Below are 57,671 nucleotides of genomic sequence, written 5' to 3'. Positions count from 1 at the left end.
AATGTCTATCTCGATATCAGCCGCACATCGACGGCGTTTGCCGATGTAGCCAGCACCTTCAATCAACGCTCGGTCGCCGCAGCGGCTCAGGCGCTTGGAAGCGGTAATCCGATCCAGGACAACATCCTGTTCCTGACGGCGCCGGAAGCCCGCAACGCTTTCGATATGCTATCAGGCGAGGTTCATGCTTCCATTCATAGCGGCCTCATCGAGGACAGTCATTCTGTACGCGATGCCGCGAGCGAACGGATCCGTGCGGCGTTCGACGGCGTCGGTGCCTCCAGCGTTCCGGTGATGACTTATGGGCTGGGTGGTCTGGAACTGGCCCCGGCAACGAGTGAGAATTTCGCCGTATGGGGCCGTGGCTTCGGCGCCTGGGGTCATCTCGACAGCGACGGCAATGCCGCCGGTCTCGATCACTCGACAGGCGGCTTTCTGGCTGGCGGTGACGCGGCTGTCGGCGAAAGCTGGCGGCTCGGCCTCATCAGCGGCTACAGCCATACCTCCTTGGAGGCGGACGATCGCGCGTCGTCGGGCTAGAGCGAGAATTACCATCTCGGTCTTTTTGCCGGCAGGCAGAACGGCAATCTCGGTTTTCGTTCCGGCCTTGCCTATACCTGGCACAGCATCGAGACCGGCAGGTCCGTGGTCTTTCCAGGCTTCGCCGACAGCCTTTCGGCCGATTACGACGCCGGCACGTTCCAGGCCTTTGGCGAGCTCGGCTACCGTATCAATACGGCTTCGGCTTCCTTCGAGCCCTACGCTAATCTCGCTTATGTGAATTTTGACGCCGATGGCTTCACCGAGAATGGCGGCGCAGCCGCCTTGTCGAGCGGGGATCGCTCGAGCGACACGGCGTTTACCACGCTAGGTCTGCGTGCGTCGACGGTACTGACCCTCGGCACCGTGACTGCTACCGCGCGCGGCGGTCTTGGCTGGCGCCACGCCTTCGGCGACGTCAGGCCGGATACCGCTCTTGCCTTTGCTGGCGGTTCGTCCTTCGCCATCAAGGGCGTGCCGATCGCAAAGAACGCAGCTCTGCTCGAAGCTGGGCTGGACGTAAACATCACCGAGAACGCGACGTTCGGCATCGCCTATCAGGGACAGATCGCCTCGGATGCCCAGACACACGGGTTCAGCGCCAAGCTCGGCGTCCGTTTCTAAATCACCCGCAAAAGAGATTGGTTATGAAGTCAGTGAGTGCATTTTCTTTTACCGTCGTTCTCGGCTCAGCGACGGTGATGTCTGTGTCCGCCGCGCGAACGGACGATGCCTGCTACAACAAGGCACAAAGCCTATGATGACGCAATGTTCAATCGACGACCTGAAGCCAGTCGATGGCGAGCTTGACAAGCTCTACAAGGAGATGGAGACCCGGCTCAAAGAGTCCCGGCGCATGTCCAGGAACTGGTCGAGACCGCGAGGGGCTACAACGCCACCTCGGAGAACACGCGCGACGCCTACCCCAAGGATTGGCGGCATTTTTCCTCCTGGTGCCGGCGCGCTGGCTTCGATCCCCTGCCTCCGGGCTCGAAGGTGATCAGGCTCAATATCAGCGCCTGTGCCTTGGGCACCGCCGCCGGCGATCCGAAGCGTGGCGCCCCTGCCCTTTCGGTTGCGACCATCGAGCGGCGGCTTTCCGGCCTCGCCTGGAACTTTACCCAGCGCGGCCGGCCGTTGGACCGCGCGGAGCGGCATATCTATACGGTTCTTGCCGGCATTCGCCGCAAGCACGCAAAGCCACCGCGGCAGAAAGAGGCGGTCCTGGCGACGATCTGCTGGCGATGATCGCCACGCTCGGCCACGACCTCAGGGCCTGCGCGACCGCGCTATTTTGCTCCTGGGCTGTGGCGGCGGCCTGCGGCGCTCCGAGATCGTCGGTCTCAACGCCATGCGCGACGACAACAGCGATGGCGCCGGCTGGATCGAGATTTTTGACGGCAAGGGCTGCTGGTCACCCTGCGCGGCAGACCGGCTGGCGCGAGGTCGAGGTCGGCCGCGGCTCCAGCGACCACACCTACCCCGTAGCCGCGCTCGAGAGCTGGATCCGCTTTGGCCGCATCGCACGTGGACCCCTGTTCCGCCGCATCTTCAAGGACAACAAGACCGTCGACGTCGAATGGCTCTCCGACAAGCACGTCGCCCGCCTGGTCAAGCAGGTGACGATCGCCGCCGGCGTCCCCTCCGATCTCCCGGAAGGGTAACGGGCGCTGCTGTTTTCGGGCCACTCGCTGCGCGCCGGACTTGCCTCGTCGGCCGACGTCGAGGAGCGTTACGTGCAGAAGCAGCTCGGCCATGCCTCGGCCGAGATGACCCGCAAATATCAGCGGAGGCGCGGCAGATTCCGGACCAACCTCACCAAGGCGTCCGGGCTCTGAGAAACCCCTCCCCTCCCTCGGTTGGTCGCTAGGTCGTGGGGGTCAGGTTCTTTGAGTGATGACAACACCTCGTCGAGCACAGCGAACGCTGCGTCCAGACTGTCGGCGGCCGACGCTTCGTAGTCAGGGCATGATCATCAGCTGTGCAATGGCGCGGCCGACGAATTCAGGGTTGAGTTTTTCCATCCGCTGTCTGGTTCGAGCGACCTGTTCTGGGAGCGCACGCAGAGCGTTGACGACCTCCTCCAATTGCGACCGGGCTGCGGCGGCGATGTCGAAGATGTCGCGCGGGTTGGCTTCCGAAATCCCCGGTAATAGACCTTCTTGGCGATGATTTCCGGGATGGTCTCGAGCCGCACGGTCCTGCCTTCCACCACGCGGGTCTCGAGCGGCTTCGTTGTTAGCGCTCCGTCGGTCCCGCGCAGCGACAGCAAGCGCGGCCTGAGCATGCGAAGGGAGTCGCTTTGATAGGAGTGCCCGGCTGGGTTCCGTTCAGGACGTTCCCTGAAGACCTGGTGGCGTGGCGGTGGCTTCGACGCTGGTTGTGGGCAGGTTGTCGTAGCCCGGGTGCTATAAGCTTAGTCATCTAGGTCTCCTGGGGGAAATTTCCGCCATTGGAGGCTAAGTTTCACGCTATGCCAGCCCGTGTTGTACAGGTGAAGCCGACTGGTCAGTGGACCGCAAACGAACGGCGCGCCGCTTCTCTTTGGTGATGCTCGCGCCGCGCTTTCTTCGCTGACGGTATGGAGATGAAGCGCGGCATGCCCCTGTAGCAGCCGATTTCACAACCAGACTTGCGCCCGAACGCCCCTGTTGCTGCGGCATACCAATGCGTGGCGTCAGGAAGACTTCGTCGACCATTAGCCGTCTCGCTGATATACTACCGAGCCCGAGCTCCCCTATCCTAGACCCTCGTATCGCATATCGGACGGCCCCACATCAGCCCAAGTTGCCATGGGGACCAGCCCCATGCGTTCGCCCGAATGCAGCTTCCTGGCTTGATCGACAGCAATCAAGGGGACGGTGCAGGCCAAGATTGCGGCAGGGCTTGGGCAACCATCAGGTCGCCCAAGGGGTGCCCCACCCTTCTCGTCAGAACTCAGCTGCTTCCAGCTGGCGGCTGAAACTCACAGGCGCAGCCAGCTTGGTCTCTAACCGCATCGATCGCATCATGGTGTCTGCCATGAATCCGTGTGCGTGAAGCGCTCCAGAGCGAAGATGTTGGGCGTCAACCAGGTTCACCAATGAGCTTCACTGCTCGAGTTCTGCACGGTGTCACCGCCTGGCGCCGGAGGTTGATCCGGTGATTAGGAGGAGCACTCGTTGTCGGATTCTCGACGATGTCGGACATGTGACACAACGCTTCCAGAGTGATCGCATTGTTCCGAAACGATTTTCCCAGTTGGCACGACGGTTGCGGTCCCTATGCGCAAAAGCACTGCGATGCCGCACCGACTGAAAGAACTCATCAATGATCACGCTTTTCGAACATGTGGGCGCCGCTACCAGCACTGAGCGTTCCCGAGCCGACGGAAGCCTCTATCCCTTCTTTCTGAAGGCTGTCCGGACATGAACGCATTTGATGTCCGTCCAACGCTGGATGCTCCCGACGACGATCCCTATGTCTGGCTTGAAGATGTAGAGGGCGAGCGGGCACTTGCCTGGGCCGCCGGCCAATCGGCAAGGACTCTCAAGCACTTCGGTGGAACGCAGTTCGAGCGCGACCGCGCGGCTCTGACAGCCATTTTCGACAATCGCGACAATCTTCCCCTGATCGCGCGCCGTAGTCAGTACCTCTACAATTACTGGCGAGATGACGGAAATCCACGCGGACTGTGGCGCCGGACCACCCTTGCCGCCTACATGAAGGCAGATCCCCAATGGGAGCTACTGCTCGATCTGGATGCTCTCGCGGCTAGCGACGGAGAGGATTGGATCTGGGACGGCGCGTCCATCGAGCCGGAGAGACGGGAAAGAGCCGTTCTGCGCCTGTCGCGCGGCGGCAGCGACGCGGTCGTGCATCGCGAATTCGACCTGATCTCTCTGAGCTTTGTCGCGGACGGCTTCAACCTCCCCGAGGCCAAAGGCTACGTTAATTGGCTGGACCCTGACACGCTTCTGCTTTCCAGTGCGCTTGGTAATGGCATGGCCACCCGCTCCGGCTATGCGCGCACCGTTCGACTGTGGAAGCGTGACGCGGATCCCCTCACCACGCCGGCAATCTTCGAGGCCGGGTTCGAAAGCTTCCAAGTGTCTGGTCATTCGGACCGCACCGGCCGCAGCGAGCGCCTTTGGTTCATCGAGCAGCCGGCCTTCTTCGAGAAGATCAGCTGGATCGGCGATAGGAGCGGGCCGAGGAGGCAGATCGATCTTCCTCGCGACGCCTCGTGGCGGGTCTTCGGCGACTGGCTGGCGGTAAGGCCGCGCAAGCCCTGGACGGTGGGAGGCACCACCCATCCCGCCGACGCGCTGATCGGCATCTCGCTTTCCTCTTTCCTCGCCGGCGGACGCCATTTTGAGACCCTGTTTCAACCAGGGGAAAGGCGCTCCATGCAGTCATTCTTCTGGAATGACGGGAAGCTCATTATCTCTTACCTCGTCAATCTCGTACCGCGTTTCGAGATGTTCACTCCCGGCCACCAGGAATGGACGCGCCGAGTCCTGAACACCCTGCCCGCCGAAGGTACTGTCGACGTCTGGTCATTCGATGCGGCAGTTCACGAGACCAATGGAGAGGTCCTGATCTGTGCTCAGGATCCGATCACGCCGCCGCAGCTCTTGCTGTTCGATATGAATGCCGCGCCGTCTCTCAGCGCTTCAGCAATCCTGAAGCGCAGCCCGGAGAATTTCGATGCATCCGGACTGGTGGTCACGCGCCACGAGGCAGTCTCTATCGATCATGAGCTGATCCCCTATACGCAGGTTGGTCCGGCGAACGGGAACGGAGATGCTCCGATTCACCTTTCCGCATATGGCGGGTTCGGCGTATCACTCCTGCCCTACTACAACTCCCCGCTGGGCAAGCTGTGGCTCGAGCGCGGCGGCACGTGTGTCGAGGCGAACATCCGCGGCGGCGGCGAGTTCGGCACCCGCTGGCACGAAGCCGGGCGCAGGGAGGGCAAGCGTCTCGCCCATGACGATTTCGCCGCCGTTGCCGCCGACCTCGTGCGAAGGGGCATCACCCTGCCGAGGCGGATTGCCGCCGAGGGTGGCTCAAATGGCGGCCTGCTGATCGCAAACATGCTGACCCGCTATCCTGAGCATTTCGGGGCTCTGTTCTGCACAGCACCGCTTATCGACATGCGTCGCTACACCAAGCTCTTGGCGGGCGCGAGCTGGATCGACGAATATGGCGATCCGGACAAGGTTCACGATTGGGCTTTCCTGAAGGAAATCTCCGCCTATCACGCCGCAGCGCCGGGACAGCCCTATCCGCCTATCCTGATCGCCACCACGAAACGCGACGACCGCGTCCATCCGGGCCATGCGCGCAAGATGGCCGCAAAACTGCAGGCTCTTGGCTATCCCGCTTACTTCTACGAGGCCAGCGCAGGCGGGCACGGCTGCGGCAAGGACAATCGGGAGCAAGCCGCATTCATCAGTCTAGGCACCAATTTTCTCCGCAGCGCAATCGGCTTCAACGATCACCTTCCGGAGACGGCGGAACGCGTTGCAACGCAAGAGGGGCATTTGAGGTCCATCAACAATTCATTCGAGCAGGAGACGAAATAGTGCAGTGCATCCTTTCTGAACATCAAGGAGTGAATCTCATGGCGAGAACGCGAATGGGCGTAGCGCGGGCAACAGCAGCGGCGGTGGCCCTGATCATGGTGGGACAGCAGGCCGTCGCCGCGGAGCCTGCGCAAGCAGAGACCGTCCTGGCGGAGACGGGAGCCTCGGTCACCGAAGCGCCAATCCCTTGGCAGGTCCGCCTGCGGGCGTTGGGCGTCGTTACGAAAGATCTGGGCTACGTTGATACGCTTCCCGGCTCCGGTCTTTCGTATTCGGACACGGTGACGCCGGAACTCGATATCTCGTATTTCTTCACCGACAACATCGCCGCCGAACTCATACTCGGTACCACTTATGCCAACATCGCGGGCCAAGGGACGATCGGAGGGTTGGGCAACATCGGCAAAGTTTGGCTGCTGCCGCCGACGCTCACGTTGCAGTACCATTTTACCGATCTCGGCGCGTTCAAGCCTTATGTCGGCGCCGGCGTGAACTACACGATCTTCTACAACCAGGACACTGGCAGCGCTGATGCTCTCAAGGTGAAGAACACGTTCGGCACGGCGCTCCAGGTCGGATTCGACTACATGGTGGACCAGCACTGGGGCCTCAACTTCGACGTGAAGAAGCTTTTCCTGAAGCCGGACTTCGACGTCACGGTGGCCGGCGCGAAGCTGACGGGGAAGGCGGAGCTCGATCCCTGGCTGATAGGCGCAGGTGTCACCTACCGCTTTTGAATATCAGAGTGAAGTCTGCTTCCCGACTGCCGGTTTAAATGAAGGGCGCCTCGCGCGCCCTTTTTTACGGTCGACACTGCAGGGCGAGACCTCATGAAGCCGATTGTTGAGAGGGCGGGGCTCTCTTCCGGCGGACCAAGAAGGTGCACTGGCCAGCAGGCCTCGCGCCTGAGATGGAGGGCTTAGAAGCGCTTTGGATCGGGACGGGCTTTGGTATTGTGGGTGGAATGCTTCAGCCAGACTATTTGCCAGTGTCAGCGCAAGGCGAACACGCGGCTCCTAGATGCCGACACGATGGCTGGTTCAGCCATGCTGCGACAGTTGCCTGTTTTTTCGGTTCCTTTGCTGTTCGCGCGCTAACCGCAACGCTCCATACTAGTCTCGCGTGCCTGTCCCCGTGGGGCGATTAGGCCCGCTGAAAGAGGCAGACCGCATCCGAAGGACCGTAACCAAGAGAAGGACCTGAAGCGAGAGCGAAGGTTGCGGCAGGCCGCGGCGGGCCTAAAAGGGAATGCCGACCACCCCACGTCCCAGGAAAAGCTGACAAAAACGCAGCGGCCGACTGTCCAATAGGGTGCGCCCGCGCGAGGGCGAGCTAAATGGCAGGGGCTGCCGGGGGACCTAAGAAAAGCGTGGGCTCACAAGCACCCGGCGCGCGCCATCAGGCCGCCAGCTACTTGGAGGGCGGGGGCATCAGGCCTGTTTGTCGGGCCGAACCAGATCCATGTGGCTGACGCCGAGGGCCAATGCCAGTTCATAGATCGTGATAATTGTGGGATTTCTTCGGCCTTTCTCCAAGCCGCTGATGTACTGCTGACTGAACCCGGAAATCTCCGCAAGCTGCTCCTGCGTCAGGCGCTTCCTTTGCCTGATCCTCTGCACATTCCGTCCGACCAACTTGCGCATATCCATGCACGCAAGCCAGCGGATCAGGCGGCTTGAGTTTATCAACTATAATATGTAATCCACATTTAGCAGGCACAGGGCTTCGCGGGTCCATCGGCCGGAGATAGAATTAGCGATGTTGCAGCCCAGATCGAACACGCCGTTCGCCGACGAGGTCCCCTGGTCGGACCGCATCACGCCCTACGACAAGGACCACTTTACAACCTATATGAGGCTCCTGGAGGCCTCAGCCGACAACGCCACTGAAGAGGAAATGGCCCATGTGATCCTCGGCATTGATCCGGCACGCGAACCGGAGCGCGCACGGATCGTTCTTCGCAGTCATCTCGACCGTGCAAACTGGGTGGTGACGAGCGGCTACAAGGATTTGTTCGCCAATTGACGAAATGGGCGGTGCGGTCGCTTCGCTTCAAGCAACGAAGTAGCGCAACCACCATGCATCGACGCATCACCACAGCGCGAATGCCGCTCCAAGATGATCGCGAGGACTTCCAGTCGGCGCGGATGGCCCAGCGCTTCGCTGGTCTCATCGTTTTGTCCTCCGCTCGCCAATGGCTGCTTCCCAGGAAGCGGTGCGGCGGCGAGTCATGACAGGAAGGGGCGCGCCGTCTGAGCCGCACCGCATCCGGAGGACCGGATGGACGACCTACTGAAAGCTCACAGCTGGCTAAGGGTTGCGGGACGCCGCGGCGGGCCTAGAAGGATACGGCGCCACCTGCTGGGAAAGGCACAAACAGAGAGAATTGCGAGAGTCTAACGACGCGCTAGGAGGCGCAGCGGAATGGTCGAGACGCCAGAGCCAAGAAAAGCGGGGATCAACCCACCGGCACACGGCACGCGCGGTGAGGGAGCGGGCGCCCACTACGTGCGCAGGCTCAACAGAATCTCACACGGATCAGCATCGAGGGCCGCAGTTACGTCGAGAAACTCAATGATATCGAGACGCCGCTCGCCACCCTCATATTTCGCCACGAAAGATTGCGGACGACCAAGCTTCTCAGCCACCTGCGCCTGCGTCAGCCCTTTGACATTGCGCAGTGAGATCAACTGGGCCAGAAACCGCTGGTGGCGGGGAGATCGAAGAGATTTGGGCATTTAGGTGAACCGGTCAGGTAGAGACCGGCTCAGCGACTAATCCCCGTTTCGGATTATCCCATTTTGGGATATTCTGCCTTGGATCCAGCGATCAACATGCGAGGTTCGCGGCAGACATGAATCGATCAACGGGAACAGATAGGACTCAAAGCTCAACACTGCTCGACGAAGTCCCTTGGTCTGACCGTCTTACCGCCTACGACAGGGCGCACTTTACCATCTATATGAGGCTCCTGGACGCCTCAGCCGATGAGGCGCCCGAAGAGGAAATGGCCCAACTGATCCTCGGCATTGATCCGGCACTTGAACCGGAGCGCGCCAGGAAGGCGCTTCGTAGTCATCTCGACCGTGCGAACTGGATGGTGACGAGCGGCTACAAGGAATTGTTCGCCAGCTGACAAATTCGCAGTGCTCGGTCATAGAAGCAGGCAGTTCCTGTGCCATTGGTCAGGCTGATCGGGGCCTGCACCACAGACGCGCCGGCAAAATGGACCCGGTGGCGAGCACAATTCAGTTCCCAGGAAATCGGGTTTTGGCAATTGTCCGAGCGTCTGACGTGATAGAAGGTTCCGCTCTGTCTGGATGGGTATTAGCCCGGAGCAGCACTCCATATCGTACCGGCGCTCGACGAAGGGTCCACCTCTTCGCTTTCAAGCCGCATAACCGATAGCCATCGCCCTAAGTCAAGGGTTAGAGATTACCGGCAGGCAGGTATGCAAGCGGGCCATCCTCGGAAACTATATAACCGCACGACTAGCTCGTCAGCGACGAAACACCCGCTCGAGCACCCATAGACTATGATCACCGGCGCGGACTGGAAGAATACGGCTGCATCGCCCGAGCCGGCGGAACAGAAGATCTCGGCATCCAGTCAACGCTCGATACAAAGCGCGCGATCGAATGGCCCGAGCACAAGGGGATCAAAAAGCTTCTCAGAGAATTGAGGACCCTTCGGACCCCAAAAGGGCTATAGCCTGATTTTGGGTTCGCACGCCTAGCTTCTTCTTGGCATTGTCCAAATGAAAAGCGATCATGCGTGGCTTGATACCCAAGATGCGGCCGGTCACCCAGGCTGAATTACCCCGCGCTGCCCACCTCAGGCACTCATATTCGCGGGATGTCAGCGAAATCCCATCCACTGTTCGATCGCTCGGCAATTTGCGGCGAACGCAACGATGAAAGCAGGCCGCCATCAGTTGAAGAGCTTGTTCGTACCGCTCAGCGACCCGAAGAAATACTGGACGAGGCTCATCGGCGGCAAAAGTAACCGCAGCGATGCGGCCGCGGAGATCGACAATTGGGATCGTCAAACCGCAGCAGATGCTGAATTGAGCCGCCTCATCGAATAGCTGCTGTTGAGCCGGCGACATTTTATCGCCTCCCAAATTCGATCCCCAGTGAAACGGGCAGCCGCCATTTCGAGCACGCAAGACCACAGGATCGAGTTTCTCATACTGATTTTCCAGATACTGTCTGGTCCAGCGGGTTGGATAGTTCGAAATTAACCTCGGTTTGCCGGAAGGCCGTGCTGGCAAGGAGAGGTAGGCAAAGAAGATTAGGTCAAGTCGTCCGGCCGCCTCAGCCATGGCATCCCGGAAATCTGCCTCATCGATACTCTGTGACAGTCTTTCAAGGAATGTCTCGAAAACAAGTGGCATGTCCCTCGTCATCGTCGCGCTCGATTCTTCCTCTTTCTGCACGCCTTCCGGCTGCGTCGTGTATGTCCGACAAACGCGATTGAATTCGCGGGCGTCGCTGGGCTGACCGGGCTCCAGAATGCTGCCCTGCATTAAGTCATGACCGCCCCTGCACCGACCAAATCAGGAGAAATCATCCTGCGCTGACCAAAAGCCATCATTGACCCCAGCTTTTGCAGGAATTTGGGTCGGCATTAGCATAACAATTCGGATAGCCGCTCATCCCCACCCGGGGCGCCGTGATCCGCAAAGAAGTGTTGCGATGCTTTCTTTTCTTTGATAGGCAAATCGTCTCAACAATATTAAAATGCCTTTCCTTGTGAACGGGGTGGTGTGTGAGTATCGTGCTTTTATATACCTGATGTGGTAAAATACACCGCAATGATTATTCTGCTCTTTGTGATGTGAAGGAAGATAATCTTCGGCATTGCCGCACTTTGGAACCGGCGACCGTGGCCCGCTGCAATGATGTAAAGGGCACGTCTAAGCTCAATCTGCATCGGAACGTGCAGATGACCTTTACCAGACCCTCGATCCCGCACGGGCCATAATGATACTGATTACGTGGGTCAAAAAGGGCGCCCTGCCGGCGGGGAGGTACACCCGCAGGGCGCGCCGCACAGAGGTCCTGGTCGTTGGGCAACAGGACAGCGGCGGCAGAACTGATTCGGTTACAAATCGTGACTGAAATAGCCCGGAGCATGCTCAAGATCAGATATCTGGAATTCAACAGTTTTGGGTCTGCTCGGCGCAGTAGCTCGCAGGGACATGCCTGCCTCCGGACTCGCTCCTTCGCGATCGCAAAATCATACGGCACCCTCGGCCTTCAGCGCGCGATAGGTGGTATCGACCGACTTTACCGTCGCGTCGACAATGATGTCGATCTCTTTTCGGGTAATGATCAGGGGGGGTGCATAACCGAGGATGTCGCCATGCGGCATGGCCCGTCCGATGACACCATTCTCAAACAGAGCAGCTGCAGTGCGCACCCCGACCTGAAGGTCGGGTTCGAATGGTATCCTTTGTTTTGGGTCCCGCATCATCTCTACGGCCGACAGGATACCCACTCCGCGAACTTCACCAACGATGGGATGTCCCGCCAGCTCGGCCTTCATCCGGTCTTGCCAATACGGTCCAACATCGCGGACATGCTCCAAAATATTTTTTTCTTTAAGCAGTCGAATATTGGCGAGCGCGGCTGCGGCACAAAGCGTGTGCCCCGAATATGTCCAGCCGTGGCCGAGTGCGCCGTGCTTCTCAGTTCCTTGTTCCAAAACCGACCAGACACGGTCGCCAATGATTGACCCGGAGATGGGGAGGTAGGCGGAACTCAAACCCTTTGCGATGGTCACGAAATCCGGACGCATGTTATACAGGTGGGAACCGAACTTCTCGCCGGTTCGCGCGAAGCCGCAGACCACTTCATCCGCGATTAGAAGGATATCGTATTTGTCGAGCACCGCTTGAATGGACGTCCAGTACCCTTTGGGGGGCGGCACAATACCTCCTGTCCCAAGTACCGGCTCTCCGATAAAAGCTGCAACCGTTTCCGGTCCTTCGGCCAGGATCAAGGCTTCAAGCTCATCGGCACAGCGCCGGGAGAACGCTTCCTCGCTCTCCTCGACACGCGCCTGGCGGTAATAGTGCGGCGTGGTTGTATGGCGCACCAAATCCAGAGGCAGGTCGAAGAAATTGTGAAAGAAGGGAAGGCCAGTTAGGCTACCCGTGACCAATCCAGACCCGTGATAGCCGCGATTTCGCGAGATGATCTTTTTCTTTTCGGGCCGGCCAAGAATGTTATTATAGTACCAGACCAGCTTGATGTTGGTTTCGTTGGCATCGGAACCGGAGAGGCCGAAATAGACCCTTCGCATGTTCTGACCGAAATACTCGACCACGGCCTCTGCCAAGAGGGCGACCGGCTCCGTACCTTGGCTGGCGTAGACGTGTGCGAACGGCAATTCGTGTGCTTGCCTAGCAATGGCCTCGGCGATCTCCGTGCATCCATATCCCATGTTGACGCAGTAGAGCCCTCCGAAACCGTCGAGGCTCCTTCGGCCTTCGGTGTCCCAGATATAGACGCCTTCCGCACCGGCCATAATCCTATTTGGCGTTTCGCCTCGGCTGTGCTTGGCCAGATGCGTAGAAGGATGGAAGACGAAGCTTCTATCCTTCTCCCGGAGTTGCTCGGTTCCCAGATTGCTCAAGCGCATGTCCCTCTCCTCGCGATAAATTGGCGGAGGGCACTCGGCCAGCCACCTGTTTAGCAAATAGCATACCGGAAACGTCCCTCGAGTTTCTCGGGAATGCAGGTTATTCGCCGTGGAATTCGCGGGATCGGCCCGAATTGCCGTGAAAACTAAGGCGTCACCTTCGCCTTAGCCGAGGGTCGGGGGCGCGTCCTGCAAACACGAACAGCTTACGACGCGCATGCGCCCAGCATAGTGCCCGATTAGCGGGCGATATTGAAGGATGAATAGCGCTCGGGACGCTGTTCCCGCCGGCCGCGCGAGGCACGATAGAGCGCCGGCGGCCATGTTCCGCCGAACTGCCGGTCATCCCTTACATTCTGACGGTCCGGATCGGTCTTGACCTTCCCAAGGGTGGTAATGCAGGTGATCAGGGCAAAGCACATTCGCCTCGATCAGCAGGCAGCGGGTTCCGTGCCGCGGCACAGGCTCCAACCTGGTTGGCCAGCGCTGAGAGGCTGAGGTCGTGCCCTCGCGCATATTGATCGCTTTGGCGGTGCGGCGGCTGGTGCTCGGCAGACTTCTCCAAGGAGCATAGCCAGAAGGTTCGGCCCGGCAAAGACGCGCGGCGAGAGCTCCTTGCCATCGACATCTTGATTCGCAGCCGACCAGCGCCGCCAAGTTCTATCGTCAGCGTGTTGCCTTTCTTGCGATCGCAAATTCGTGGTTGCTGCCCAGGGCGAACCGAGCTGCGGCTCGCAGGAGGGGGCGAGCCGACAGAATTGCGCAGCCTGAAAAGCTGCCTCCATCAATGCTGGCCGCTCGTGCAGTCTCGAAACGCTGGATCAAGCCTCAAACATCGAACAGCCGCTCCTTTTCCTCGCGAAACCAGCGCCCTCGCGCGACATGATCTTGTCTGACGATCCGACGCTTCGAGCGGGGCTCCTCTAATAGGTTGCACATGACCTGCAGCTTTCAGCCAAACTCAGCAAATCGGACGTCTCTTCTTATCATCGCTCGGCAAGCTCGGAACACGCTGGCGGACGTTGCTAAGGCTAGTCGCCGCCAGCGGATGGCGAGGATGTTTTGGCGGCTAAGTGCTTTTAGGTGGGCGATTATAAGCCGAGATCGCGATAGGTGCTTTCGCCATAGCTCCTGGCGCCATCGCCACGCTGAGCGTTTGAAAGCCGATGAAATTCGCTCGGCCAATTGGCTAGCGCGTGCTTGATGGCCTTCATCTTGAACGGCACGTGCACAACACATTTGTCCCTGATGATAGGCGGACAGCTCGCATCTTGTTGCCGCGAGCCGTTAAGGTTTGCTGCGATTATCGGCAGACCTAGATCAAGGGCCAATTCCATTTCCCAGCGCACGAAGCGAAAAAGGTTTTTCGTTTTCTCACCGATCAGGACAAGTACCTGGCTCGATCCATTCATTCTGTTGCGAAGATTGCGTTTAACATAATCTTCGTCCTGTGCTCGGCTCGTCATATTGTCCAGATCGTGAGCGTTCGCGAATTCAAAACTCACATTCTCGCTGGCATTCCACCCTTTCATAAAGCGGTATGCCCAAGCGTCTTCATCGCCGTCAAATATTACATAGGTCGAATCGCTGTATGCCATTGTTGTCTCTTAGTTGTTTTGACGAGCAACCCACTGGGTGTGCTCCCGTGAGAAAGCCAGTTCGGCTTCGTTCACCGCGGCGGAGAATGCCTCATCCGAGTTGGCGTCCGTAATAAGGTCGGCAGTCAAGCCGATCTCGTGAGCTGTCAACGTGTAAGCCGATGCCAATTCGTTAAATTTCTTGATCTGGGTCCACCCGATAAGGGAGGCGGCGATGACAATTAGCGGCTCGGTCGGCCAGCCTGGCATCGCGGGGTCAGCGATGCGTACTACGATGAACGAGAATCCCAGAGCGTATGCAAAAATACCAAGGCCCATCCAGACTTTCGCGGACCTCTTGTTCGAGCGCGCCTTCTTCTCGTACCACTTCCGTTGGTCGCAGATTCGTCTCTGCAGATATAGGTCTTTTCTTTCTTTTAGCGGGGAGTCCCTTATCGACATCATCTGGTCGGTTGTTTGGGGGGATGCTGAATCGGTGCCGCTCAACGCGCTACCAAGGTGACGATTGCTATCAAGGATACCTTCCATGAGCTTTCGAAAATCAGCTCTGGCGTCAGCGGCGCGCGCGTCATCGAACGGCTGTGCTCGCATCGCGAAGCGCCAAGTCAATGTCTTCACCGACTCTGCCAGAGCTCGAGCCTGATACCAGACCTGCTCGGGCTTTGTGACCGACCGGAAAATGAGGACTCCCATTGAGCAAAGAAATACCGCAGCATAGACACCGAAATAGGCTTTTGATGGCGACAAGTCCAAAGAGAGCACCGACGCTAAAAAAAGAAGAACGTACTCTGCCCGGATCAGGCGCAGAAACGTCGCCTGCTGCTCGTTGGATGCCACATCGGCGCTATTATAGAGTCCAGGATATTTCATTTTTGAAGCACACCAGTCTATTTTGTGGCGGTAAATTCTTTAAGCCAGGATTTGGCAAACGTGAGGTTAGCAGTCGAGCTTACAGAGCCTATTCTTGAGCGAGGCGCGGTCCCTCTGTTCATAAACAGGAATGCAGGTCCTGTCCCATCAATGTAAGGGTATAGGCCCAAAAATTCTTGCCCGGAGAATGTTTCCGAAGAATTTTTTGCCACGGGCAGAACCGCTACCGCGGTCCGAAACCCATCGAAAAAGCCAAGCTCCCAAGGCATCCATCTGGATCCTGGAGAATTGTTTGAATGCACATAGATTAGCGTCTTTGACTGCCTCATACGGGTCCGCAGCAACTCGGCGGTGGCCGAGGAGACTTTTGTGCGGTCCAGTTGTGAATCTTCGACCCAATCTACGTAAGCAGTGAACCCAAGCTCCTCGAAAATTCGCTTCACACCGAGAACGATCTCTGCGTCCTTGAAAGAATGTGACAGAAAAACGTCGAATGACGATCTGGCTGTAGCTGCGGCCGTCTCTTCCTTTAGAACGATCGATGCGGCTCTATGCCCTCGACTGGCATTCGCAACTCTTTTCAGCTCTGCCTCGGTCAGTAGCACTATTCAAATCCCCCCATGATCTGTTCGCAATCTATGAACTTGACGCCCATTCGATTAAGCGACCCTTGTCTTGTGAAAACTGGCACCATGCTCTCCAGCCGGAGCGCAACCTCCACCTTCTCAAAGACCACGTCGGCCGGCAGGAGTGACCGGCCTTGTCACCCACTTACGCGACCCCGGCACAGCCATGCTCCTCGCTTAGAAGGCTGCGGAGACCAGCAATGTCAAACAGGACAGACGATCTCCTAATCTCGATCAGCAACGAACTTACGACGTAAAAACGCGATGGAGCGATCTCCGAATGTCCGCAGGCGTCGAGGGCCGGGTTGGTCGCCAAGGCCGAGCGGGCCAGCTTGCACTCCCGCTACCCGTCGGCTTGCCAAACCCTCGCTGTAGATTTCGCCCCCTACACGGATGCGCTGACCGCGACTAAGCTCAATCGCCACTGATCCAGGGCGAAAGCCCCCCTTGAGGTAGCGGTAGAGGCATTTTTCGGCACTTCGCATCGTAGATATCGACCAGGCACGATCCGGTTTGGCTCTCGCCGCAACCGTGCTGGCCAAGTGCGTCCGATGGCTGCTTCGATCCTCTCCTGGAATAGATCGGTTCCAGATTGCTCAAGCGCATCGTCCTTGCTCGCGATCAACTGGCGGATAGCGCTTGGCCACCTTTTTCCAGCAATTAGTATACCGCAAATGTCCCTTGAGTTTCGTCGGAATGGGTGCCTTTTGCCGACGAATCTACGGGATCCGTGCCAAACGCCGTTGAAACTTAGCTTTTGGGTTTACCGTTGCCTCAGGGCGGACAAAGGTATCGGTGAATTGGACTTCACTGGTTTCGTGACGACAAGGCTATAGTATTGATCAATCCCCAAGCCTGCCTGCAGCAGTCCCTCCATGAAATCCTGATAGGCGGCCATAGAACGAGATGCGACCCGCATCAGATAATCCACGCGCCCCCCAATTGCCCAGCAGTCCAGGATTTCCGGAATGTCTTGGATAGCAGTTTCGAAGTGTCGTTGGTCCTCAAGACGATGACGATCCAGCACGACCTCCACCATCACAAAGATCATGCCGCCGATGAGGGCAGGACTCAGCCGCGCATAAAATCCCTCAATAATCCCCGCGGCCTTGAGTGCTCGGAGCCGCTCCGAACAGGCGGACGCCGAAAGATGAACTCGTTTTGCAAGCTCACTTTTTGAAATCCGACCGTCTGCCTGAATTTCGGAGAGGATCCGCAGGTCCCAACTGTCGAGTTGCACGGGATCGGGTTTCGATTTCATAACCTGTTGCTCTCAAGCAGCGATCGACAGCGCGCCGTGTGCCGATCAATCTATTATCAATAGAAACGACCGAATGTAGTAGTGGAAGGCATCCGTTCCAGGCCCGAGATGTGCTAGAATGGGTAAGAAAATCAGCTGAGGGTGAGCGATCCGCTGAGAAAAGCTGCAGAAGTAATTTGGCTATCGCCCCAACGCCCAACGGGGCAATGGTGCAGCTGGAGAGAATAGTCGGCGGCGGCGGAGACCATGATAAATAGATAACCGATTTTCTTGAATCTCGCTGCCGTACTTGATAGACGCGCGACTGCATTCGACCCTCGATCGCATGGACGGCATACTCAATGCAGTATTCACTCGCACATTCAACTATTAGGGTGAATTGAAGGCCTTGCTTGGCCGGCTCGCGGAGGCGCAGGGCACCGCAAATGCCCCTCGTCTTATGGCTTGCCCGATAATTTGGCGCTCGGGTCTGGCCGAAATCGCCCAACCGGAAAGACTCAAACACCGATGTTGCGTGCGATGCTGTCGGCCGCCATACGCTTACGCCACTCAAGAGGCCCGGAATTGTGAATGGAGTTTCCCTCAACATCGACAGCCATGACGACGGGCATGTCCTGCACATCGAATTCATAGATGGCTTCCATGCCCAGGTCTTCAAAGGCGACAATCCGCGCCGCCTTAATCGACTTTGAAATCAGGTACGCAGCGCCACCCACTGCAGCAAGGTATGGCGTTCTGTGTCTTACAATCGACGCGATGGCCGCCGGTCCCCTCTCCGCTTTGCCCACCATCGCGAAAAGGCCGGTTTCGGCGAGCACCTTGTCCGTAAAATCGTCCAAGCGGCTGGAGGTTGTTGGACCGGCGGGTCCAACGACTTCATTCCTCACTGCCCGGACGGGACCGACGTAGTAGATCACGCGGCCCCTCAGATCGACTGGGAGCGGCTTGCCGGCATCAATCAGTTCGACCATTCGTTTGTGGGCAGCGTCACGGCCCGTCAGCATCTTTCCAGAAAGCAGGAGCGTTTCACCGCAGCGCCACGATGCCGTCTCTTCCTTCGTAAGCGTATCTAAATTCACCCGCCGGACGCCGGCTGGGTTCAATTCGTCGGCTCCGATGTCGGGCCATTCGCGCAAATCGGGCGGCTGGAGGCTGATGGGTCCAGAGCCGTCCAAAGTAAACTTCAGGTGCCGGTTGGCGGCGCATTGCGGGATGAGCGCCACAGGCTTGGACGCTGCATGAGTAGGATAGGTCGCAACCTTGACGTCAACGACTGTCGTCAGACCACCAAGGCCTTGGGCGCCGATACCAAGCGCGTTGATCCGCTCATAAAGCTCAATCCGCAGCCCCTCTTCTGCGCTTGACGCCCCCCTTGCGATCAGTTCCGCCATATCTATGGGCTCGTTCATGGCCTCCTTGGCCAGCAGCATCGCCTTTTCAGCGCTACCACCGATGCCGACAGAGATCAGTCCAGGTGGACACCACCCGCTGCCAAGGGTCGAAACGGTATTCACCACCCAGTCGGAAACGGAGGCGCTGGGATTGAGAGTGGTAAAACGTGCCTTGTTCTCCGACCCGCCGCCTTTCGCGGCGATGGTGATCTCAATCTGGTTACCTTGCACCAGGTCGACATGGACAACTGCCGGTGTGTTGTCGCGGGTGTTGACCCGTCTAGCGAGGGGATCCGCAACGATCGATCCCCGAAGGGGATTGTCCGGATCGAGATAGGCTTGACGTACGCCCTCATTCACAAGATCCGCGAAACTGGCTGTTGACTTAATGCGGGCATCCATGCCGACCTTTGCGAAGACAACCACAAGTCCGGTGTCCTGACAAATCGGGCGCCGCCCAAAGGCCGCCATGCGGGAGTTCAGCAGAATCTGACCTATGGCATTCTTCGCCGACGGGCTCTGTTCTCGCGTGTATGCGTGAGAAAGAGACCGGATATAATCTGGAGGATGATAGTACGAGATGTACTGAAGGGCGTCGGCGACGCTCCTTGTGATGTCGCTACCGGCCATGGTCCGTGTTCTGTTTCCCACCGGATTTTATCCAAATGAACCGAGGCCATTGACCATTTTCAGAATCTGGAAGCTTCGCACCCCCTGCTCGCCGCCTTCATATCCATAGCCGCTTTGCTTGACCCCTCCATAAGGGGCATCAGCGGAAACCCCTTTCAGGTAATTCACACTAACAGCGCCCGCAGAAAGACCGCCCACAAGCCTCTGTTGCGTATCGGCCGCGCCAGTAAACAAGTAGGCGGCCAGACCGTACTCCGTGGCGTTGGCTTCATCGATCGCCTCTTCGATCGTATCGAAAGGAGCCATGGTGAGAATTGGTCCGAACGGCTCTTCATGAAGCACTCTCGCTTCCTTCGGTACGCCAGTCAGGATGGTTGGCGGCCAGTAAAACCCCGGTCGGTCAAGGGGGATGCCACCGGTCTCGATTTGGGCGCCGCCCTCTACCGCATCTTTGGTCAGGCGTTGCATGGCCTCGATTCGCCGCGCGTTTGCCATGGGACCCATCTGCGTTGCAGGGTCATCCGGTGGACCGATCCTGATTTTTCGGACCGCCTCCGTCATCCGGAACAGGAATTCCTCATAGCGGGATCGGGCGACAAGAATCCTGCTGGGCGCATTACAACTCTGGCCCGCGCACTCGAATTTGTATTCCGAAATAGCCGGTATCGCCGTTGCCAGGTCGGCATCTTCGCACACAATAACCGGGGAATGTCCACCGAGCTCAAGGATGCAGCGCTGCAGATTATTCGCGGCCAGTGTGGCCAGCTGTTTCCCAACAGCGGTCGACCCCGTGAACGTCAAGACTTTGACAATTGGCGAACTGAGCAGATGCCGTGATATATGCACAGGAACACCGAACACCAGGTTGACCACGCCTTCCGGTATCCCTGCTTGACGCAAAGATTCCACGATATGGACAGCCACGCTTGGCGTCTCTTCGGCCCCTTTGAGGATCACCGGGCAGCCTGCCGCCAGCGCGGGGCCGAGCTTGCGGGCGATGAGAACGGCTGGATAGTTCCACGGCGTAAAGGCAGCGACGACACCGAGGGCCTCCGGGACGATCATCCTGTTCGGACCCAACGGAATCGGGGTCGACAACTCATCGGCATGCCGTCCATTCCATTCCAGCGTTTCGACTGCGCGCGCGTACTCTCCTGTTGCTTCGGCAATCGTCTTTCCCTGTTCGGACGACAGGTCCCTGGCTGCGGCGCCAGCTTTCTCTGCCAGAATGCTGGCGGCAGAGACGAGTATCTCGCCACGCTCTTTGGCGGGTCGTGAGGACCACGCCTTGCGGCTGCGTTCTGCCGAAGCAAGAGCTTCATCCAAGTCTGAAACCGTAGCCGAGGCCACTGAGGCAAATACCTTCTCCGTCGCCGGGTTGATCACCGGCAAAGTGGTTCGGCTACCACCGGCTCGCCATTTGCCATTAATGAAGAGCTCGTAACTCTTGGCGTCGGACATCGCGGGCTCCACTTGACTGAATTCTTGCATACGAGCGCAGTTTCGATATCGAAACTGCTGAACTCGCTTGAGCCAGTTTCATCGCGATGGTCGCGGCGGGTCAAATATCGAATATTGCCGAAATCCATCTGGAATCCAGATCGGCTGGTCCTAATGGCCGCAAAAGATCATGCCCAGCTTTACAGGTTAGTTTGTCAGGTCGCCTCAGGCGCCACCGCCGCCCAGTCCCGGATTTCAATCAATTTTCTGGCGACCTTCGGAATGAGCTTGCGGACCGCAGAAACGGCCGCAGAACGCTCATCTTTGGGATTTACAGCGAGCACCACGGACCGAGTAATCACCGGATCGACGATCTTGACAGTCCGGACCAGCCCTTGGGAGGCTTCTTTCTGAACCGCAGACGGGGCGAGAATAGAATGCGCTTTTCCCTCTACGACCATGTTGATGATCGTTGAGAGGGAGTCCACTTCAAACCTGACGTCCAGCGCGCAACCGTGTTGTGCAACGACATCAGCCACCGAACGCCTGACATTGTTGTTGCGCATGGGAACCGCCAGGGGGAATGCATGCAGGTCGGCCAGAGATATCGCATCTTCAAACGGTGGCTCGCCGGACGGAACTACCAGACAAAGGTCTTCGCGCGCTAGCACCGTCATTCGCCCCACACTGTCTGCTGTGCGGTACAGAACCGCCAGATTGAAGCGTCCAGCCGCCATCCATTCCTCTAGCGGTCCCGTCATACCCTCGACCATCTTGAGGGACACCTTGGGCAGTTCGTGTCTCACCGCCTCAAGCAGCGGACCGCTCAGGACGCGAGCAGCTCCAGACGGAATGCCAATAGTCACCTCCCCGGCAGGGGAAGCGGCTGTGTTGGTCAATTCCACCTCGGTAAGTCGAATTTCTTTGAGAATTGCCCGCGCCCGCTCGAGCAGTTTGGCTCCTGACGCCGTCACGCTCACGCCGGTCCTGTCGCGTATCAGCAGCTGAGTGCCGAAGCCTTCCTCCAATTGGCGCACATGCAGACTCAGCGCACTCTGGGCGACATTCAGAAAGCCAGCGGCCTTGGTGAAACTGCCTGCTTCGACCACGCCAACGAAGTATCTTAACTGCCTAATTTCCACGGGTACTCTTCCGAGGGCGAACTCCAATTTATGTAATCTATCTCGAAATGCGATGGCGCGACAGCAATAATTGTGCCAGGGCGCACTAAGTCTGCTCTAAACCAGCCGCAGAAGGCTCAAACACCCAAGTCGGTTCCGGACCCCAGGCGGTAATTTCTTGGGCCCTTCGGATCACCGGTGGATCGATCATCTTTCCATCCAAGGCGAAAGCGCCTCGGCCCTGCCCTGCCGCATCTTTTTCCGCCGCGAGAACACGACGGGCCCACTCGATCTCCTGTGCGCTCGGCGAGAAGGCCTCATTGAAGATGGCCACTTGTGCCGGGTGGATCGCCAAAGCTCCGGCAAAGCCAAGCCGCCGCGCATGCGCCGCGGTTTCACGAAGTCTATGGGTGTCTGAGAACTCGCCAACGCTTCCAATAAAGCCCAAAGGGAGCAATCCGGCCGCGCGGGCAGCGAACAGCACGGCAAGGTTCGGGGCCAGGAGCAGATCAAATTCCGGGGCACCGCCGACAGCGGCACTGAAGTCTTCAGGACCAAGCGCCATTGCGACCATCCTTGGATGCGCCGACGCAATGGCGGCAAGCCTTTGCAAGGCGCCCGGAGTCTCGATTTGAGCGAGGAACCGGATGCGTCCCGGCGCAAGACTTCTTTCCCGTTCAAGTTCTGAAACTGCATTCGCGATCTGTAATACCCACTCTGCCGAATCCGTCTTCGGAAGAACAAGCGCGTCAACACCCGCTATCACTGCTGCATCAAGATCCGCCGCCAAAGCGCGCAAACCATGATTAACGCGGACCAAAACAGATGCCCCTTTCCGGCCCACCTTTGCCACGCATTCAGGAAGCTGCCGCCGTGCCTCTCCTTTCTGATCCAGGGGAACGGAATCCTCGAGGTCCAGTATGACGCCATCCGCACCCCGCTCATGGGCCGTCTCCACAAAGCGCGGTACGTGAGTGGGTACGAAGAGCAGGGATCTCCAGCGAGGTACAGACATCGCGCTTTCAACGGCTGGAAAAGTGTCCTTGATCACGGAGTCGCCTCTGCAATCAATCGTAGCGAGCATGACGGCAGTGGGCTTGCTGGATGGCCGACGCGTTGAGATGATCCGAGGTACACAGACTTTTCGCAAACCGCGAGCGCACTCACCTTACTCAGGCGCGCGCTCACGCTGACGCGGCTCTTTCGCGCAAAAGCCCCAGAACCTCCTCGCGGACAGCCTCGGTATGAGCGCCAAGAGCCGGAACTGGTCGCAGCGAGGGGTGCTGCGAATCGAAAATTGCCGCCGGCGCTATCGTTTTGACGGTTCCTTCGGGTGTTCCAACCTCGACCCTGCGAATATGAGGATGCCTTGATACATCCACCACTTCGTTCAGTCGGCCATATGCAAGGCCGGCCGCCTCAAGCTCCTGCATCGCTTGGTGGCAGGATAGTTCGGAAAACCGGCGGTCAATGATCTCATCAAGCTGCGCACGGTGACTGAGACGCTCCATATTATCAGCAAAACCAGATGCGCGTGTAAGCCCAGGCTGCTTAAGAAACTTCTCGCAAAAATTCACCCATTCGCGGTCGTTCTGAACTGAAAAGATGACCTCTTTGCCATCGGCACAACGGTAGGCGCCATACGGCGCAAGCGATGGGTGTTTCACGCCGGCGCGTAACGTATGGTAGCCGCTGTAGTCGTTTTGCAAAACAGGAACATTCATCCAGTCGGCGACGGCATCGAACAGTGACACTTGGATGCTGGTGCCTTCACCGGTGACCTCGCGGTGATACAGCGCCTGAAGAATGGCGCTATGTGCTGTCATGCCGGCCGAAATGTCGCAAACCGAGACCCCAACACGCGCGGGTCCTTGTTGGTTGCCGGTGATCGCACACAGACCAGTTTCGGCCTGGACGATGAGATCATAAGCCTTCAAGTGGGAATACGGCCCCTGCTCCCCGAAACCAGAGATATCGCAGGTGATCAGCCGCGGAAAACGTCGACGCAGATCCGCAGACCCGAAACCCAATTTTTCGATACTGCCCGGCTTTAGATTTTGGATCAAAACGTCGGCACCGGCAATGAGCGTGTCCAGAACGGCGCGGTCCGCCTCAGATCTCAAGTCCAGACAGACCGACTCCTTACCCCGGTTGAGCCAGACGAAGTAAGCGCTCTGACCCCGCACCAACTTGTCGTAATTTCTGGCAAAATCCCCTTCGGGCCTCTCGATCTTGATCACCCGGGCGCCGGCATCAGCAAGGCGAGACGAAGCGTAAGGCGCAGCAACCGCCTGCTCCACGGCAACGACGGTGATCCCCTCAAGAGACTTCTGCATGCGACACCGTGTTTTCATCCAACGTTTTCGTTTTGAATTCGACGACGGTTCAGCATAGCCAGCAACCGATTTTGTTCGTTCCCAACTATTGAGAATGCCTCGTCGACACCCATTCCAGGCTTCGCAAGCATCATGTCTGCCTGGGTCGCCACCGATATGTGGACAGAAGCTTGGGCAGAGAGATCTGTCTCGGTACAGCTTCCTCCAACGTACGCGCCTACCTTGTTCTCCTTGCACAGGAGCACGGCATGTGCCGTGTCAGCCAATGAGCCAACATCGGGCGTCTTGATTTGAATGAGATGCGCGGCTCTCGCTTCGGCAAAGAGCCGAATATCCTCAAGCGTGTTGCACCTCTCATCGACGACAATTCGAGCACTGGAACCTCGGCTGTCCAAAATGGATACGATCTCGGCGTAGTTCTCAATTTGAGCTTGCGTCGAACCAAAGTCCGCCGGGGACTCGATGTTGATCGTAAAACCCGGAACGGTATCGACAACCCTGCAGATAAAATCGGCGACCCGTTGCGGTTCCAGGCCGATTTCTTGACCGATCCAGCCATAGACATCGAAATGCAGCACGGGATTATACCCGGGACGGCCGATCTCGCGCGTACGCTTCGCGACCCACTTCACGAACTCCATGAAGGTCTGACCGTCTACGCCGAATTTCTGCCGAGAGTTGATCAGGCCGTGGGGAAGCACATCCACACCCTTCAGAATCATCTTGTCGACGTTAATTTCACGAGCGTCACCGCTCTGGCAATAAATCGGTACCCGGCATGTCGGCAGCTCCAGACCAAACTCCGCGCATATGATCTCCGCCATCGTCTTGCGCTGAAGATGGGCGGCTGCGCGAAGAAGAGCTTGGCTCACGCCATACTCAACAGCCACAGGTAACCGCTGATGTTCGACTGGTTCAAAAACCTTTGTGCAAGAATCACGAAAATGAGAGGCATCGACATCAACAAGCCGCGGAGCGACAACGCGTGACGTTAATGATGAGATTTGCTTAGTGTCGAACAGAGGATCGCGTCCACCCGCACCAGAGTACTGGACGTTCATCATATCGCCCCAAACGACGACGTCGTCGGTAAGGACAAGCCCGACGCTGAGCGAAGATGCTGGAACGCGAATCGACTTGAACCCAGGCGTTGTCGGTGCGCCGACATAGATAAAGCCGTCCTGGGTTGCGCCGGACCTAATGGCCTCCTGATCGTCGTAGAAAAATGCGCCGTTGCCAGGCGCGAGCAGGACATCTTTGATCTGCACTTCGTTTCGCTCGATTTGTTCGTGTCCAACTATGCGCCACTTCGTATTAATTTCGCCAATATAAAGTCCGAGGTGGTGCCATCGCGTTTTCAGATGGCCGGCGATTTTCCCCGAGCAGGTTGACGGTAAGAGCTGTGACGGCAAGGCAGATACCGGGGCGAAGACTAACCACGGGCGATAGAGAGATACAGGCGGGAACTTGAGATCATGTCGCCCAGCTCGAATCTCGGACTGAACGCCTATGGCCAGAAAGCCAAGAAAGAACTCTGTCAGAATGGCATCAGCTCCGGCACTGGCGTCCCTGGACCGGTGGAATAGTGATCGCATGACATGCCGCCACACAGCTTCGGCAGGCGCGCATCGCCGCAGAGCACGGTCTCCAGGTAGGGATGTTCCCGAACACTTAGATCAGTGAACGAACCAGTCGCGCGACAACAGGGACCTCGGGGATCGTCTGGCGAGAACGAGGCGCCGCGCGTCAGAGAACAAGGAAACAAGCGCGCGGCCCGCAGCATCGTCGGGATAGACCTCAGACGGTCAGGCCCGCATGATGATATTATTGAAGAAGCGGAGTAGTGATGTAGCAGCGACTATACCGATCATAAGCCCGCCCGGAGCCGCTCCACCAGCCGTCGGTCCATTAATCCTGCAGCGGAAGTCGACAGGTTGCGCCGCCATGATCCATGCCGGCCTCGACCACAACTCGGCCGCCGCCAGTCGGTCCCGAGGCGTGGTCTGACGCCTGGCTTCTGCCCGCACGAACCCTCAGCATCGGCGGCGATCTTGGCCGGGTAAAACATGGCCGTTGCACCGGCCGCGTCATTCGCAGCGCAGGCCACGACGCCGGGTCAGCCCAGCCTTTCGCCGCAATACGGTCAGCAGACCCGATTCACCCCGTGTGGCGGCGCAACATCCGACACATTCGCTCCCGGCGCGGCGCTATTGCCAAAATGCGGGTGTTCTCCTCGGCTTGGACCACTTGCGATACGCAAAGCTCCGCGCTTTTATGCACAATAGAGCGTGTGAGGTGTCCGGCTGAGTATTTCCGCGCCTCGCTCTGTCACAAGGACGTGCTCGCTGGTTCCAATCAGGTAACCACTTTCTCCGCACAGGATGATTGGCATATGCAAGGTCATGTTTGGCTCAAGCACGTCCGTCGCACCGGGCTCAAGGCTGATGTTACCGCGCTCCACCCATCTGATGCCGGTTTGGTAGCCGACCCGGTGGTTAAGAAACTCAGGACGCCCATGTCGCGTGAGCACCTCTCGTCCAGCGGAATCAACTTCACCAGCGGTCGCACCCGGCTTAATCGCAGAAATAACCGCCTCCAGAACTTCGATTGAAAGGTTGTGGAGGAGTTCAGTCTCGGCATGCCGACCAAGTACGGCGCTCCTGACCAGCCCGCATGCGTAACCCTTTTCCACGCCACCAATTTCGATAAATGCGGGCTCATTGTTTCTGATGGGATGCTGCTTGGGGGTCCCGTGCGAAAGCTTCGTCCGCTCGCCGAACAACAGGGTTGAGGAAGTCGCCTGTACTACGCCTCCGGCCTTCTGGACGTCGCGATCAATGTTCGCAGCCACTTCCACTTCCGTTGTGCCTTCCCGCAAAGAACGCTGGAACGATCGAACGGCCACGTCAGTCATTTCCATAGCGAAGCGCATCACTTCAAGTTCCATCTCCGTCTTTACAGCTGCCACCGTAGCTACCAGACGAGTCGCATCAGCGAATTTCATATCCGGAAGTTGCGCCTGAAGCGCACCTACGTCCGCTGGCGCAAGATTCCAGCAGCCGAGCTCAAGGCCAATTGTGCGCCCCGTCAAGCCATATCGCCGAATAGCATCCGCGCACACCGGGGCAAAATCAAACTGCTCCCTGTAGGGGAGTATTTCCTGGACGCAGCTACCTGGACGGACGCTACCCAATTCATACTCTCGGACGACGAAGGTCGGCTTTTGTCCCGGTACGAGGATTAATGGGAACGGCATGAAATACGCGCCGAGCCCGTCATATCCGCTCAGATACTGAAGGTGGCCGTGAGCGGTTACCAAGAGGGCGTCGAGGTTGGCTCGCTCCATCGCCTCGAACACTTTTAGCTGACGTCGTTCATACTCGGTTTTTGGGAATGGAAGAGCCGTCAGCGGAACTGCTGAAAATGCAGTGGTCATAGGTCACCCCAATTGCTTGCCTATCGTTTAGAAAGCGCGACATTCCGCTAACCGCATTCGGCGACAAGCGAATGCGCGACCGATTTATGTCTTCGACTTATCGGACATTCACCCGGAACAGCGGCATCCGTCAAATGCGGTTTCTATATTGTAGTCATCTGGCCACGCGATGGACATCCAGGATTACATTCTGGAAAGCTTCGACCAGGCAATGCCACCGACGAACGCGGGCTAGACAACGGACGCAAGGGTCAGCCGGCCGAGGTCCGTAATATCAAAAATGGGTAACCCTGTACGACGCCGGAGTGCGTTTTTGACATAGGGGAACCCGGTGCATTCGAACAGCAGCATCCCGATTTCAGGATGCTCAGCGCGGAGTTGCGCGACGCAAGCGAAGACCTCGCACTCGATCTGATCGATCTTGGTATCGACCGGAGGACGCATCAATGCGTTGCGGAGAAATTCGCCGCCTTCGACGCCGCCGATAACCACTCTCGCTCGATCAGTCGGATTGTCCACGCTGAGCAGATCTTCACCGAAGTGTCTTGAGTCAGCAGTCACAACGGCAAGCTTACGAGCAGGCGACAACTGTCGCAGCAACGTGGGAACCAGAAGCAGGCTGGACATTGCTACTGGAATATCGACGGCAGCTGCGACCGCTGCTTGATGCCGGATGAAAAAACCGCAGTCAGAAGAAATCACGGCTGCGCCTCGTTCAACCAAGCGCCGAGCGGCTGCCACGCAGGCGCCTTCGAGCGACGGGTCACCACGAATAACTTTATCCGGCCATGCCCCCCTCACGATTTCTTTAACGATTGGGCCGTCAGTCGTGGGGGTCCACAGGCAGGTAAGCTCCGAAACTTCCGGCGGTTTATTGGCTGACAGGCCTTCATCAAGCTGAAGGATTCCAACAGCACGGCTGCTCTTTTGAAACGTCATGGATGGCACTCCAGAGAAGGGACTAAGGGTAATCGCGTCCAAGCTGCCGAATTCCCTAAATCCAGGTTTTTGACTGGCGCTGCCGCCAGTCGGATAAATCTCTTCCTCCCGCGGGGCGTGATTTGCGCCATGGTTCTTAACCAATCTTCAACCGCGAGCTTGATGCCGCTCCTCTTTACAGGCTTCAGTCACGGAATCGCGTTCGAGCCACGGCTTCCCATTCTCCCTAAAGAGCACAGCCCGGCGCTGCTGACCTCGCTGGCGTTCGTGAAGGCACCGCTGGCGCAAAGACTTTGGAACGCGAACCTCCTCGTCGATGCCGTGGGGCTTCAGGCGCAGGTAAAGTTTTTCGAAACTGCGCGTCCGCTAGCCTTGCCAGGGGGCCGACAAAAGGGCCGGAGCGATAAGGCCAGTCAGCTGCAGGAATTCTGGTGTTCAAAGCCAATACGACAATTGCACCTCGTCTGCCATTTGGGCCAGAACGGTTTGTTCGGGTCAAGGTAAACATCTCCGACTTCAGCCTTCAAGTCGCTCGTTCCGAGAGCGTGCGCAGAACTCTCGGACCGGACCGCCAACCCGCGGCGTAGAAAACGAATAGACAGAACACAGGCAGAGCCATCAGTAGCGCTGCCACCGCGGCAATTGTCGGATCGACCTGGTGCCGAACATCCTCCCACATCTTCAAAGGTAAGGTTCGGATCGTCGGTCCGGCTATCAGCGATGTTATGACAAGTTCATCGAACGAGGCGAGAAACGCGAATATAGCGCCACCGATGATACCCGGTCGGATCAAAGGCAGCGTCACACGCATGAAGGTGCGTAGCGGTCCCGCACGCATGCTCTTAGCCGCCTGCTCGAGCCGAGGATCGAAATTCACTAACGCAGCGGAAACGATCACAACGACATAGCAGATACCACCAATGGTGTGCGCCAAGACGATGCCGGTTATCGAGTTGAGTAGCCCAAGTTTGATCAGCCCGAAATAGATCGATATGCCGACGGCGATAACCGGAATGGTGATCGGTGTCAGGATCATCATGGTCAGGAAGCTGCGCACCCGCGGAAGCATGGCGTTAAGGCCATAGGCCGCAAGCGTGCCGGCGATTGTCGACACTGTGGCAACCACCAAGGCGATTTGAATGCTTGTCCAAGCGGCGTTGTACCAGGACGGATCGTTGAAGAAGGAGCGGTACCACTGGAGGGAAAAGCCCGACGGCGGGAATTCCAAAAATTTCCCCGCGCTGAAGGACATAATAACGACGAGAAGTTCCGGGAATAGCAGGTAGAACATTACTAGCACGAGGAACACCGTGCCGACGATCTTCGACCAGCGGCTATCACCGCCGGCCTGGTAGAGTCGTGCCGTCCATCGCTTTGCCCGACGCGGGGCGAGAAACTGGCTAAGACAGCGTTTCGGCGCGCCCAAAGAAGGCGAAAGACTCAGCCAGAACCTCCGCGGCCGCTGCGTCGTTGGGTCCTGCGCACGCGAAAGATCAAGCCCAACAACGGATACCACGACAACGCCAACGGCTAGAAGGATAAACGCCGAGGCCGCGACGCGCCCCATATCAAAGGAGGTCTGGACCTGCGACGCGATGAAGGTCGACAGCATGGCGTCTCTCAACCCGCCCAGGGCGGCCGGCGTGATGTAGAAACCGAGGCAGATCACAAAAACCAGCAGGGAGCCGCTGCGCACGCCCGGCATGCTGAGCGGAAAAAAGACGCGCCAGAAGGCGGTAAAAGGCCGTGCGCCCATACTCCGGGCTGCCGCCATCAGTGACTTGTCGATACCCATCATGACGCTGACCAGAGGCAGGATCATCATAGGCAGCATGATGTGCACCATGCCGACATAGACGGCGGCGCGGTTATAGATGAGTGGCAGCGGACTTGATATAAGCCCGATGTCGAGCAACAGATTGTTGATGAGGCCGCGATCGCCAAGAATTACGATCCATGCATATGTCCGTACCAAACCACTGGTCAGATAGGGGACGATAACGAGCACGATGAGCGACATCCGCACATACCTCGAGGCGACCACGATCATATAGGCCGTGGGATAGCCGACGAGGAGACAGATTGCAGTCGCCACCACACTGATCTCGACGGTCTGAAAGAGCACACGGATATTCGCCGGCTGGCTGAAAAAAGCTTGATAGTTGGCTAGCGAAAGGGCTGGCGCATTGAGGCTAGTCAGGAAAAGCTGGATGGTGGGTATACCGAAGACAACAAGCAGGACGGCAAGGGTAGGCACAGTTAGCACGATGGGCATTCGACCGAGTTTTCGCAACGTCTTCATCGGTGGTCCCTCAGCACATCACGCAGTGACAAAGCGAACGTCTGACCGCAGCCACTCGAGGCGCACTTCGTCGCCAGGTCGGAAGGTCTGCTGTCCTGCGGCGACATGCTCGCGCCCGATGAGCACGGTGCTCCCGACCCGCACATGGTATTTCCGCAACGGCCCGGCAAAAATCATGTCTTCCACGGTGCCGGTTACAGACTGTCTTTGCTCCGCGTCGGTGCGCTTCGGCGCCGTGGGGGCGGCGATGCAGATACGCTCTGGCCGGATCATCGCGACAGTGCCGTTCCGCGGCACCGTGTCGGACTCGATCATGAAACCGGCATCTTCGAGCATGTTAGCCTCGCCCAGAAATTTGGCCACGAAGCGCGACGCAGGCCTGTCGTAGAGGGCTTCCGGCGTGTCGATTTGCTCGATTTGCCCGTCCCGCATGACGACAATTCGGTCCGACAGCGTAAGCGCCTCCTCCTGATCGTGGGTCACACATATGGTGGTCTTGCCGAATTCTTTGTGCAGGCGCTTGATCTCGCCCTGCATCTGTTCGCGAAGGTTCCGATCCAGGGCGCCGAGCGGTTCGTCGAGCAGGAGGACGGGCGGATCGGCAATCAACGCGCGGGCAAGCGCAACGCGCTGCTGCTGACCGCCGCTCAGTTGCGACGGCATGCGGCCGCCAAACTCCTTCAGGCGTACGCGCTCAAGCATGCAGTCTACCCGCACTGCCCTCTCGGCGGCCTTCATGCCCCGCATTTCGAGCGGAAATTCCAAGTTCCGGCGCACGCTCAGATGCGGAAACAACGCATAGCTTTGAAAAACTATGCCTTGGTCACGCCGATAGGAGGGGACTGAGGCGACGGAGTTCCCGGCGATCAGGATGTCGCCTTTCGTGGGCGCCACGAATCCAGCCAGCAGCATCAAAGCTGTGGTCTTGCCCGACCCGCTTGGCCCGAGAATGGTCAAGAACTCATCGCGACGAACTGCAAGTGACAAGTCCTTGACCGCCGCGACCGACCCGTACATCTTGGTAACGCTGCAGAATTCAATCTGTGCAGGAACCCGGTGCGTCCACGCTTCATTCTCCGCAATTGGCAGGCGGGTGCTCTTAAGATGTGACGTCACGATGTGGATTCTCCAGTACGCCTGGGAAGCGGCCGCAATACGTACAGCTTCCAAAAGGGGAGGCGGCGGCATAACGGCTCCGCCTAGAACTCGGTTGTGTAAGTCGACCGATTGGATGCCGCCGCCCATTAGTTGACTACTGGAGGACCCACCCATTCCAACGCTGAATAACCCGGTCCAAGTTTGTCAAGCCGTCTGATCCAGCCTCAGCATACCACTTGGGGTCCAATACAATGCTAGACTTCACGTAGTCAGGATGGCCGGCAAATTTCCTTCCAGCATCTTCCGGCAACAGCTTATAGGCATTTCGATTTGCCGGACCAAAAGGCATAAGTTTGGCGAATGCTGCCTGCCTCTCGGCGCGTGTGATGAACTCGATAAACCTCTGTGCATTCTGCACATTAGCGCTGCCCTTTGGAATTCCCCAACCCTCCCAAGTGATCTTTTGCTGGTTTCGATTAACTTCGAGCGGAGCTCCCTCCTCAATCAGTGTTATCGCGCGGCCATCGTAAGATTCCGCCAAGTCCACAACCTTATCGTGCATCATCTGCTGAACCTCGGACCCCGTCGCCCACCATTTACGAATATGCGGCTTAATCTTGTCAAGGCTAGCAAAAGCACGGTCAATATCTATAGGGTAGATAGTTTCTGCAGGCACACCGTCAGCGAGCAGAGCTTCCTCCAAAGGGACCTCTCCGTTCTGGCCGGATGGCAGCGTCCGAACTCCAGGAAATTTGGTGGTATCCCAGAATTCAGACCACGAAGAAGGGCGCGGTTTGCCCGCCGGAAACTTCTCAGTATTGTAAACCATGCAGTATGCATATACGATCGCCCCGACGCTGTGGGGTGTTCTGGTGAAGTCTAGAATTGCGTCCAGCTCGTCCTTCTTATAGATCGAATAGTCAATTTTCTCTAGGTAGCCCTTCTCAGCAGCTAGAATGTCGAAATTTGGGAACACGGGAACCACATCAACAGAAACGGTATTTGTAGTCACCATTAGCTCAAGCTTGGACGTTTGGATTTGATCGGTGATCGGGTTCACCTTGATTCCCGTCTCGGCTTCGAATGGCTTTACAAAGGCTTCGATACACGCCTTTGCGTAATCTCCGCCATTGAGCGCTACTGTTACTTCGCCCGGCGACGCGGCGGCGGCGCGGCCGAATTTGAAAGACATAGCGCCGGCCGCGATCGCCGATGTGCCCTGAATGAAACGTCTGCGGTTTGTCGAAAGATTCATTGTGGTTCTCCCTCATTGTTCCCGCCACCGGACGGGACGCCTTTTTCTTGCGATCAGCCGTGCGCCGTAGTCTCAAACAGCCAGAGCCGTCTCGACCAGGTTCACCCAATAGGCGATGCCGTATGGCAGTGCTTCGTCGTTGAAATCGTACGCCGGGTGGTGCACGGGAGCGGTCGCGCCGTTTCCCAGGTAAATGTACGCGCCCGGACGTGCCTCAAGCATATAAGCGAAGTCCTCCGACCCCATGCTCGGCTTGATCTTATCGTCAACGGCAGCAAACCCCACAAGACTGCGAGCAGCCTTGACTGCCAGACTCGTCCCCTCAGTGTGGTTCAACATGATGGGTTCAAGCCGCCGATACTTGAACTCAACTTCCGCGCCAAAACTCCGGGCTATGCCTTGCGCACACGCCTCAATCTGGCGCTCTGCCAAATCCCGAAGGGAGGGCAGTAGCGTCCTGACCGTGCCGGCCAATGCAGAATGCTCTGGAATAATGTTGTATGCAGTACCGGCGTTTAACTTGGTAACGGTGATTACGAGGGACTCGGTCGGGTCAGTGTTGCGCGACACTACCGCTTGCAGCCCGACAATAATTTGGGCCGCAATAACAATAGGATCGATAGTTCGATGCGGATAGGCAGCATGACCACCCCTGCCTTTTACTATGATGTCGAACTCATCCAACGCCGCCGACATAGGCCCTTCGCAAATGGCAAACGTCCCGATCTCCATCCCAGGCGAATTGTGCACGCCAAAAACTTGTGAAATGCCGAATCGCTCCATGATCCCTTCCAGGACCATCTTCTGAGCACCGCGTCCATCTTCTTCTGCAGGCTGGAAGATCAGGGCAACTGAGCCTTTGAAGTTGCGTGTACTCGCAAGGTACTTGGCGGCGCCCAACAGCATGGCTGTGTGACCGTCATGGCCGCAGGCATGCATTTTCCCCGGTATGGTCGACGACCAGGGTTTGTTTGAATCTTCCAGAATCGGCAGGGCGTCCATGTCGGCCCTCAGCCCAATCGTCGGCCCGTCTCCGCCTTCGCCCTGAATCAGTGCAACCATACCGGTTTCAGCTATCCCCGTTTCGATATGGTTGATACCGAACGAAGCTAGTTTCTCGCTCACGAACATCGCTGTGTTGTGGAGGTGATAACCGAGCTCAGGGTTCTGGTGCAGGTAGCGGCGCCACTCGGTTGCTTCGCCCTGGAGATCCCGGAAAGCCTCAACGCTTTGCATCTGTTGTTCCCAACTACGAGTTCTTATGGCAACTTCGCGCCTTATGCAATCGAGCATCATTCACCCGGGCGCCTTCCGTCAAATGCAGTTTGTATATTGTCGTCATCTAGAAGCGAGATGGACGCTAAAAGGACGCTTGGCCGCTCTAGCGCTTGCGCTCCAGATGGCACTCTGAAATATCAACAAAACGATTATTCCGTTATTTTCGTCATAACTTTCAACAATACCCAGATTCTTGGCGACCCGCCCCAATAGAGGTGAAATGGGGAGGCGAAATGTGGCAAGTCTATCGTTGCTCAAGTTGCTCAAGAAGGGCGAGACCGGTAGCCAGCGGCCTAATGCCCTCAGCATCGGAGGGGAAACGATCATGTTCATGGCATCACGCCGGAAGTTTTTGAAAGCACAGGGCATCGATGCCGGCAATTCGTATGCAAAGCCAATGACGGTTTAAGGGCGAAGTATCCTATTCGGCAATATGTAGAATATTAGGTCGGCCCGTGGAAGAAGGGACGAAAATGCATCATTTTCGCATCTTCGCCCTTCGGCTGACGCGATTTCTATCAATAGAATCTACCACTCAGAGAAGTACCCCTCGAAGATTCTGCTCCCCATTCTTCCAACGCCGTTGCCAAAGCGCCAGCACCGGAATGCGGCACGTTACGAGGCCAGCCTTGTCGCGCCGTTCGTCTTCCGGCTAGCGGATTCGAGGTCGATGATCCATCGATGCTCCGCGATGGCTCTCATCGACTTGCCGTTGGCCTACCATTTAAGGCAAAGAGCCTGCCGGGCGGTGAGCTCGACCTGAACGATCGCCGTCGCCTCGGCCTCCTGTTGTTCGAGCTTCGCATGGAGGAGCGCAACGGCTGTCACAGCCGCAGGCTGATGTTCGACTGATCCCGCTAAATCGCGTTGTTAGGAATCTCTGACCTCCACCAGCAACACGCCGGTAATATGCGTGGACAGCGAGAACACGCCAAGTTCCTGCGCGACTGGGCAGTATTCGCAGTAGATGGCCATTTTACGCTGCTACATTCACGAAGCGGGCACTGAGCGGCCTTTGAAACCCGCATGACAAGGGGAACCGCCGGGTCATCACGTAAGCCCGGTCTAAAGGGAGGACAGAATGAAGGAGTGGTTATTTAGTCGTCGTGCCGTCATGAAGGCGATGCTTATGGGAACGGCGGTGCCTTGGGTCCTGACCTCAAGGGCGTTCGGCGCGTCATCCTGCAGCGATCACATCGTGCGCGTCGGCGCCATCGCCGCCCCCGACTCGCTGAACCCTTTTGCCAGCTGGAGCAACTGGTGGCCACTCATCTTTACTTATGACTACCTGGTCGGTGTGGAAGCCCAGCGACACGACGATCGAAAGGGCTTTGCCAAATCGTGGTCCGTCGCCAACGACGAAATCACCTGGACGTTCAAGATCTGGCCCGGCATGATGTGGTCGGATGGCAAGCCTGCCACTGCCAGAGACGCCGCGTTCACCTATAATTACCTGCTCGGCTCCATGGGTAAGTCGGACGAACTGAACAGCGGCTTTAGTAGCACCGCCGGCTTCGACCAAGTCCAATCGATAACGGCCCTGGACGACGAAACGTTTCAAATCGTGACCAAGATCCCCACTCGCTGGCCAATCGACAGCGGGCCATTTATCGTTCCCGAGCACATCTGGAAGGACGTCAGCTACGCCGATGCGCGGGGCACCTTCCGCAATGATCCGCCGCTGGTGGGCACCGGACCCATGATCGTTTCGGAGTTCCAGCAGGGCCAGTTTGCCCGCCTCTCGCCGAACCCGTACTTCCGCACTGGGCAGCCGGCGACGGCAGGGATGGTCTTTCATTTCTTCAATGTGGCCGATCCCATCGCTCAAGGTCTGAAGAGTGGAAGCCTCGACTATGGCGTCAGCCTCACGCCTGCCCAGTGGGCCGATCTGTCGAAGGATTCTGCGATGGAGGTCGGTCAATCCCGCATTGAGCAGCGGGACTATTTGGCCTTCAACACCGGCTCGGGGGACGGTGCAGGCAGCACCAAAGCCCTTCAGGATGCGGCGTTTCGCGATGCGATCGGCTACGCGATCGACCAGAAGGCTATCGTTGAGCGGGCCTACCGCGGTCACGCCGACCCCGGCGTGGGGTTGGTGATGCCGGTCGCGGCCGATTACTACTCGGACCTGAGCGACATCAGGCGCCACTTCGATCTCGCCGAGGCAGCTCGCCGGCTCGATGCCGCCGGCTATCGGGACACGAACGGCGACGGCATCCGGGAGGACAAGGAGGGAAACAGCTTCCAGCTAGAGCTGATTACCGGAACCCTCTCGGGCACCCTTGAGATACCGATCGCGGCCGTACAGCTTATTGCAGGCTGGTTGGGACAAATTGGCATACCCGTATCGGTAACCCAGCTCGAATCCGGCGCGCTTGACGCACGCACGGCAGCCCCAACAAAAGGCGGCGGAGGCTGGGACCTGGTCGTTAAGGCGGGCTGGCGCGATCCCAGCGCTCGCAGCCTGCTCTCATTGGGCAGCAGCAAGGATACCTACAACACGTCGAATTGGACGAATGAGAAGTTCGATCAACTTCTGTCGCAGGTCGAGGTCACGGTTGACCGCAAGAAGAGCCGGGAGTTGGTAGACCAGGCGGCGCGCCTTATTTACGCCGAAGCGCCCTACATCATCCTATCATACCCCTTGGTGCTCGAGGCCCGTCGCAAGGATTGCTTCGAGGGATGGGGGAACGAGGATATGATGTCGATGTGGAGCTACTTTCCCTTCGATCGCCTGAAGCCGGCCTAAGATATCGTAGTGGAAAAGGAGATTAGATGAGCCGGCACATCGGGCGGATCCTCCTCATACCATAGGTTCCGTCCTGCTCTTTTCGTGATCATTCTGGTCGTCGGCGTGACGAACTGGACTTTCATTACACGCATCGCTCGGAGCCAGATGCTGTCATTGCGAGAACGCCAATTCGGTGAGCGCGCCAAGGTTGTCACTAGCGACGTCAACATCATGGTACGCCATCTCCTGCCAAACCGCGTCCCGTAGGTCGCAGCCAACGGTGCTCTGGTTTATCGCGGGCGCGATTTATACTGAGACTGCTGTCTCATTTGTGCTCGGTGACCCTTATGGTGGGGGCACTTTGCTTCGCTCGCCCAGCGCGCGGGCGCCGCCAGCTCAGGAGCTTGGTGGTACCTTGGCGGGCCGGGCGTTTGCGTGCTCACCGTCTCGCCGATGAAAGCAAACCAGGAAAGGTAAAACATATGAAAAGTGGTCAGGCCGCCGCCTTCCCAGAAGCTGACGTAGTTCGCGACATCGGCTATGTATCTACGCAGGACGGTACTCGAATCGCCTATATTTCATACCGCCCCAAGTCGGGCCGCTACCCGACCGTGTTCATGTATGATCCATATAATGCAAGCGCGACTCCTTTCCAACAGGCGAAGGAATTTCTCGACGCGGGCTACGCTTTTGTGGGCGCCAATATGACCGCGACAGGTTGCTCGGAGGGTATTATCGACCATTGGTATACGCGAAAAGAAGGAGTGCATGGCGCCGAAGTGGTAGAGTGGATCGCTAGGCAGCCCTGGAGCGACGGCAATGTAGGGATGGTTGGCAACTCATCAGCGGGGTCGAGTCAGCTCTGGGTCGCAGCAGAACGCCCTCCCCACTTGAGGGCTATCGTGCCGACGGGCGTCGAAGACGATTTCGTAAATCACGAGTACCTAGGTGGTGTGGCGCAGCCGGCCCTTGTAGAGTGGGCCTTTAGAACCCAGTTCCTAATTCCTTTGTCTGGCATGGAGTGGCGCATCAACGAAGGTGATGCCCAATGCGATCAAATTTGCGAGAGTGGCAGACAGATAATCAAGCGTCCGTTTTTTGACGAGATGCTAAAGCACCCAGTTAAGGACGAATGGTGGGATCTGGTGTCTCCGGTCCGCCCTGACGTCGCAGGCGAGATCAATGTCCCGACCTTGATTGTTGCCATGTTTCAGGATTTCGGCGCTACAGCCGAAAGCCTCAAAATATTCACACAGCAAATGGCTGAGGTGAAGAACAAGAAACTCGTTATGATAAACGGGGATCATGGAAGCGCCGGGCTTGGACCACGCGGCTATAGCATTATAGATGCAGAGCGGATGAAATTCCTCGACCGTTGGGTGAAGGGCGTGAAGAATGGAATAGAAAACGAACCGCCGGTGACTGTGTATTGGGAAGTTCAGGTACCCGACGGAGATGCCAAGAAGTCAGTTGCTGGGTGGGTTACACATCACGAGAGGTGGCCGGATCCTGCTGTCGAGCGTCGTCCCTTGTATTTGACGGCCGATGCTAAGCTGTCCCCTGACCATACGGGTCCTAGCCCAGACGACGACGGCGCCCGTCTCTACCTGTACCCGACAGGTGTAGAGCTGGTCAGCGACAATCAGCAATTCGCGGTCGAGCCGTGTTCCACCGGTGTTTTGAATTATAGATCGGCACAGGCGACGTCGGATATGACGCTGCTTGGAAACCCCGAAGTGAGGCTATATCTCGGGATCGATAGGGGAGACGACGCTGACCTCGCATTAACTCTGAAAGACATTGGTCCTGACGGGAATGTGCTCTTCCTCCAGTCAGGCCTCCGACGCGCATCATTTCGCGAGATTGACGAAGTGCAATCACACGCTGACGAGGTGGTGCCTACTTTCCGTAAGAGCGAGAAACTCGAACCGGGAAAGATTTATGAAATACGGATGTCTTTGATCGGGCCGATCGCGCATGTGGTGCGGAGCGGACATAGTCTCGAGCTGACCATCGGCGCTCCGAGCGCTAACAGGGGCCTTCCGGCTGGCGCGATTTCTATTAATAGAGTCTACCACTCAGAGAAGTACCCCTCGAAGATTCTGCTCCCCATTCTTCCCAACGCCGTTGCCAAAGCGCCAGCACCGGAATGCGGCATGTTACGAGGCCAGCCTTGTCGCAAGGAAACGAGTTTCTGCCCCGGAGGACTACTGCCGCTCCAGTGAGCTCATGGAAATCCAGGTGGAAGCGCTGCTGGTCGGTGAGGCTGTGAGTCCCAAAGTCGTCGAGGATTGTCGATGAGGCGCGCGAAGCGGCCATCGACGCGGGCGAGCGCAAGGTTCACGAACAGGCGCGGCACGCGCACATAGAGCACGGAATGATCGAGCCGTGCCGCTTGCCGGCCGAAGGCAGGCCAACCACGACTTGCCGGGGCCGGTCTGGCCGGTGACGATTAAGTTCTCATGCGCCTTCAGCCATTCGCCCTGGGGCGAGCGCCATGGTGTTGCGCCGGTGAGCCCGCGCGACGCGGCAAAGTCGATGTCTTCGATGCAAGCTTCGGGAAAGCGCAGCTTGGCGGAGGCGAGCCGGTTCCTGAGGCGCTTCTCGGCACGCATGGCAACCTCGCGGTCGAGCATCAGGCCGAGCCACTCGTCGCGGCTGAGCTCATTGGCGCTGCTCTGTTCAGCCAGCTCCCGCCAGGCGGCGGCCACGCCGGCCAGGCCGAGGCCTGCATCTGATCAAGGGTGGGGTTTGTCAGCATTCTTTCTTCCTTCCTTCACTGGCAATAGGTGCTGCCGCGGATGTTGGCGCGCGGCAGTCGCCGGCCAACCCAATCAGCCGGGCGGCCACAATCGGCCCCAACACCGCCATTCTGGTCGAGCGCATGATGCGCGACCGGCCGCATCCGGAGCAGGGATACCGCGCGGCCATGGGCATCCTGTCACTTTCGCAGCGCTATGGGTGGGAACACGCAAACCGGTCATAGGAATCGACCTGTAGAACTTGTGAACGCGTCACACCGCCGACTGAAACGGCGGTCTTCGAAGAAGCAACGGTCGATCTCGCTGCGACCGTATGAGGATCCATGCACTAATAAACGATAGCCGCCAGCGGGATCCTTAAACCGCTTCGGAAATCTGACCATTGACGTGGCTTCGTGACCTCTGGAGGTATCCGCTCAGGCTCACCCCTATCCCAAACGTACGCCCGGGGTCCGTTCCCGCCACGACAAGGTGTTGTGCGGGATCATCGACCATAGCTTTAAAAAAGGAGGAATAGGCGTAACCGGTGCAAACTAACGACAGCATCCTTAGGTTGCCGTCAGCTGTTTTCCGGCGAGGACGTCTGGACGTCGGCGGCTCCACGGTCTGGCCTCCTCTAGATCGCGTGCAACGCGGACTAGTGTGGCCTCGTCGCCAAAGCGGCCAACGACCTGCAGTCCGATGGGCAGCCCGCTGGCGCTTTGTGCCAAAGGCAAAGACACAGAAGGCTGTCCGGTCACATTGAATACACCGAGGTGTTGGTAAAGCGCCGGTTCCTGTTGAACAAATTCTTCTGCGGAAATTGTCGGGTGCAGGAGAGAATAGATACCGCCATGCGGTACGGCGACCGTGGGCTGTGTAGGGGTGAGTAAAATGTCATAAGGATCGATTGCCTCGCCGACGCTGAAGCTCATCCGCCGGATCGTTTCAAGTACATCTTTTAAAATAGATAAAGGTTGATTTCGGCCTTTTTCGTAAAACTTTAGGCTGACTGGCTCCAAGGTGTCGCTGCTGACTATACGGCCCATATCGCGCGCTGCGGTTGCAAGCGCACTCGCGTCGAGATCGTACAAGCCGAGCAATATTTTTACAAACTCTTCGGTGTCATATGGCGACGTGATGTCCGTTACCACATGGCCCATTTCCTCGAGAAGTGAAGCCGTTGATTCAACTGCCTGTAGGACTTCCGGTTCGATATCGACCGCCCCCCATCTGGTTCTCGCAACCCCGATCCGCAGACGCCCGGTGGGCTGGGATAACTCGTCCACATACGGGCGATCCGGCTTGACGATGACAAAAGGGTCGCCAGGATAGGGACCGGAAAAGACATCCAACGCGGCGGCCATATCGCGCACAGTTCGGCAAACAACAAACGTTCGAGAGAGGCCAAATGATGAGTCCTGTCGATCCGGACCACCTGAAATGCGCCCGCGGGATGGATTCAGCCCGACCAGGCCACACCATGACGCAGGATTGCGAATCGAACCGGCGCCGTCGGAAGCATGTGCAATTGGAGTAATGCCGGCAGCCACCGCCGCGGCGGCTCCCCCGGACGAGCCCCCTGTCGAGCGTTTCAAGTCCCATGGATTGCGGGTGATCCCATTGAGTATAGTTTCAGTCATTCCGGATGCGCCGAACTCCGGCGTTGTTGTTCTCCCGATAGTGCGGAGTCCAGCGGCTCGGGCACGACGAAAGAAAAAGCTGTCGGTGTTGGAGCGATTGCCTTTGAACAGGCGGCTTCCCTTCTCCTGGAGGCGTCCAGCTTCGGTGGCTCCAAGATCCTTGCGAAGGAACGGCACACCATTGAAGAGCCCTTCGTCCGCGCCAGCAACCGTCTCAGCATCTTCGTAGAATTCGATAACGGCATTGATGTGTGGATTCAGCTCGTCGTGGGCCTGGTGGGCCAAACGCGTCAGTTCCACAGCAGTCACTTCGCCAGTGCGCACGAGAGAGGCCAAACCGGTGGCATCATACTTTGCGTATTCACTTAGCCTCATTGCAGATATCCCTTATTCTTGGCACCAAGAAAAATATACTCTTTAGAGGCTCGCTTGACCTGAACACCAGCGCGCTCGTGCACGAACCGCCATTCGAGCTGCCCAGCCGAACAGACCGGGCACGCCTGAAAGGCTGCCTCGGCCCATCACTTCGCAAGCCAGCACGCGGACAAGTGCTGCGGCCCCACTTCGACGGCTGGCGGCTCCTCTTCTCGACAGCGGTCGATGGCCAGCGGGCAACGGGGATGAAAACGACACCCCTTCGGCACCCGCGCGGCACTTGGAACCTCGCCCTGCAGGGCCGGCAGCTCCCCGCGATCTGCGTGGCCGCCAATCTGCGGCGTCGCGCCACGCAAAGCGACCGTGTACGGATGGCGTGGGTTGAGCGTGATCTCGTCGGCGCTACCGATCTCGACCAACCTTCCAAGATACAGGACCGCAATCCGGTCGGCGATCAACCAGGCGAGCGGCAGGTCATGGGTGATGAACAGCAGCGCCATGTTGTGCCTGTCGCGCAGGTCAACCAGAACCTGAATTATCTGTGCACGTATCGAGACATCGAGCATCGACACAGGTTCGTCAGCGACGATGAGATCCGGCTTCACGGCAAGCGCTCCGGCAATCACAACCCGCTGACGCTGCCCGCCGGACAGCTCGTGTGGGAAGCGGGAAAAGAAATCACCGGGTGGATTGATCCCGGCGGAAGCAAGAGCTTCGCTCACCCGCTCTGCAAGCTGTTTGCCATTCTCGACCAGCCGTAGTGAACGCAGCGGCTCCGCCACGATATCGAACACGGTGTGTCGCGGATTAAGAGCCTGATAGGCGTCCTGGAAGATCATCTGTACGCGATGCCGGTAAGGACGCAGGGCCGAGGAGCCTCGCTCCGAGGTCATGTCGCGGCCATCGAACAGCAACCTGCCGCCTGTCGGCTGGGCAAGTTTGGTGATGACGCGGCCGACAGTCGTCTTGCCGCTTCCCGATTCCCCTACGAGAGCGACGATCTCACCCCGTCCCACGGTGAGGTCGATCCCGTCTACCGCGCGCACGGCGCCAGCAGGTCGGCCCAGGACACGGTCGAACACGCCGCCCTGTATAGGAAAATGGACCTGCAGGTTCTCCAGACGCAGGAAGTCGGCGGTATCAGTCATGAGCTGCGACCTTGTCTTCTTGCGAGGACCGGTGAAGGTGACAGGCCACGCGTCCCCGCCCGAATTTATCGAGAACGGGAACTTCGGTCGAGCAAACCCCCATAGCCGACGGGCAACGTGGGTGGAAAGCGCAGCCTGCGGGTCGGCTCCGCAAGTTAGGAGGATCACCGGGTATTGGCCGGATCATTTTTTTGCCGTTCTCCGGGTTCGGGATCGAGTCGATCAGCAGCCTGGTGTACGGGTGCTTAGGCTTGGCGAAGATCTCAGCGACAGTGCCGTCCTCGACGATCCGGCCCGCGTACATGATCATCACGCGATCACAAGTCTCGGCAACGACAGAAAGATCGTGGGTGATCAAAATGAGGGCAAGGTTAAGCCGCGATCGCAACTCAGCCAGCAGTTTGAGGATCTGAGCTTGTGTAATGACGTCCAGCGCCGTGGTGGGCTCATCACCGATGATGATTGAGGGGCGACACGCGAGCGCCATGGCAATCATCACCCTTTGGCGCATTCCGCCCGACAATTCGTGGGGATAGGCGGCGCCGCGATCCGCCGGAATGCCGACAAGTTCGAGCAGCTCCCTTGCCCGGCCGATCGCGTCAGCCTTCGGCATCCCGAGCTTCAGCATGCATGGCTCGGCGATCTGCTTGATGATGCGGTGAACGGGATTGAGCGCATTCATCGCGCCCTGAAAGACGACGGACGTCTCGCTCCAGCGATGTGGCCGCATCGCCGCATCATCGTCGATCGGCAGTCGCTGTCCGCGATAGCGGACCTCGCCCTCGCTTACCCGCGCGTTGGGCGATAGCAGACCGGCAATCGCCATTGCGGTCGTGGTCTTGCCACTGCCCGATTCACCGACGAGGGCGACGGCCTCTCCGGCTCGCAACGCGAAGCTTACGTCGTCGATTGCTCGCAATGAAATGCCCTTGAGCCTATAGTCGACAGAAAGCCGGTCGACCTCCAGCAGCGATGCCATGTCTCGGGAGGAGTTCGTCATGGAATTACCCGCCGCCGTGGATTGAACGTGTCGTCGAGGGCATTGCCAATCAGGACGAAGCTAAGCGAAACCGTAAGCGCGCACAGCCCGGGGGCGCCGAGATACCACCAGGCTCCAGCACTGGCCGCACCGGCGCGCTGGGCGAGCGCAAGCAAAGTGCCCCATGAAGGCTGCAACGGATCGCCAAGCCCAAGGAACGAGAGCGAGGTCTCGACATAAATTGCGCCGGCGACGACCAGGGCACCATTGGCTGCAATTTGCGGCACAAGATTGGGGAGGATGTGCCTTACCATGATGCTCAGATTGCTGCTGCCCGCAACGCGCGCACGATCGACGAATGTTCGCTCCTTAAGCGACATGGTCTGGCTGCGAACGATACGTGCGACGAAGGCCCAGCTTGTCAGGCCGATAACGACAATGATCACGAAAAGAGAAGGACGGAAGCCAAGGATATCTCGGCCCCGCCCCATCACCTCGAGAACCACGGGGGTGATAACCAGCGCCAGCACAAAGGAAGGGACGACGAAAAAGAAATCTGTTAAGCGCATCAGCCAGACGTCAACCCAGCCACCGAAGTAGCCCGCGGTCATTCCGACCGTCGCGCCGACGATGAGACTGATCACAGTCGCCAGCAGCGCGATCGTGAGCGATATCCGGGCACCATGGACGACCAGATTGAACACATCTCGCCCTACTTCGTCCGTCCCCAGCAGATGCTGGCTTGATGGTGGCGCGAGGAAATCGCCGGTTGCAGTCATCGCTGTCTGAAGCGGTCCCACCAAAATATTCGGTACCGCTGCCAGCACAAGAAAGAAGACCAGACATACGAGGCCCAGCTGAGCCCCGCCATGACCAAGAAATTGGCGCAGAAATCCTTTGATCGCTCGCGCTCGGCTGTGCCTGGAATATTGAACAGTACTTTCACTCATTACCGAACTCTTGGATCGAGAAGGCCGTAAGCAAGATCGGCTACGAGGTTCGCGATGACGATCGACGCACCAAGCAATAGGAATATGCCCTGAAGGACTGGGTAGTCCCGTGCATTGAGCGCCTCGACCGTCAGTCCGCCGATCCCCGGCCAGGCGAAGACAGCTTCGACAGTGATGGCACCGGCAACTACGTAGCCGAGATTGAGGGTGATTAAAGTTACGACCGGCAGCATTGCGTTGCGAAATGCATGCCGCATCAGCATCTGACCATTGGTCAGCCCTTTGGCCCGTGCCGTCACCATATAGTCCTCGGTGACTACGTCGCTCATTGCGGCACGAGCGACCACGACGTATTGACCGATCAGTCCAAGGGCCACCGCGGTGACCGGAAGCGCCAGATGCCGCAGGTAATCGAGCAATGAACCAAGGGAGCCGGTGATCGCGCCGGGAGAGTATGCACCGTAGCCCGGAAGCCAGCCCAATGACGTACTGAAGATCACCACCAAGAGCATCCCAAGCCAGAAAGATGGCGTCGAGTAGAGCGCCAGAGAGGCGCCAGTGGCGATATGGTCCACGGCTCCTCCCCTGCGCCAACCCGCATATAGACCAAGCATAACCCCGGATAGGATAGCGATGAATTGGGCTAGGCCGACCAGGGCAATGGTGGCCGGCAACCGCTCCAGGATCAGGTCAGCGACGCGCTGGCCCCTGAACTTAAAGCTGTAGCCGAAATCGCCACGGAGAGTTGCCGACAAGTAGTCGACCACCTGATCAGGGAACAGCGGCCGATCGAGGCCCCAGCTTTGGCGCTGCGCCTCGATTTGCTCAGGGGTCACGCTGATGCGTGCCCCACTAAGCAGAAGCGCGGAAGGATCGCCCGGAATGACTCTGAACAGGATAAAGTTGAGGATCGCCACCATCAGAAGCGTGACGACCGCCCTGACAAGGATGCTCCCAAGGCGCCGGCTCGTGCTGCCCGCCGCTACAGCGTTAGCCATCAAACTGGCCTAAGGCGATCAAACGGAAAGTAGCCCCACATCGACATTATATCCTCAGCCCCCCGCGATTTTCCGCTATCCTTGATGCCGGACGCTCAGTGCCCGCTTCGTAAATGTAGCAGCGTAAAATGGCCACTTACCGCTAATAATGCCCATCTGCGCAGAAAATCCGCGTTTTGCCCCGTCCACGCATATTTCCGGCGAGTTTCTAGTAAGGTCAGAGATTCCTCGCAACGTACTCCACGGGATTAGTCAACACGCGCGGGAGCGTCGTTCTAAGGACGCGGAATGACTGCAGCCCCAGCAGGTCTGCGCGGCAATGGAAACCCCCCAGCATGCTAAAATGGGAAGAGACCGCTCCGCGTGGCAACAATGATGTCTTTTGATTTCTGACGACACTCGGTTGTGCTCGATGACGCTCAGATCCCTAAGGCCTCATAAGCGCCGGCGATCTGTCGAATGGACGCGACATAGGCGGCTGTCCTGTAGTCGCCGAGTTCCGGCTGCTCCTCAAGGAGCTCGGCGATACGTGCCGAAGTGCTCCGCATGACGTCCTCGAGGCCGGACCGAACCAGATCAATCTCGGCGCCTCCTTCAAGAAATTCATCACGCATATCGGCGGGAAACGTATTGCCTGTCATGCGCTCGAGCGCTGTGGCGATCGTCTGGTTACGTCGCTCTCGCCGCCGTCTTTCCATTAAGCCGAATGGAATGTGGGTCAGGTTCTTCACCCATTCAAAATAGCTCACCACAACCCCGCCCGCGTTGACATAAAGATCGGGGAGGATCGTCACGCCTCGGGAGCGCAGCACCTGATCGGCCTCGAAGGTGATCGGGCCATTAGCGGCTTCGACAATGAGATGCGCTTTGATGCGCTCGGCGTTGTCGATGTGAATGGCATTCTCCATCGCGGCGGGGATGAGGATGTCGCAGGGCTCTTCCAGGCCCGTCATGTCGCCCGCGAAAGATTTGGCGCCGGCAAAGCCGAGAATGCTGCCTGTACGCAACCGATGCTGCTTCAGCGCCTCGACGGGAAGACCTTCGGGGTTAGCGACATATCCGTCGCGTTCGGCAACGACCGTGACGCGCGCGCCATCTTCCTCGGAGAGGAATTTGGCAGCGTGGTAGCCGACATTGCCAAATCCCTGGACAATGACGGACGCTCCCTTGAGGTCCCGCCGTCCAACTATTCCCCCGGTACGCGGATCGCGGAGATAGCTCTGAATGGCGAATTGCACGCCCCTCCCCGTCGCTTCGGTCCGTCCCGCAATCCCACCCTTGGAGAGCGGCTTCCCCGTCACGCAGGCGCGCGCGTTGATCACATCCACAGGATTGGCCCTGCGGAACTCGTCTGCCATCCAGGCCATTTCCCGCTCGCTCGTGCCCACGTCCGGAGCCGGCACATTGAGGCCGGGACCGATCAGACCGCGCTTTGTGAGTTCCTGTGTGAAGCGCCGGGTGATGCGTTCGAGCTCTTGCGGAGCCCATTCGCGCGGGTCGATCTTGAGCGCGCCCTTCGAGCCTCCGAATGGCACATCGACTAGCGCGCATTTGAGCGTCATCAGCGCCGCGAGCGCCTCCACTTCCTCGGCATCGGCATCAAGCGCGAACCGGATACCGCCTTTGACTGGCTCGCAATGTTCGCTGTGCACCGAGCGCCAGCCGATGAAGCTGTACATGCGGCTGCGCAGTCTCACACCGAACCGCACCGTGTAGGTCGAGTTGCACTGGATGATTCGCTCGGCCAGCCCCTCGGGCAGATCGAGAAACTTCATCGCATGTCGGAAATTCTGGTCAACGCTCTGCACAAAGCTCGTGGGAGAGGCTTGCAGCAGAACCGCGCTCTCCCGGGTCATCGCCACGCGCGCTTCGCCCGCATGAAGTTCTGGTGGTGTCACGGCACGCAATTGAGATATCCTCTTTCAATTCACTGGGCGCCACGGCTTTGTAAAGCACTCGGCTAAGTGCCGTTGAGCGCGCAGGATCAATCAAACTGGCCTGCTTCCTGGTACTCACAGCCTGAGGGATTTTCGCCATCCATTTGTTTTTAGATGTTGTGCCCTTCCCGGACCAGCTCGTCCATGACCGCGCTCACCGCAGCTTCGGAAATGGAAACGATCTCATCGACTTCCTCCTTGGACGTAACTAGCGGAGGTGCAAAGCCCAGAATATCCCCATGCGGCATGGCTCGTGCGATAAGACCCCGATCGCGAGCAGCCTTGGAGATGCGCGCGCCGACCTTGAGACTTGGGTCGAACCGAACTTTCCTTTCCCGGTCGGCGACAAACTCAATCGCTCCCATAAGCCCGACCCCACGCACTTCACCGACGATGGGAAGCTGCGCAAAGGTCATCTTGAGTTGCCTTTGAAAATAGCCTCCGACTTCGCGCGCATTGCCTGGAAGGTTTTCTCGTTCAACTATATCGAGAACCGCGTTCGCAGCAGCGGCTCCGATCGGGTGACCGGAATAGGTGTAACCATGCGAGAATGCTCCGACGCGGTCGGCCCCTGCTTCAAGCACTTCATAGACCTTCTCGCCCACGATGGCACCGGACAGCGGGAAATACGCCGACGTGAGGCCTTTGGCGACGGTGATGAGATCAGGCTGAATCCCATAGTGCTGACAGCGGAACATCGAACCGGTACGGCCAAAGCCTGTAATCACTTCATCCGCGATCAACAGGACGTCGTGTTTTTCGAGGACTGACTGAATCGCCTCCCAGTAGCCAGCGGGAGGAGGTGTGATACCACCAGTCCTCAGGACTGGTTCTCCGATGAATGCACCCACGCTATCCGGCCCTTCCCGCTGGATGAGATAATCCAGCTCGGCCGCGCGACGCATTGAAAATTCCTGCTCTGGCTCACCTGGCTCAGCTCCCCAGTAGAAGTGGGGTACGCCGGTATGGAGAACTTGCGGCAGCGGAAGGTCCATGTGGTCATGATAGAAGCTCATTCCTGTCATCGAGCCGGACATGACACTGCAGCCATGATAGCCGCGCTCGCGCGATATGATCTTTTTCTTGTTCGGCTTGCCGCGAAGATTGTTGTAGTACCAGACGAGCTTGGCCTGCGTCTCGTTCGCGTCGGAGCCAGACATGCCGTAGAAGACTTGCTCATCTTGCCGGGCGCCATCTTCACTAGGCGGTCAGACAAAATTGCGAGTTCGTCGGTCGTGTGTGCGGCGTAGGAATGATAATAGGCGAGACGGTAAGCTTGGCGAGAAATCGCCTCAGCGATATCGGTGCGGCCATAGCCGACGTTAACGCAATAGAGGCCAGCGAATCCGTCGATGAGCTCGATGCCATGCGCATCCTTGATGCGGATGCCCTTGCCAGTCTCTACGATCGTCGGCTCACCAAGCTTGCCGGTAGCGAAATCCTTGAGCTGGGTGAATGGATGCAGGACGCTGCTTCTGTCCTTTTCGCCAATTTCCCTGATATTGATCGTCATTGGGCACATCCTCTCAAGCCGCAAGATTTCCAACGCACGTGTATTTTGGTTCCAGATACTCGGCGAGACCGTGCCTGGAGCCTTCCCGGCCAAGGCCGGACTGCTTCCACCCGCCGAACGGGATGGGCGCCCCAGTGAATTTTGAGGTGTTGACCGCAACCATGCCGTATTCGAGCCGGTCGGTGAGCCGCATCGCGCGGTTAAGGTCTCGAGTGTAAATATACGCGGCAAGCCCCATCTCCGAATTGTTGGCGCGTGCAAGCACCTCCTCTTCGTTGTCAAAAGGCAGGATCGCAGCCACAGGCCCGAAGGTCTCCTCTTTGGCGACCCGCATGTCGTCGGTCACATCGGCGAGCACGGTCGGCATCACGAAGTTCCCACCAAGAGGGTTATCCTTGGCCCCGGCTACCATTCGAGCCCCGGCCGAAAGGGCCTCGGAGATCTGCTGCCTGCATTTTTCGGCGACGGACGACCTGGTCATCGGACCAATGTCGATCCCAAGCTCCAATCCGTGCCCGACTTTCAGTTTTCTCGTGGCCTGGGCGAAATCTTCTACAAAACGATCATAGACTCGCAGCTGAACGTAAATCCTGTTCGCTGCCAGACAGTCCTGGCCGGATGTAGCGAACTTGGCTGCCATGCAGCCCGCGACCGCGGCTTCCATTGGCGCGTCATTGAAAAGGATGAAGGGAGCATTGCCGCCAAGTTCGAGTGAAGCTTTCTTCACAGTCCTTGCAGACTGCTCGAGCAGGATCCGGCCGACCTCGGTCGAGCCCGTAAAAGAGAATGCCCGCACGTCGGTATGCTCCAACAGCCGCTTGGCAAGTGGCGGAGCTTCGCCTGTGATCACCTGAAAGACGCCTGCGGGGATGCCCGCTTCCTCGGCAAGACGGGCAAGCGCAAGCGCCGAAAGAGGCGTTTCTGGGGCTGGCTTCACGATCATGGTGCAGCCAGCCGCCAGCGCGGCCCCAGCCTTTCTGGTAATCATCGCCGATGGAAAGTTCCATGGCGTGATAGCGACCGTCACTCCGATGGGCTGCATCTGTACGGTTAATCGACTTCCGGGCAGATGGCTGGGGATGGTTTCGCCGTAGGCCCGCTCGCCCTCCGCTGCAAACCAGTCAAGAAAGCTGGCGGCATAGGAAATTTCGCCGCGAGCCTCGGCGATCGGTTTGCCTTGCTCCGCGGTCATGATCACGGCCAGGTCTTCCGCGTTTTCGCGCATCCCGGTCGCCCACATCCGCAGGTATGCGCCCCGTTCTGAAGGAAGTTTGTCGCGCCATCTCAGGAATGCCGTTCTCGCGAAAAAGACCGCATCGTCCACATCTGCCATTTCGCAGGCTGCTACCTGAGCCAACTCTTCTCCGGTAGCAGGATCCACCACTGCGAGCGTTTCCGGCTTCGAGAGCCAAGTGCCATTAACATGAGAGCGTTTTTGCAGAAGGTCGGGCCGTCTGAGGCCCTCCAGTGCAGCGCTTGCGGTGCCTTCCATCTTTGACTCCAGGTCGAGCGTTCGATTACATCAAACTACCGGCCCAACAGCGGCGATCGACAGCGCAATTACAGACTTCAAAGCCCTTCTCCTGCAAAAATGGAAACGCCTCCGAATTTTTCCTTCGTTGAGACTGAAGTCCGGCCCTAATTCGAAAAACGGGACTGATGAAGAGAAAGCGATTTTGTAACCAACCGACCGGCGGTTCTGCGTGAGCAGGAGTCGGGAGCGCAGGTGTAGCCATGAGCTTTCCATAGGTTGTCCATCAGGTCCGGACCGGGAAAGCTGTGGTTGTCGAAGCTTCAGGGATTCTCGGAGGACCGATGAACATCCATAAGAATGCCCGGCTGACGCCACTCGGTCGAGAGCGAATTGTAAGGCAGGTCGAGAGCGGGCATACGCCGGAGGCCGTCGCCGAAGCCGCAGGCGTCTGGCCGCGGACGGTTCGCAAATGGGTCGACCGATATCGCCGCGAAGTTGGCCGGGATTGCAGGATCGCTCGTCTTGCCCTCATCGGCTGCGACGGCCGACGCCTGGGCCGATCATCGACACAATCGAACGTCTGCGACGCGAGAAGTGCTCCGGCGGAGGATTGCGGCGGAATCCACCGCTTCTACCAAATACTCGACGCGCTGGCCGACCCACCACCCCAACCACGCCGACGCCACGGATGGGCCGAGGATTACGATCCTCCCTCGATTCACCGAATCAACGCGGGGTGCACTCGGGCAACCGACACTGGATCGAAAGAACCGCCTTTTCGATCCGGGCTCGCCGACCTGCTGGGTAGCGCCTCGTGGAACCCGTCCAGTCGTAACCGGACGGCGAGGCCGACAGCCAGACGGTAGCGTGCGGCACGGAACCAACCTTGGTCGATCCGTAAAGCTGATCCTGCCAGGCGAACCCAGTACTGCTCAACACAGGCGGATCTTGTCAATCGATTGGTCGCTAGGCTATCAGACAGGTTATGGCGAACGACGGATGAACGAAGTCACGGACTACACCATGCCGAATTGGCCGGCGACGGTTCGATTGCGATCACGTTACTGTCACAACCGCGGCGAGCCAAAGCCAAACGCGCGACTTTTCTTCAACAGTGGGGTGATTGGGATCAGCCCCCGAGCTGAAATGAGGGCGGCTGCTCCTGTCGTGAAAACGTGATCGATGTAAATCGCCACAAATCATCACGAAGGATGCCATGAAGTATTTTGCTGGGCTGGACGTCTCTATCCGTGCACCACGAGGCCGGACAGCCCTCACGTCACGAGCATAACCGCAGCCGTATGGATGCGATGGCCGTTGAACATCGGCACCGAATAACAAAATAGCGGCGTCGTCGTCGCTTCTAAAACGTGGCGCTGCTCGGAAGCCAGACCTTCCGGTCGCGGCCTTGGCCGAGGGTGCGGCGCACTTGCCTTCTGGGCTTCCCACCTGCCGCTCGGCGACCACAATTGCTCCAGTTCCTGTCGTGATCTCGTGCTCCACCCCAACTCGCCGCCGGCTCACATGCGCCGCGAAGTGGAACGGGCGGCAGAAAGCCGCCCCGAGCCGGATAGCCGTTCGGGCCGATTCGCCGGGCGGACCAACCACTGGCGGGAGGCACAGTGGGCCGCCAGCGCAACGCGATCGTCTAAAAGTCAGATTTGAACTCGACAAAGTTTCAACTGGGACTCCTGCTATTAAGACATCCCGATAGGATTTTCAATCGCATCGACACTCCAAAGCCGCCCGACCCCTTCGGTCCCTCGGTAACCACCGATCCGGCAGGCATGCCACACGGTCGCCTGGTTGGCGGTGATCACGGGCTTGTCGAGAGCACGCTCGAGCGCTGAGATGGCAGAGTATGTCACAAGGTTCGTACAAGCAAGGACGATGGCCTCAGCCTGAGGGACATCGACCTCGTTGGCGAGTCGCACAATACCCTCGGATTCGAGCTCGCCTATTCCTCCCTCCAGTCCAAGGCTGCGGCTGGACAGCGGCTCCAGCCCGGCTTCTGCGAGGTAGCGCACAAACTGTGCGGTTGTTTCCGGAAGATAAGGCGCACCAAGCGCAAGCTTGCGCACGCCTAGACTGCGGCAGGCAGCCACCAGGGCGCTGGACGTTGATGTCCCCGGTGCGTTAGCGGCGCGAGAAATCCTGTCGATGATTGAGCGATCACCTGCGTGCCCTTTTTCAAAGCTGGCCGAGGTGCATGCGTAAGCGATCGCCGCGGGTCCAATGGGCCGCAAGAGCTGCGCGGCTTGGTCAAGGTCGCCATCATTGACGAGCGTGGTGGCCGGGGTTTCTGGAAAAAATATCCTTGTCACGTGCATCGTCGCATGAGGCGGGGCGAACTGCCAGAACTCGCGGTCGTGAACTCCGTCGGAAGGGTAGAGTATGCCAATCCGCAAGTGGTCCATCTCAGTGCCCTCAGCCAATACTCGATCTCTTGTTAATCAGTAACCGTTTTCGCGAATGTAGTAGCAATACGGGCCGCCTTTGCGCAAATCACCACTGATGAACGCAGGACACCGGCGTTTTCTTGCCTCGTGCATAAAGAAGACGACTTGCTGCTGCGGATCGGAACTAAACTGGTCGGATAATCCAAATCATTTACCAAATTGGGGGTTAAGAGCCTTGAGCGACACGGCACGACGCCCCCGCTGGATGGCCGCCGAGAAGGTGGCCATCGTCAACGAAACCTACGAGCCAGGCGTCACGTCAGTCTGTTCGTCCGCCGGCACGGCATTGCTCCAGAACCAGCTCTTCCACTGCGAAAGCTGGCCGCCCAAGGTGCCCTGACGGTCGCTGGACGTAACGTGGCGGTCGAAGGAGATGTTCTTTGACATTAATTTCGTCCATGCTTGGGCGTTTCACCAAAAACTGGTCGGGTTCCTCTTGCAGCAGGCCGGCATTGCAGATTTTGCTTGCATGTGTTCAGAGGCATGAGGCCGCATGCTTCGCTACCTGATGATGAGTGGCGAACCAAACGTCGCCTTTTGCTTTAGCGCATCGAACTAGTTCTTCTACGATCCAGACCCTTGAGCGATATCCGATCACGTGCGGATGCAGAGTTAGCTGGAATAATTCGGCGTCTTGATACGCCCCTTCAAACTCTCGAATGAATACAGATAGTATCGCGTCGAGAGACATGTTTGGTCGCAACGAATCAGCAGGACTCATCCAAAGATAAGTTGCATCGTCTCGAATCCACTCTACTGGTAACTCAATGACTCCTGTTGGTTTTTCGTCTCCCAGAAACTCATAGCAACTATCATAGGCCATAAGTGATGTGTCGTATGTCAATCGCCTCTCAAGTATAATTTGGAGAGTGCGTCGGAATAGTCCCACGATGGAGTTCGGATCCGTCGGGCGTTTTGAAGCGATTTTTTCAAGGACGTCGGCGCTCCTCATCATCAAAGAACGCTCGCTCTCCACGCTCAGTTCGGAGTTCAGCTCATGTATCCAGCCGTGCATCCCGATTTCATGGCCTCCACCGACAACCGCGCGTTGCTCGTCTGGATACAGTTGAGCGATTACAGCGGGAATGAAAAAGCTCGCTGGTACGTCGAATTTTCTTAGGAGCTCCAAAACCCGAGGCATCTCCCGTCGGCTCCCGTATTGACCCCAGGATAATCTACACAGGGACTGCCCTCCCCTGCGCAATTCGTTCGACTCGTGATCGACGTCGAACGAGATAGCGAAGGCACAGCGTTTGCCGTCGGGCCACGTTGGTCTTAGTGCCTTGCCCGCTCTGACTTTGTTTACGCGCCGCCGCCATGGCTTTCAGACCATTCCCAGGGATTGACTACGGTTGAATTGGGCACTTGGCTGCTCCTGAACGGTATCCCCATCGACGTTCCGCGGAACAATTCGATATATCCCAACCAGCGTGGCGGCCAACGGGGCGAGACCCGGATCAGGCCGACAATCAGCCCTGCACGATCGCCGCGAGAGATGCCCCGAGGGTCACGATCAGGGTGATCGCAACGCCTCTAGCCAGCCGCGGACGCTGAAGCCGAGCGCGAGTTCCTTCACGTCTGTGCCCTCCCGCTGGACGCCCCCCCCCCCGGCGTCAAGCCGGGGAGGCGAGTGAGGTTCATGAACGTGAATTCCGCCAGATCTAGTCCTTGCAGAGTTCCGCTGTCGTGGTACCGTCCGGCAGGTTGGTTTTGCCGTAGCCATATTTGCCGACCATCTCCATCATCTCGTCGGAGCCGATATAATCCTTCAGCGCGGCGTTGAAGGCATCGACTTCCGCCTGCTGGTTGGGTAGGAAGGCGAGGCCGGGATAACCGGAGGGGGAGGACGAGGTGTATGGATCGGCCAGCTCGATGCTGTCGTCCTCGTCGGCAAATTTCTTCAAAGTGAAGTAGTCGCCGCCGCCACTGGCGGCGCGTCCAGCCTTCACAGCCTGGACAACCTCCGCCGCTCCCGCGACCTGCATGACCTTGTCGTCGGCGATGCCGACTTTTTTCGCGATGTTCACCGCATTCCAGCCGGCGGCGGTGACAAACATGAGGCCCTTGTCGCGCACGTCCTGGTAGGAGTGCAGTTCTTCCGGGTTGCCCGTCGGCACGACTAGCGCGTCGCTGAAGGCGCCGAGCGGTTCGGTGAACAGCACATTGCGGCAGCGCTCGGGCAGGATGAACATGCCACCCGTGATGATGTCGAAGCGACCGGCCTGCAGGCCAGGGATCAGCGAGCCCCATTCGGTGACGATCGGCTCGACCTTGGTCGTGCCCAGCCTCTTCAGAATGTCGATCGTCATCGCATTGACGAAACCGAGCGGCTCGTTGTTCTCGCCGGGATAGGCCCAGGGAATCTCGTTGGAGAAGCCGATCCGGATTGCCTTTGCGTTCTTGATCTTATCGAGCAGCGACTGCGCCGAAGCCGAACCGGCAAACGAGGCCATTGCCATCGCCGCCATGCCGAGCGCAGCCATTCCCCTCAGGATTGCACGCCTCAAGGGATCGTTCCTGTTTTCATTGTGTTTCCACTTTTGCATCGTAGTTCCTCCCAGCTCACGTTTGTTTGACCGCTTGTCACCCGAAAATGGACGTGAATGCGTTCACATCAGTTGTGATGCGGCGGTTCCTCTCGTCAAGTTGGCTTCAAACTCGCGCTTTGATACCCCCGGGACCTTTTAGCTAGCCAATCGCTGATAGGAGACCGGAACGCTTAGTGCCCGCTTCGTGAATGTAGCAGCGTCAGGTGGGCGTTTTCCGCCAATTATACTCCATGGACGCAGGAAGTCGGCGTTCTCTCGCGACCTGCGCATATAGCCAAACCACTTTTAATGGAGAGGGATTGTCCTCGCTCAACGAGGCTTCGACAGCGCAACCGAGGCGCGAAGCAGGTGCTCGCGCACTGCGGATAAGCTCCGCAAGCTCAACGGCCGGCATAAAGCCAATGCTCTCAGCGGACTGGCCGCACCAGCTTCGCGCCTAATCCGGCCTGAACACCACCCGCGTCTGGCCTGCCAAACCCCAGACCCGTCCCCCCAAACGATCTTCACCTGTCGGTGCGTCGGAAGACCTAAAGCGCGCCGTTGGACTTGTCCGAGCCAGCATCGCGCACCAGTGCCAGAAGGGCCGTCGGGACCTTTTCTAAAATCGACCGGATGGCTGGCGACAAACACCTGCACGCTGGCCAGGATCATGCCTGGCCGACCGCGCGATCCTGGCCAAATCATCCTGGCCGACATCGGCGCCAGCCCGAATGACCACATCGCCCAAACAGATCTCCACCGTTGAAGACGCCGCTTGGCTGACCTCGACAAAGCCAAGCCGACCCGCATCCCGCTGCGGCGTGACCGCACCGCTCTTGATCGCCTTGCGCCGCCAGCCGAACAGCTGCGAGGTCGCCATTCCAGCCTATCGCGCGATCGCCGACACATTCGCGCCCGGCTTCAGCGTCGCCTTGATCAGCCGTGCCTTTGCTTGCGCCGACCAGCGCCTGCGCGCACGCTGCGGGCTTGCCTCCAGCCGGTTCGGAACTGCCTCAAGAATATGGAAACTTCTATCATCAGACATAGGCGCAGACCCAGACATTGACACTGCAAGCTCCTCGGCCCCTTCAGTGTCATCATCTCTCGCCCATCATCTCATGCCACGGCAGATGGGATGCGTTCAGCGCTTTCGGCTTCTGAGAGGTAGCGCTCAAACTGCGCGGCTGTTTCCCGAAGATAAGGCGCACCAGAGCAGGCTTGCGCACGCCCAAAGCGCGGCATGCAGCGACGACCCCGCTGGAGGTTGAGGTCGCCGGTGCATTGGTGCCAAGGGCGATACTGTCAATGATCGAGCGGTGACCTGCATGCCCCTCTTACAAAGCTGGTCGAGGTGCACGCGAAGCGATCGCGGCAGGCTTGATCGGCCGCAAAGCCTGCGCGGCTTAGTCAAGGTCGCTGTCGTCGACAAGCGCCGCGAAGCATCTCAAGGGCCGGAAAACGTACCTTATCACGTGCATCGTCGAGTGAGGAGGGGCGAGACTGCCAGAACTAGCGGTGGTTGCGGCCCGTCGGAAGGGTAGATAATGCCAATTCGCAATTGATTCATTTCAGTCCACGTTCCAGCCAACGTCTATACCAGAGTGATCAGTGCCGCTTCGTGAAGGTAGCAAGTCAAATGGGATGGTTGCACCGAATAATCCGCTATGTACGCAGGCCACCCGCGTTTTATGGTTGCCCGCGCATACTAGCCGATGTGTTGCCGGTGTAGAGTGGGAGACACGTTGCTCAGCAAGCCATTCTCGCCGTTGCGGTGCTCCGAGGCCCCGCGTATTCGCTACCTCGCTTCCAGCACGGCACTGAGGAACTGCCGCGTCCGCTCGTTCTGCGGATCGCCA

The 57,671-nt window shown here is 58.2% G+C and carries 40 protein-coding genes and 4 pseudogenes (1 of these 44 running past the window's edge); 9 read left to right on the top strand and 35 right to left on the bottom strand.

Annotation, left to right across the window (positions count from 1 at the left end):
• The 4 genes and pseudogenes from P3C39_RS32970 to P3C39_RS31525 form a co-directional block, all read left to right on the top strand.
• Positions 1 to 1,164: pseudogene (locus tag P3C39_RS32970) on the top strand (autotransporter domain-containing protein) (it extends 2,370 nt beyond the left edge of the window).
• 243 nt (positions 1,165 to 1,407) lie between these two features.
• Positions 1,408 to 2,378 (top strand): annotated as a pseudogene (locus P3C39_RS31535) (tyrosine-type recombinase/integrase).
• 1,569 nt (positions 2,379 to 3,947) lie between these two features.
• Positions 3,948 to 6,110 carry a prolyl oligopeptidase family serine peptidase gene (locus P3C39_RS31530; RefSeq protein ID WP_275954943.1) on the top strand — a complete coding sequence of 721 codons (2,163 nt, stop codon included), beginning with the start codon at positions 3,948 to 3,950 and terminating at the stop codon, positions 6,108 to 6,110.
• Between the two features lie 38 nt (positions 6,111 to 6,148).
• Positions 6,149 to 6,847 (top strand): OmpW family protein, encoded by a 699-nt coding sequence (locus P3C39_RS31525; protein WP_024505687.1) that lies wholly within the window; start codon positions 6,149 to 6,151, stop codon positions 6,845 to 6,847.
• A 693-nt stretch (positions 6,848 to 7,540) separates the two neighbouring features.
• Here the strand turns inward: P3C39_RS31525 and P3C39_RS31520 are convergent.
• The gene (locus P3C39_RS31520; protein WP_029354714.1) at positions 7,541 to 7,759 is read right to left on the bottom strand and encodes a helix-turn-helix transcriptional regulator; all 219 of its coding nucleotides are present in this window, start codon (positions 7,757 to 7,759) and stop codon (positions 7,541 to 7,543) included.
• A 109-nt stretch (positions 7,760 to 7,868) separates the two neighbouring features.
• Here P3C39_RS31520 and P3C39_RS31515 point away from each other — a divergent pair, with 109 nt between their 5' ends.
• Complete coding sequence (locus P3C39_RS31515) at positions 7,869 to 8,135, top strand: hypothetical protein (RefSeq protein WP_275954945.1); 267 nt, start codon at positions 7,869 to 7,871, stop codon at positions 8,133 to 8,135.
• Positions 8,136 to 8,614: 479 nt separating this feature from the next.
• Here P3C39_RS31515 and P3C39_RS31510 read toward each other — a convergent pair whose 3' ends face one another.
• On the bottom strand, positions 8,615 to 8,848 hold the full coding sequence (locus tag P3C39_RS31510) for a helix-turn-helix transcriptional regulator (protein WP_126097360.1): 234 nt from the start codon (positions 8,846 to 8,848) through the stop codon (positions 8,615 to 8,617).
• A 116-nt stretch (positions 8,849 to 8,964) separates the two neighbouring features.
• Between P3C39_RS31510 and P3C39_RS31505 the strand changes: the two genes are divergently transcribed.
• Entirely contained in the window at positions 8,965 to 9,246 is a 282-nt protein-coding gene (locus P3C39_RS31505) for a DUF2285 domain-containing protein (RefSeq protein WP_126105024.1), read from the top strand.
• A 534-nt stretch (positions 9,247 to 9,780) separates the two neighbouring features.
• On the opposite strand, the gene P3C39_RS31500 is transcribed toward P3C39_RS31505, so the two are convergent.
• The 18 genes and pseudogenes from P3C39_RS31500 to P3C39_RS31415 all read right to left on the bottom strand — a co-directional run bounded on the left by P3C39_RS31500 (position 9,781) and on the right by P3C39_RS31415 (position 34,297).
• Positions 9,781 to 10,518 carry a LuxR family transcriptional regulator gene (locus P3C39_RS31500; protein WP_275954953.1) on the bottom strand — a complete coding sequence of 246 codons (738 nt, stop codon included), beginning with the start codon at positions 10,516 to 10,518 and terminating at the stop codon, positions 9,781 to 9,783.
• Between the two features lie 833 nt (positions 10,519 to 11,351).
• A complete protein-coding gene (locus P3C39_RS31495; RefSeq protein WP_063169303.1) occupies positions 11,352 to 12,758 on the bottom strand; it encodes an aminotransferase in 1,407 nt (468 codons plus the stop codon).
• Between the two features lie 190 nt (positions 12,759 to 12,948).
• Positions 12,949 to 13,369 (bottom strand): annotated as a pseudogene (locus P3C39_RS31490) (transposase); the annotation flags it as partial.
• A gap of 480 nt (positions 13,370 to 13,849) precedes the next feature.
• Positions 13,850 to 14,356, bottom strand: coding sequence for a TIR domain-containing protein (locus tag P3C39_RS31485; protein ID WP_275954946.1), 507 nt, complete (start codon positions 14,354 to 14,356; stop codon positions 13,850 to 13,852).
• 9 nt (positions 14,357 to 14,365) lie between these two features.
• The gene (locus P3C39_RS31480) at positions 14,366 to 15,226 is read right to left on the bottom strand and encodes a DUF4231 domain-containing protein (RefSeq protein ID WP_063169305.1); all 861 of its coding nucleotides are present in this window, start codon (positions 15,224 to 15,226) and stop codon (positions 14,366 to 14,368) included.
• 1,389 nt (positions 15,227 to 16,615) lie between these two features.
• Positions 16,616 to 17,113: an Lrp/AsnC family transcriptional regulator gene (locus P3C39_RS31475; RefSeq protein ID WP_063169306.1), complete on the bottom strand. Its 498-nt coding sequence runs from the start codon at positions 17,111 to 17,113 to the stop codon at positions 16,616 to 16,618.
• 497 nt (positions 17,114 to 17,610) lie between these two features.
• Positions 17,611 to 19,134, bottom strand: coding sequence for a fumarate hydratase (locus P3C39_RS31470; RefSeq protein ID WP_127862797.1), 1,524 nt, complete (start codon positions 19,132 to 19,134; stop codon positions 17,611 to 17,613).
• A gap of 27 nt (positions 19,135 to 19,161) precedes the next feature.
• Entirely contained in the window at positions 19,162 to 20,595 is a 1,434-nt protein-coding gene (locus P3C39_RS31465) for an NAD-dependent succinate-semialdehyde dehydrogenase (protein ID WP_275954947.1), read from the bottom strand.
• A 194-nt stretch (positions 20,596 to 20,789) separates the two neighbouring features.
• On the bottom strand, positions 20,790 to 21,716 hold the full coding sequence (locus P3C39_RS31460; RefSeq protein WP_127808946.1) for a LysR family transcriptional regulator: 927 nt from the start codon (positions 21,714 to 21,716) through the stop codon (positions 20,790 to 20,792).
• A gap of 85 nt (positions 21,717 to 21,801) precedes the next feature.
• Positions 21,802 to 22,746 carry a CoA ester lyase gene (locus tag P3C39_RS31455; protein WP_245481855.1) on the bottom strand — a complete coding sequence of 315 codons (945 nt, stop codon included), beginning with the start codon at positions 22,744 to 22,746 and terminating at the stop codon, positions 21,802 to 21,804.
• A gap of 133 nt (positions 22,747 to 22,879) precedes the next feature.
• Positions 22,880 to 24,031, bottom strand: coding sequence for a CaiB/BaiF CoA-transferase family protein (locus P3C39_RS31450; RefSeq protein WP_275954948.1), 1,152 nt, complete (start codon positions 24,029 to 24,031; stop codon positions 22,880 to 22,882).
• 14 nt (positions 24,032 to 24,045) lie between these two features.
• A complete protein-coding gene (locus P3C39_RS31445) occupies positions 24,046 to 25,299 on the bottom strand; it encodes a methylaspartate ammonia-lyase (RefSeq protein WP_127811318.1) in 1,254 nt (417 codons plus the stop codon).
• Positions 25,300 to 26,303: 1,004 nt separating this feature from the next.
• On the bottom strand, positions 26,304 to 27,467 hold the full coding sequence (locus tag P3C39_RS31440; protein WP_127383227.1) for a Xaa-Pro peptidase family protein: 1,164 nt from the start codon (positions 27,465 to 27,467) through the stop codon (positions 26,304 to 26,306).
• A gap of 231 nt (positions 27,468 to 27,698) precedes the next feature.
• The gene (locus P3C39_RS31435) at positions 27,699 to 28,406 is read right to left on the bottom strand and encodes a hypothetical protein (protein ID WP_164781870.1); all 708 of its coding nucleotides are present in this window, start codon (positions 28,404 to 28,406) and stop codon (positions 27,699 to 27,701) included.
• Between the two features lie 523 nt (positions 28,407 to 28,929).
• Positions 28,930 to 30,708, bottom strand: coding sequence for an ABC transporter permease subunit (locus tag P3C39_RS31430; RefSeq protein WP_127808943.1), 1,779 nt, complete (start codon positions 30,706 to 30,708; stop codon positions 28,930 to 28,932).
• An 18-nt stretch (positions 30,709 to 30,726) separates the two neighbouring features.
• Entirely contained in the window at positions 30,727 to 31,824 is a 1,098-nt protein-coding gene (locus tag P3C39_RS31425) for an ABC transporter ATP-binding protein (protein ID WP_127383226.1), read from the bottom strand.
• 136 nt (positions 31,825 to 31,960) lie between these two features.
• Positions 31,961 to 33,061, bottom strand: a complete 1,101-nt coding sequence (locus P3C39_RS31420; RefSeq protein ID WP_127383225.1) for an ABC transporter substrate-binding protein — start codon at positions 33,059 to 33,061, stop codon at positions 31,961 to 31,963.
• A 72-nt stretch (positions 33,062 to 33,133) separates the two neighbouring features.
• The gene (locus P3C39_RS31415) at positions 33,134 to 34,297 is read right to left on the bottom strand and encodes a M20 aminoacylase family protein (protein ID WP_127808941.1); all 1,164 of its coding nucleotides are present in this window, start codon (positions 34,295 to 34,297) and stop codon (positions 33,134 to 33,136) included.
• Positions 34,298 to 35,420: 1,123 nt separating this feature from the next.
• Between P3C39_RS31415 and P3C39_RS31410 the strand changes: the two genes are divergently transcribed.
• A complete protein-coding gene (locus P3C39_RS31410) occupies positions 35,421 to 37,088 on the top strand; it encodes an ABC transporter substrate-binding protein (RefSeq protein ID WP_127808939.1) in 1,668 nt (555 codons plus the stop codon).
• Positions 37,089 to 37,552: 464 nt separating this feature from the next.
• On the top strand, positions 37,553 to 39,295 hold the full coding sequence (locus P3C39_RS31405; protein ID WP_127808938.1) for a CocE/NonD family hydrolase: 1,743 nt from the start codon (positions 37,553 to 37,555) through the stop codon (positions 39,293 to 39,295).
• Here the strand turns inward: P3C39_RS31405 and P3C39_RS31400 are convergent.
• The 9 genes and pseudogenes from P3C39_RS31400 to P3C39_RS31360 all read right to left on the bottom strand — a co-directional run bounded on the left by P3C39_RS31400 (position 39,278) and on the right by P3C39_RS31360 (position 50,846).
• Entirely contained in the window at positions 39,278 to 39,781 is a 504-nt protein-coding gene (locus P3C39_RS31400) for an ATP-binding protein (RefSeq protein WP_275954949.1), read from the bottom strand. The genes P3C39_RS31405 and P3C39_RS31400 overlap by 18 nt on opposite strands.
• Positions 39,782 to 40,380: 599 nt before the next feature.
• A complete protein-coding gene (locus P3C39_RS31395; RefSeq protein ID WP_127383243.1) occupies positions 40,381 to 41,829 on the bottom strand; it encodes an amidase in 1,449 nt (482 codons plus the stop codon).
• 146 nt (positions 41,830 to 41,975) lie between these two features.
• Positions 41,976 to 42,977, bottom strand: coding sequence for an ABC transporter ATP-binding protein (locus P3C39_RS31390; RefSeq protein WP_275954950.1), 1,002 nt, complete (start codon positions 42,975 to 42,977; stop codon positions 41,976 to 41,978).
• Complete coding sequence (locus P3C39_RS31385; RefSeq protein ID WP_275954951.1) at positions 42,970 to 43,977, bottom strand: ABC transporter ATP-binding protein; 1,008 nt, start codon at positions 43,975 to 43,977, stop codon at positions 42,970 to 42,972. The genes P3C39_RS31390 and P3C39_RS31385 overlap by 8 nt, the downstream gene beginning before the upstream one ends.
• Positions 43,974 to 44,906, bottom strand: coding sequence for an ABC transporter permease (locus P3C39_RS31380; RefSeq protein WP_127808936.1), 933 nt, complete (start codon positions 44,904 to 44,906; stop codon positions 43,974 to 43,976). Before P3C39_RS31380 ends, P3C39_RS31385 begins: the two co-directional genes overlap by 4 nt.
• A complete protein-coding gene (locus P3C39_RS31375; RefSeq protein ID WP_127808935.1) occupies positions 44,906 to 45,904 on the bottom strand; it encodes an ABC transporter permease in 999 nt (332 codons plus the stop codon). Before P3C39_RS31375 ends, P3C39_RS31380 begins: the two co-directional genes overlap by 1 nt.
• 419 nt (positions 45,905 to 46,323) lie before the next feature.
• A complete protein-coding gene (locus P3C39_RS31370; RefSeq protein WP_275954954.1) occupies positions 46,324 to 47,679 on the bottom strand; it encodes a Glu/Leu/Phe/Val dehydrogenase in 1,356 nt (451 codons plus the stop codon).
• Positions 47,680 to 47,951: 272 nt separating this feature from the next.
• Positions 47,952 to 49,354, bottom strand: a pseudogene (locus P3C39_RS31365) (aspartate aminotransferase family protein).
• Positions 49,355 to 49,367: 13 nt separating this feature from the next.
• Positions 49,368 to 50,846 carry an NAD-dependent succinate-semialdehyde dehydrogenase gene (locus P3C39_RS31360; protein ID WP_127808934.1) on the bottom strand — a complete coding sequence of 493 codons (1,479 nt, stop codon included), beginning with the start codon at positions 50,844 to 50,846 and terminating at the stop codon, positions 49,368 to 49,370.
• 323 nt (positions 50,847 to 51,169) lie between these two features.
• On the opposite strand from P3C39_RS31360, the gene P3C39_RS31355 reads away from it, so the two are divergent.
• The gene (locus tag P3C39_RS31355) at positions 51,170 to 51,694 is read left to right on the top strand and encodes a leucine zipper domain-containing protein (protein WP_127383200.1); all 525 of its coding nucleotides are present in this window, start codon (positions 51,170 to 51,172) and stop codon (positions 51,692 to 51,694) included.
• Positions 51,695 to 52,525: 831 nt separating this feature from the next.
• Here the strand turns inward: P3C39_RS31355 and P3C39_RS31350 are convergent.
• The 6 genes from P3C39_RS31350 to P3C39_RS31325 form a co-directional block, all read right to left on the bottom strand.
• Positions 52,526 to 53,245, bottom strand: coding sequence for an aspartate/glutamate racemase family protein (locus P3C39_RS31350; protein WP_127383198.1), 720 nt, complete (start codon positions 53,243 to 53,245; stop codon positions 52,526 to 52,528).
• A gap of 282 nt (positions 53,246 to 53,527) precedes the next feature.
• Positions 53,528 to 53,674 carry a hypothetical protein gene (locus P3C39_RS31345; RefSeq protein ID WP_164781865.1) on the bottom strand — a complete coding sequence of 49 codons (147 nt, stop codon included), beginning with the start codon at positions 53,672 to 53,674 and terminating at the stop codon, positions 53,528 to 53,530.
• An 88-nt stretch (positions 53,675 to 53,762) separates the two neighbouring features.
• A complete protein-coding gene (locus P3C39_RS31340) occupies positions 53,763 to 54,428 on the bottom strand; it encodes a polysaccharide deacetylase family protein (RefSeq protein WP_275954952.1) in 666 nt (221 codons plus the stop codon).
• A 520-nt stretch (positions 54,429 to 54,948) separates the two neighbouring features.
• Positions 54,949 to 55,794, bottom strand: coding sequence for an ectoine/hydroxyectoine ABC transporter substrate-binding protein EhuB (gene ehuB / locus P3C39_RS31335; RefSeq protein ID WP_346016465.1), 846 nt, complete (start codon positions 55,792 to 55,794; stop codon positions 54,949 to 54,951).
• A gap of 640 nt (positions 55,795 to 56,434) precedes the next feature.
• On the bottom strand, positions 56,435 to 56,695 hold the full coding sequence (locus P3C39_RS31330; RefSeq protein WP_127808933.1) for a hypothetical protein: 261 nt from the start codon (positions 56,693 to 56,695) through the stop codon (positions 56,435 to 56,437).
• Positions 56,696 to 56,701: 6 nt separating this feature from the next.
• A complete protein-coding gene (locus tag P3C39_RS31325) occupies positions 56,702 to 56,860 on the bottom strand; it encodes a transposase (RefSeq protein ID WP_164781922.1) in 159 nt (52 codons plus the stop codon).
• Positions 56,861 to 57,671 lie beyond the last annotated feature (811 nt).

It is taken from the genome of Mesorhizobium sp. XAP4, assembly GCF_029269325.1.
In the GTDB taxonomy this organism is placed as follows: Bacteria; Pseudomonadota; Alphaproteobacteria; order Rhizobiales; family Rhizobiaceae; genus Mesorhizobium; species Mesorhizobium ciceri.
This window is presented reverse-complemented; position numbering and strand designations above follow the sequence as displayed.

Coding starts and splice junctions, on each gene's coding strand:
- P3C39_RS31530 (WP_275954943.1), top strand. CDS start 3,948: ATGAACGCATTTGATGTCCGTCCAACGCTGGATGCTCCCGACGACGAT.
- P3C39_RS31525 (WP_024505687.1), top strand. CDS start 6,149: ATGGCGAGAACGCGAATGGGCGTAGCGCGGGCAACAGCAGCGGCGGTG.
- P3C39_RS31520 (WP_029354714.1), bottom strand. CDS start 7,759: ATGGATATGCGCAAGTTGGTCGGACGGAATGTGCAGAGGATCAGGCAA.
- P3C39_RS31515 (WP_275954945.1), top strand. CDS start 7,869: ATGTTGCAGCCCAGATCGAACACGCCGTTCGCCGACGAGGTCCCCTGG.
- P3C39_RS31510 (WP_126097360.1), bottom strand. CDS start 8,848: ATGCCCAAATCTCTTCGATCTCCCCGCCACCAGCGGTTTCTGGCCCAG.
- P3C39_RS31505 (WP_126105024.1), top strand. CDS start 8,965: ATGAATCGATCAACGGGAACAGATAGGACTCAAAGCTCAACACTGCTC.
- P3C39_RS31500 (WP_275954953.1), bottom strand. CDS start 10,518: ATGACGAGGGACATGCCACTTGTTTTCGAGACATTCCTTGAAAGACTG.
- P3C39_RS31495 (WP_063169303.1), bottom strand. CDS start 12,758: ATGCGCTTGAGCAATCTGGGAACCGAGCAACTCCGGGAGAAGGATAGA.
- P3C39_RS31485 (WP_275954946.1), bottom strand. CDS start 14,356: ATGGCATACAGCGATTCGACCTATGTAATATTTGACGGCGATGAAGAC.
- P3C39_RS31480 (WP_063169305.1), bottom strand. CDS start 15,226: ATGAAATATCCTGGACTCTATAATAGCGCCGATGTGGCATCCAACGAG.
- P3C39_RS31475 (WP_063169306.1), bottom strand. CDS start 17,113: ATGAAATCGAAACCCGATCCCGTGCAACTCGACAGTTGGGACCTGCGG.
- P3C39_RS31470 (WP_127862797.1), bottom strand. CDS start 19,134: ATGGCCGGTAGCGACATCACAAGGAGCGTCGCCGACGCCCTTCAGTAC.
- P3C39_RS31465 (WP_275954947.1), bottom strand. CDS start 20,595: ATGTCCGACGCCAAGAGTTACGAGCTCTTCATTAATGGCAAATGGCGA.
- P3C39_RS31450 (WP_275954948.1), bottom strand. CDS start 24,031: ATGCAGAAGTCTCTTGAGGGGATCACCGTCGTTGCCGTGGAGCAGGCG.
- P3C39_RS31440 (WP_127383227.1), bottom strand. CDS start 27,467: ATGACCACTGCATTTTCAGCAGTTCCGCTGACGGCTCTTCCATTCCCA.
- P3C39_RS31435 (WP_164781870.1), bottom strand. CDS start 28,406: ATGACGTTTCAAAAGAGCAGCCGTGCTGTTGGAATCCTTCAGCTTGAT.
- P3C39_RS31430 (WP_127808943.1), bottom strand. CDS start 30,708: ATGAAGACGTTGCGAAAACTCGGTCGAATGCCCATCGTGCTAACTGTG.
- P3C39_RS31420 (WP_127383225.1), bottom strand. CDS start 33,061: ATGAATCTTTCGACAAACCGCAGACGTTTCATTCAGGGCACATCGGCG.
- P3C39_RS31415 (WP_127808941.1), bottom strand. CDS start 34,297: ATGCAAAGCGTTGAGGCTTTCCGGGATCTCCAGGGCGAAGCAACCGAG.
- P3C39_RS31410 (WP_127808939.1), top strand. CDS start 35,421: ATGAAGGAGTGGTTATTTAGTCGTCGTGCCGTCATGAAGGCGATGCTT.
- P3C39_RS31405 (WP_127808938.1), top strand. CDS start 37,553: ATGAAAAGTGGTCAGGCCGCCGCCTTCCCAGAAGCTGACGTAGTTCGC.
- P3C39_RS31395 (WP_127383243.1), bottom strand. CDS start 41,829: ATGAGGCTAAGTGAATACGCAAAGTATGATGCCACCGGTTTGGCCTCT.
- P3C39_RS31390 (WP_275954950.1), bottom strand. CDS start 42,977: ATGACTGATACCGCCGACTTCCTGCGTCTGGAGAACCTGCAGGTCCAT.
- P3C39_RS31385 (WP_275954951.1), bottom strand. CDS start 43,977: ATGACGAACTCCTCCCGAGACATGGCATCGCTGCTGGAGGTCGACCGG.
- P3C39_RS31380 (WP_127808936.1), bottom strand. CDS start 44,906: ATGAGTGAAAGTACTGTTCAATATTCCAGGCACAGCCGAGCGCGAGCG.
- P3C39_RS31375 (WP_127808935.1), bottom strand. CDS start 45,904: ATGGCTAACGCTGTAGCGGCGGGCAGCACGAGCCGGCGCCTTGGGAGC.
- P3C39_RS31370 (WP_275954954.1), bottom strand. CDS start 47,679: ATGAAGTTTCTCGATCTGCCCGAGGGGCTGGCCGAGCGAATCATCCAG.
- P3C39_RS31360 (WP_127808934.1), bottom strand. CDS start 50,846: ATGGAAGGCACCGCAAGCGCTGCACTGGAGGGCCTCAGACGGCCCGAC.
- P3C39_RS31355 (WP_127383200.1), top strand. CDS start 51,170: ATGAACATCCATAAGAATGCCCGGCTGACGCCACTCGGTCGAGAGCGA.
- P3C39_RS31350 (WP_127383198.1), bottom strand. CDS start 53,245: ATGGACCACTTGCGGATTGGCATACTCTACCCTTCCGACGGAGTTCAC.
- P3C39_RS31345 (WP_164781865.1), bottom strand. CDS start 53,674: ATGTCAAAGAACATCTCCTTCGACCGCCACGTTACGTCCAGCGACCGT.
- P3C39_RS31340 (WP_275954952.1), bottom strand. CDS start 54,428: ATGCCTCGGGTTTTGGAGCTCCTAAGAAAATTCGACGTACCAGCGAGC.
- P3C39_RS31330 (WP_127808933.1), bottom strand. CDS start 56,695: ATGGCGACCTCGCAGCTGTTCGGCTGGCGGCGCAAGGCGATCAAGAGC.
- P3C39_RS31325 (WP_164781922.1), bottom strand. CDS start 56,860: ATGTCTGATGATAGAAGTTTCCATATTCTTGAGGCAGTTCCGAACCGG.